This window comes from Pseudomonas sp. P4_C8 (assembly GCF_056401975.1).
This window is the reverse complement of record NZ_JBFUIH010000008.1, coordinates 115,343-173,013: the sequence shown is the minus strand read 5'-3', so window position 1 is coordinate 173,013 and position 57,671 is coordinate 115,343. Positions and strand designations below refer to the sequence as shown.

Below are 57,671 nucleotides of genomic sequence, written 5' to 3'. Positions count from 1 at the left end.
TTTGACCTTGCTGACCATGGTATTGACCAGCCAACCCTTGGCGGTCGGCATCAAGTCGCCCATTTTCGCTTCGATCAGGTACTGGATGTCGGTGTCGGGCAGCACTTCCTGGATTTTCTGCCCGAACATGTTCAGGTACACCAGTGCCCGGGCGCCGGAATCCTTGAATTGATGACGCATCTCCCGCGCGGTGTACAACGGGTTGGTGTTGACCACAATCAGCCCGGCGCGCAAGGCACCGAAGACGGCAATCGGATAATGCAGGACGTTGGGCATCTGCACCGCAATGCGATCCCCCGGCACCAGGTCGGTGTGGGCTTGCAGGTAAGCGGCGAATGCCAGGCTCTGGCGTTCCAGTTCGGCGTAGGTCAGGGTCACGCCCATGTTGCTGAATGCCGGGCGGTCAGCAAATTTCTTGCAGGAACGCTCGAACACCTCAATCACCGACTTATAGGCCCCAAGGTCTATGTTCAGGGGCACGCCGGCCGGGCGTTTGTCATTCCAGAATTCAGGTTGCATTATTCTTGTCCTCTTTACCTGAGCCTATCCGGGTCGCTTTTCTGTCACTTCTGAAAAAAGCGGGCTTCACGGACACTAGCAGTTATGGCGATTCAGGCAAATACAGCCGACGCCGTCATTGACCGTGTGAATCTTCCAGCCGTGGCATGACCTGATCAGACGGCGAGCACGGGATGCGCTATACAATGCAACCACGCCCATGCCACATGCAGCCCCATGCAAAGGAATCGCCATGATCCACACCACGTTCTGGCTGACCGCGATGGACCACAGCCGCCTTTTCGTCAATCAGTGGCTGCCCGCCTCGCCCTTAAAAGCCGTGATCCTGCTGGCCCATGGCATGGCTGAGCACAGCGCTCGTTACGCCCGATTGGCCGAAAAATTCTGCGAGCAGGGTTACGGCGTGTACGCACCGGATTTGCGCGGACATGGCAAAACTGCCGAAAACGGTACTCTCGGACATTTCGCCGATGATGATGGCTGGTGCAAAGTCGTCGGCGACATGGCCTGTCTCAACCAACACATTGGCCAACAGCATCCTGGCGTGCCCATCGTGTTGCTCGGTCACAGCATGGGCAGTTACATCGCGCAGGCCTATTTGCTGCATCACAGCGCCAGCCTGCACGGCGCGGTGCTCAGCGGCTCCAATTTCCAGCCCGTGGCGCTCTATCGCGCGGCACGACAGATCGCCCGTTTAGAAAAGTTGCGCCAAGGGCCCAAGGGGCGCAGTGCGCTGATCGAATGGCTGTCCTTCGGTTCATTCAACAAACAGTTCAATCCGGCACGTACCCGGTTCGACTGGCTCAGTCGCGACCCGGCAGAAGTGGATTTGTACGCCAACGACCCGCTCTGCGGCTTTCGCTGCACCAACCAGATGTGGATCGATTTGCTGGGTGGGTTGCAGCAAATCAGCAAAGCGTCCAATCTCGCGCAGATCGATCCGGGCCTGCCGCTGCTGGTGATTGGTGGCGAATGTGATCCGGTGAGCGAAGGCAAACGTCTGAAAGATCTGGCCGACGCCTTGCGCGCGGCAGGTAGCCAGAACCTGCACCTGACGATTTACCCCCAAGCGCGGCATGAACTCTTCAACGAGAGCAATCGCGATGAAGTGGTCAACGACGTGTTGCAGTGGATCGCCGAGGCGCTCAGCCACCGCCGGCCCCCCCGGTCGGAATAGTTTTTTGTGAATTTATTTATTCGTGACAGGAATTGAAACTGATGACCCAGGTTACCAACACCCCTTATGAAGCCCTCGAAGTCGGCCAGACCGCCAGCTACAGCAAGACCGTCGAAGAGCGCGACATTCAATTATTCGCCGCCATGTCCGGCGACCACAACCCGGTACACCTGGACGCCGAGTTCGCGGCAGGCACCATGTTCAAGGAGCGCATCGCGCATGGCATGTTCAGTGGCGCACTGATCAGTGCCGCCGTAGCCTGTGAGCTGCCTGGGCCGGGAACTATTTATATTGGCCAGCAAATGAGCTTTCAGAAGCCGGTGAAGATTGGCGACACCTTGACCGTGCGTCTGGAAATCCTCGAGAAAATGCCGAAGTTTCGTGTGCGCATTGCCACGCGCGTGTTTAACCAGCGTGATGAATTGGTCGTGGATGGCGAAGCGGAGATCCTGGCGCCGCGCAAGCAGCTGACCGTGACGTTGCCAAAATTGCCGGCAATCAGCATCGGCTAATCGACCGGGCAAAACCATTGTGGGAGCGAGCCTGCTCGCGAATGCGCAGTGTCAGGCAACGATGATGTTGCCGACACGACCACTTCGCGAGCAGGCTCGCTCCCACAGTTTTTTCAGTGAAACTTACGAGCGTGCGCGAGCCTGGTTGCGCAGGGCTTTTACCTGATCATGATTGCGTTGCACGCCGTGGTATTGGCGTTCAACCAGATCACGAATACCCACCAGGTTGTGTTTGTTGATTTTCTCCATGGCTTCTCGGTAAGCCTTCAGTGCATGGTCTTCACCGCGTTCGGCTTCGTTCAGCACAGCCTCTTCGTCCTTGCCGGTGAACATCGATTTAACGTCAACCCAACGACGGTGCAAGTCGCCGGTGACACTGGTGGACGTTTGCGGATCACCGCCCATCGAACGTACGGCGGATTGCAGCTCGGAAGCGGCAGAGGCGCAGTTGGCAGCACGCTGAACGAACAGCGTTTTGAGTTCTGGGTGTTTGATGTCTTCAGCGCAAGTCTTGAACCCTTCCTGACCGTCTTTGCTGGTTTCAATCAGGTCGTTGAGTACAGAGATCGCTTCTTTATTCATGTCGGCCACTTTTCAATTCCTCGCGGGTTGATGAAAGATGTAATGACTGTTGCACCCTGCATGCCAGCTTCGAACTGATAATTTATTCTTTATATTTCAACTAGTTATCTAAAATATCGAAATCTGTATCCGTTTTTTTTGCATGATCTGTCAATTGGCCTGCATGCAGAATGCCTGTATTTTCCAGACCGATTGAATCAAGACGACCGACTGATGAACCCTGAAAAACTCGAACTGCTGATCACCCGCGAAATGCCCTTCGGCAAATACAAAGGCCGGATCATTGCCGACCTGCCCGGTCAGTACCTGAACTGGTTCGCCCGGGAAGGATTTCCTCATGGCGAACTGGGTGGCTTGTTGGCCCTGATGCAGGAAATCGATCACAACGGCTTGTCGGAATTGCTTGAGCCCCTGCGCGCCAAACATGGCAAACCTGCCCCCCGCCATTGATCCTGACCGAGTAGCCCATGCCCGATAACACCCGCCGCACCCGTGATGAAACGTTCTGGCAGATCTTTGCCGATCGCTATGCTGTCGAACCCGGCCCGATCAATCTGGAGAACGGTTACTTCGGGCGCATGTCGCGAACGGTGGTTGAGGAATACCAACGCCACATCGAGTTCATCAACCGCAGTAACTCGGTGTATGTGCGCCAGCGGTTCGAACAGGGCGAAACGCTGAAGATCACCGCGCAATTGGCCGAACTGGTGGGCGTACCTGCCGACTCTGTGGCCCTGACCCGCAACGCCTCGGACGGCTTGCAATCGTTGATCCGCAACTACAACCGTCTTCAGCCGGGCGATCAGGTGCTGATCTGCGATCTGGAATACGACACCGTAAAAGGGGCGATACGTTGGCTGGCGCGCAATCGCGGCGTCGAGGTGATCGAAATCGACCATGCGCACCCCGCCACTTTCGACAGTTTGCTGGCCAGCTATCGCGAAGCGTTTGTGCGTTACCCCAAGCTCAAACTGATGGCCCTGACTCACGTCACCCACCGCACCGGTCTGGTCATGCCGGTGCAGGCGATTGCCGCCGCGGCCAAAGAACACGGGATCGATGTGATCCTCGACGGCGCTCATGCGTTGGGACAAATCGACTTCAATCTCGATGAATTGGGTATCTCCTTCGCCGGCTACAACCTGCACAAATGGATCGGTGCGCCGCTGACGCTGGGGTTCATCTACATTGCCCCCGAGCGCCTGGCCGACATCGACCCGGACATGGGCGAGACGAGTTTCCCGGTCACCGACATTCGCGCACGCACGCCGCACAGCACACCTAATATTCCGGCTCTGCTGACCTTGCCGCTGGTGTTTGAGGAACATCGCGTCATGGGCGGATCCACCGCCAAGGGTGCCCGGCTCAACTACTTGCGCAATTTGTGGGTGAGCGCGGTACGCGAACTCCCGGGGATCGAAGTCATGACGCCGGATGATCCTCGCCTGTATTGCGGCATCACGTCGATGCGCTTCACGAGACAGGTCGATCAACAGCCCATGGTCGAGCGGCTGCTCAGCGACTACAACCTGTTTACCGTGATGCGCAGCGGCGCCGCGAGTGGCCCGTGCATTCGCATCACACCAGGCCTGACTACCACCGCCGCGCACATGGAACTGCTGGCCCGGGCGCTGACCGAACTGCGCTGAGGTCACACGGTGAATTTGTCGAAGTCCTCGGGCTTGAGGTGCGATGACACCGCGAAGGTGTCGATGCCGATGGTGGTGAAACCGAAAAAACCATCTGCATTCGAGTCCCGAGCGAGGGTGTGAACGCTTAAGGTCGAGGCTTCGCCGCCGTGCTGCTTGTAGTAAACGTCTTCAGCGTTGGTCAGCGCCAAGGCCTTTCGACCGCTGTACTCACGGGTGTTCAGTACCGACCGCGAAGCCACCTGCGGAAAGTAAAGCTGACCGACCCAGGCAACATGCCGTTCTTCCAGATAATTGTTGCCGGCCGTGATGCGCACAGCGACGTGAATGTGCAGCGCGCGACCGGCGTAGAACCCCGGATAGATCGTGGTAAACCGCACGACACCTTGCTTGTCCGTGAATTGCCCGCCGCGCAGGTAAGTGTCGTCGTCGGTGCGCGGGATCGAGCCGATTTCATCGACATCGACTTCCTTGTCCGGATCGTTCTTGCTCCAACCCGAATAGGCGCCACGCGCGTTGCAATGCCAGATATCGACCAGCGCACCCGTGACAGGCTGCCCAGTCATGGCATCGACGATTGCCAGGCGCAACACCAAGGGAACGCCATCGGCGCCTTCGCTGATGTTGCGCCTGATCAGTTTCGGGTTACGGAAATACGGGCCGGCGATCTGTTCGGGAGACAGCAGGCAAACCGGTTGTGAGGGTGCAACTGAGGTGTTGTCGTCCATGACGTTCTCTCTTCCATAAGATGAACGCAGGTTAACGTCGGGCGAGCGGTGAGATGCGGTAATTATGTATCGCCTGATCTTCCCCTGTGGGAGCGAGCCTGCTCGCGATTGCGGTGTGTCAGTCGACATCAATGTTGAATGAAAGTCCGCTATCGTCGGAACGCCGCCCGGAGCCGGCTCGCTCCCACCCGTTTTTTTTGCGGGCAAAAAAAACGGTGCACCGACCAAGTGCACCGTAAAGCCGTAGAACACACAACGAAGTGTCAGGTAAAGCTGATCAGTCCAGCAGCGCCAATGCCTCGGCGGTGCATTCCTGAATGCGGGCCCAGTCGCCGTTCTTGATCCACTCGGGATCAAGCATCCAGCTACCGCCCACGCACATCACGTTTTTCAACGCCATGTAGCTCTTGATGTTGGCCGGGCCGACGCCGCCCGTCGGGCAGAATTTCACTTCGCCGAACGGACCACCCAGGGCCTTGATAGCGGCGACGCCGCCGCTCACTTCCGCCGGGAACAGCTTGAAGCGGCGATAGCCCAGGCCATAGCCTTCCATGATGCCAGAGGCATTGCTGATGCCGGGCAACAGCGGGATCGGGCTGTTGACGCTGGCTTCGAGCAAATCTCGGGTGATGCCCGGCGTGACGATGAACTGCGAGCCGGCCGCTTCGGCAGCGGCGAGCATGTGGCGATCCAGCACGGTGCCGGCACCGGTCATCAGTTCCGGGCGCTGTTCGCGCAGGATCTGGATGGCCTTGAGGCCGAACTGCGAACGCAGGGTCACTTCCAGGGCGGTCAGGCCACCGGCGGCGAGGGCGTCGGCCAGCGGCAGCACGTCCTGTTCGCGAGCGATGGTGATCACCGGCAGAATCCGCGCCTTGGCGCAGAGGCTGTCGATCAGGGCAACTTTGTCCGCCATGGAAACGGTCGGGGATGGGGATGTCATAGCGGCTGTTCCTTGGCTCATGGGCACCAGTAAATCTCTAACGTAGGTTGCAAAAACGCGCGAATCGGCATGGCGGCGACATCGTCGGCGGCCAATGCGGCACTCAGGGTGGTCAGTTTGGACTGACCGGAAATCGATAGAACTTTGTGTTTGGCCGAGGCCAACAGCGCACGACTCATGGTCAAACGCTGATGCGGCACGGTGGGTGCCAGCATCGGGTAGCAACGACGTGTACCGTCGGCTTTCAAGGCATCGGCCAGGTTCGGGCTGTTCGGGAACAACGACGCGGTATGGCCGTCATCGCCCATGCCCAACACCAGCACGTCGATCACCGGCAGTTCGGACAGCAAACGGTCGGCCTGCTCGGCAGCCTGTTCAAGGTTGGCGCTGGCGCTGTACAAACTCAGAAACTGCGCCTTCGCCGCCAGGCCTTGCAACAGATAACGCTTGAGCAAACCGGCATTGCTGTCGGCGTGTTCGACCGGCACCCAACGCTCGTCAGCCAGGCTGACCACCACGTTCGACCAGTCCAGCGCCTGTTTGGCCAGATGCTGGAAAAACGCCACCGGACTGCGACCACCGGACACCACCAGCGTGGCGGTGCCTTGGGTATCGATCGCATCGCTCAGTTGCTTGGCGACCGTCAGTGCCAAAGCTTCAGCCAGCAGCACCGGGCTCTTGAACCCATGGGCGCTGACGCCCTGAGGCAGTTTCAATTTAGATATCGCCATACCACGACCTCCCATCCCGCGTGATCAGAGCAATGGAGCTCATCGGCCCCCAGGACCCGGCCGCGTACGGCTTGGGCGCATCACCGGATTTTTTCCACCCGGCGATCAACTGGTCACACCACTTCCACGCGGCTTCGATTTCATCTTTACGGACAAACAGGTTCTGATTGCCACGCATCACTTCCAGCAATAACCGCTCGTAGGCATCGGGAATCCGCGCGCTGCGATACGTGTCGGAAAAGTTCAGCTGCAACGGACCACTGCGCAGTTGCATGCCCTTGTCCAGGCCTTGTTCTTTCGTCATCACGCGCAAGGAAATGCCTTCGTCCGGTTGCAGGCGGATAATCAGCTTGTTGCTGATTTGCAGACGCTGCTCAGGAGCGAAGATGTAATGCGACGGTTCCTTGAAGTGTATGACGATCTGCGACAGTTTCTGCGGCATGCGCTTGCCGGTCCGCAGGTAAAACGGTACACCGGCCCAACGCCAGTTGCGGATATCGGCACGCAAGGCGACGAAGGTTTCGGTGTCACTCTGGGTGTTCGAGTTCGGCTCTTCCAGGTAACCCGGGACCGACTTGCCTTCGCTGTAGCCGGCGATGTACTGACCACGCACCACCTGAGTGGTCAGGCCTTCCGGGCTGATCGGCGCCAGCGCCTTGAGGACTTTGACTTTTTCGTCGCGGATGCTGTCGGCGGACAGGTCGGCCGGCGGGTCCATGGCGATCAGGCAAAGCAGTTGCAGCAGGTGATTCTGGATCATGTCCCGCAGCTGCCCGGCCTTGTCGAAGTAACCCCAACGGCCTTCGATCCCGACCTTCTCGGCCACAGTGATTTCCACGTGGGAGATGTAGTTCTGGTTCCACTGGGTTTCGAACAGGCTATTGGCAAAACGCAGCGCGATGAGGTTTTGAACCGTCTCTTTGCCCAGGTAATGGTCGATACGGTAGGTGCGGTTTTCCGGGAAGAACTGCGCCACGGCGTCGTTGACCTTGCGCGAGGATTCCAGGTCCGAGCCGATGGGTTTTTCCAGCACCACGCGGGTGTTTTCAGTCAGACCGACCTTGGCCAGGTTCTCGCAAATCGCGCCGTAAACGGCAGCCGGTGTCGCAAAGTAGGCAATCACACGCTGAGCGCTGCCGGCCATTTCCGCCAGGGCGATGTAATCGTCAGCGTTGAGAAAGTCGACGTGCAGGTAGCTCAGTCGAGCCAGAAAGCGCTCGGCCACCGCTTCGTCCAGCTCTTTGGCACCCACATAACGACGCAACTCCGAGGCAATAAATGCCAGGTGCTGCTGCTCAGTGCCGGGCTCCCGGGCCAGCGCGATAATGCGCGTATCCTCGTGCAGAAGGCCTGCGCCATCGAGTTGATAGAGGGCAGGAAACAGCTTGCGCAAGGCCAGATCGCCGAGGGCGCCGAACAAGGCAAAGGTGCACGGTTCAACCGTAATCGAAGGCATGATGTTTGTTCTTTTATCAAGTTAAGCTACAAATACCTTTTTTCAAGGCATCGCTCAAGAGAAAATGTAGTAATAACCACAACATTTTCGCAAAATACAGATTCCGAGTGGTGGTCGGTCGGAGCCATCAGTAGGATAGGCCACCGTTTGGGGCCGCATCCAAGGCCCTTTTGGCATAGCCGAACTCTAATTTGCGCTGCTGACCCAAGGAACATATATGGACCGCGTGCGAAATTTACTGGAACAGATCCAGAACCGCCTTGAAGACCTGAACAAGGCTGAACGTAAAGTCGCCGAAGTGATCCTGCTCAACCCACAGCAGGCCACCCGGTTCAGCATCGCTGCGCTCGCCCAGGCCTCAAAGGTCAGCGAGCCGACGGTCAACCGCTTCTGCCGTTCATTCGGCGTCAGCGGCTACCCGGAACTCAAACTTCAGTTGGCCCAAAGCCTGGCCAGTGGCGCGGCGTATGTCAGCCGTGCGGTCGAGGCTGATGACAATCCTGAAGCGTATACAAAAAAGATTTTCGGCAGCGCCATCGCCTCTCTGGACAGTGCCTTGCAGGCGCTGGACCCGAACCTGATCAGCCGCGCCGTCGATCTGTTGATTCAGGCCCGGCAGATCCACTTCTTCGGCCTCGGCGCCTCGGCCCCGGTGGCGCTGGATGCTCAGCACAAATTCTTCCGTTTCAATCTGGCCGTCACCGCCCACGCCGATGTACTGATGCAACGCATGATTGCGTCGGTGGCGCACACCGGCGAGCTGTTCGTGATCATTTCCTACACCGGCCGCACCCGCGAACTGGTGGAAGTGGCGCGCATCGCCCGTGAAAACGGTGCATCGGTACTGGGCCTGACGGCCGAGGGGTCGCCATTGGCCAAGGCCAGTACGCTGAGCCTGAACATTCCACTGCCGGAAGACACCGACATCTACATGCCGATGACCTCGCGCATCATCCAACTGACCGTGCTGGACGTGCTGGCGACCGGCATGACCTTGCGTCGCGGTGTGGATTTCCAGCCACATTTGCGCAAGATCAAAGAGAGCCTGAATGCGAGCCGGTATCCGATTGGGGATGAGTTCAACTAATTCGACATCTCCGCTGACTGACAGGGCCTCTTCGCGGGCAAGTCGAATCGTCGCACCGCCGCTCCTACAGGGGAATGCATTCCAAATGTAGGAGCGGGCTTGCCCGCGAAGGCGTCAGCCGCAACACCATAAATTTTGAACTAAATCCCAACCCGCGCCTGCAAACTCAAATGCGCCCTCTCCCCCGGCGCCAGGCTCAGGCTGTCGGTGCCGCCGCTGGCCGCCTCCACACACACAAACTCTGAAATCTCATTCCAGCTCACACCCAACAATGGCCGCGAGCCTGGATGCCATACCACCGTGTCCGCCTGATCACCGGTATCGATGCATAACTCACGCTGCCAGGCATGGTCCTTGAGCTGCAATTCGCCGTCGTGCTGGAACACCCTCTGGCACCCGCCATCGACCCGCAACTCACCTTCCTGCTGACACATCTGGCGGCTCAAGTGGTCATAACCCTGCGCGCCCTCCAGCCCAGACAGCGCTACCTCTCCCACGTCACCGATACGCCAATAGGCGTGCAACGCCTGACTCAATTGGCACGGCAGGCTGTCCTGATGCTCGGTGCTCAGGCGCAAATCCATGCGCTCGCCAAGGTGGGCATGCAGGTCCACTTGCCAGTCGCACAGCTGGAGTTGCCAGTGCAATCGCACGCCATCGTCGTCATGGCTGCTGTCGAGCAGCTTCCAGTCGATCAACCGTGCCCAACCATGGGAAGGCCAGGCATTTTCGCTCGGATGACGGCCGTACCACGGCCAGCACACGGGCACGCCGCCACGAATCGCACCGACCTGCGGCCACTTCGCCGCGCACCAGAGCCAGGGTTTTTGACCCGTTGGTTGAAAGTGCAGCAACTGCGCGCCCTGGCGACTGAACACCGCCTGACACAGCGGATGGTCGATCACCAACACGTCGCGCTTCTGATAGCGCTCCCACGCAAACACCGGACGTTCACGCAAGGATTTGAAGAAGCGTTGTAGCGGATGCTCATGCATGTGCCGCGGTCCTGAAAATCATCTGTCACCGGGGGCGCGCCCACCCCAAAAAAAAGCGGACAGCCTGGGCTGTCCGCAAATATGCGCACATAGAGGGGAGCTTATCGCAACAACGTTAGAACACCGACTGAATTTTCAGGCCGGCCACCAGCGCGTTATCGACCTCATCCACACCGCCCGGGTGAGTGACGTATTGCAGGTTGGGACGCACGGTCAGCCAGTTGGTAACGTGGAAGCCGTAGTTGATTTCGTAGTTGTACTCGGTGGTCTGCAGAGGCGTGAACAGTGGGTTTTCGTATTCAGTGACACCGTTGGCAGCGTTGATCGCTTCTTCGTTTTTCTTCACGTCATCGTTGACATGGATACGGGCGAAACCGATGCCCATGTCATCTTTTGGACGCGCATCGAACGGCCCCTTGTACACAAACATCAGCGACTGGTAGTTGTCGACGATGTTGGTTTCCTTGTCGTGGAAAGTGGCGTTGGCCGCAATGTTCAGACCACGAGACTTGTCACCGTTGTGACTGGTGAGTTGTTGCTGTGCAACGAACCAGTAGCCGTGCTTGCTGCTGTGTTCGCGATAGGGTTGGCCGGTCGTTGCCGCATCAGTACCGTTGGCGTCTTTAAGGACGTCATTGGCCTCGGCCGTGCTCTTGTAGTAACCGACACGGTATTCGCCCGGCAGGTTGTTAGGGTTCGGCAACCAGACCAGTTCGACGGGCAACACGGTCCCTGCGGTGCCACTGCCGCTCAGCTTGAAGCCGTTACCGTGTTCCAGTTGCGACGGGTTCTGGTTGTACGCACCGATCTGCGCATAGAACTCAGGCGAGATGTTGTACTTCACGCGGACCGCAGCCTGCATTACCGGCCAGTTGAACCAGATGTTGGTGGCCCAGTTACCCACTTGGGAACCGCAGAACGCCAGGTTCTGGAACTCGCATGGGAAGGTATTGAAGTCTTCGCCTTCGCCGAAGTAACCGGCTTTGATGTCCAGTTTATTGTCGAGGAACTGGTGCTTGATCCACAATTGGGTCAGACGGACCATATGGCCACGGCCGAAGACTTCCTGGGAGGAACTCAACGTGCCGGTACGCGGGTCGCCGACACGGTCATTGGAGATGTTCTCGCCATTACGGTTGGTGAACTGGACCTTGGCTTGGGTGTTATCCCAACCAAACAGTTTTTCCAGGTCCAGCGCTGCCCCCAGGCCAAACTGGTCGGCGTAACGAGCCGTTGTGTTGTCGTTGAAGCCGCCGTGGAGGTTGCTGCCGACTTCACCGACGTAGTCCATTTTGATGTCGATGCCTTGCTCGATCAGCTTGGTCCGCTCGCCACCCCAATCGCCGGTCATCCATTCGGAATCGGCGCTGAACGCGTCAGCTGCATGCACACTACCGGCCAGCATCATTGCTGCAACTGCTGACAACTGGCAGATAAGCTGAGCGTTGTTGTTCTTCTTCATCCCTACTTCCTCGTTTTATTGTTATTAACTTTTTTCTAACGCGGTGACATCAGGTGCGACGGATAACAGGCCACCCGCCGCGGATTTCCCCCTGTAGGAGCCGGCTTGCTGGCGATGGCAATCTGACTGTCAACATCGACGTTGAATGTCAGACCGCCATCGCCAGCAAGCCGGCTCCTACAGTTTTGATCTTCAGCGGCCCTTGAATTGGGCTACGTTGGCGATGTGTGTCTCGGCTACAGGCTGACCCGCTACACCAAGACGTTCCCCGGTCTTGGCATCGAACAGCAGCACTTTCGACGGATCGAATTGCAGGGTCAGGGTTTCGCCCGGGGCCGGTGCGACGTCGGGCGCCAGACGGCAGCAGACTTTGGTTTCGTTGAGATTGACGAACACCAGGGTGTCGGGACCGGTCGGCTCGGTGACCTGAACTTCAGCGCGAATGGTCGGCAATCCGTTCGATTCGCCGTTCGCCAACACGATTTGCTCAGGGCGCATGCCCAGAATCACTTCGCGGTCTTCGAGACCGGCGTCCTGCATGCCCAGCGGCAATTCACACCGTGCCTGACCGCTGTCGAGCAGTGCCACCAGACGACCGTCCTTGCGCTGCAAACGCAGGGGGATGAAGTTCATCGGCGGCGAACCGATGAAGCTCGCCACGAACAGGTTCGCCGGGTTGTTGTAGATGTCTTTCGGCGTGCCGAACTGCTGGATGATCCCGTCCTTCATCACCGCCACTTTGTCGCCCAGCGTCATCGCTTCGATCTGGTCGTGGGTCACGTAGACCGTGGTGGTTTTCAGACGCTGGTGCATCAGTTTCATTTCGGTGCGCATCTCGACCCGCAGCTTGGCGTCGAGGTTGGACAGAGGTTCGTCGAACAGGTAAATTTTCGGCCGACGCGCCAGGGCACGACCCATGGCCACGCGCTGTTGCTGACCACCGGAGAGCTGGCCCGGCTTGCGGCTCAGCAGGTGTTCGATCTGCAGCAATTTGGCGACACGAGCGACCTCTTCGTCGATTTCGGCGGTCGGCATTTTGCGGATCTTCAAACCGAAAGCGATGTTGTCGCGCACGCTCATGGTCGGGTACAGCGCGTAGGACTGGAACACCATGGCGATGTCGCGATCTTTCGGGCTCATGCCGCTGATGTCAGCGTCGTCCACCAGGATGGCGCCGCCGCTGATGTTTTCCAGACCGGCGATGCAGTTCATCAGCGTGGACTTACCACAGCCCGAAGGACCGACCAGGATCAGGAACTCACCGTCATTGATCTTCAGTTCGATGTTTTTCAGGGTGTCCGGCAAACCGGCACCGTAGGTCTTGTTGACGTTGCGTAATTCGAGAGTTGCCATATTTCTACCCCTTGACCGCGCCGGACGTCAGCCCACGCAGGAAATACTTGCCAGCGAATATGTAGACCAGCAGTGTCGGCAGCCCGGCGATCATCGCGGCGGCCATATCAACGTTGTATTCCTTGGCCCCGGTGCTGGTGTTGACCAGGTTGTTCAGGGCCACGGTAATTGGCTGGGCATCGCCACTGGCGAAGACCACGCCGAACAGGAAGTCATTCCAGATCTGGGTGAACTGCCAGATCAGGCAGACCATCACGATCGGGATCGACATCGGCAGCAGGATCTTCCAGAAAATCGTGAAGAAGCCCGCGCCATCCAGGCGTGCTGCCTTGACCAGTGCATCCGGGATGCTCACGTAGTAGTTGCGGAAGAACAGCGTGGTGAACGCCAGGCCGTAGACCACGTGCACCAGCACCAGACCGGTTGTGGTGTTGGCCAGGCCTAACTTGCCGAGGGTGAACGAGGCCGGCAGCAGCACGGTCTGGAACGGCAGGAAGCAGCCGAACAACAGCAGGCCGAAGAACAGTTGCGAGCCACGGAAGCGCCACATCGACAGTACATAACCGTTCATGGCACCGATGAAGGTGGAAATCAGAACGGCCGGCACGGTGATTTTCACCGAGTTCCAGAAATAGCCGCCTACGACGTCCCAAGCCTTGATCCAGCCGATACCGTCAATCACGGTCGGCCAGCTCAGCAGGTTGCCGGTGCGGATGTCTTCCGGGGATTTGAAACTGGTCAGCAGCATCACCACCAACGGGATCAAATAGACCGCAGCCGCCAGCAACAGCGTTGCGTAGATCGCGATACGGCTGAAGCTCAAGGCCGGTTTGCCAAGTTGATTACTCATGGCGTTTGCCTCGCAATTCGGAGTACAGGTACGGCACCAGAATCGCCAGGATCGCGCCGAGCATCATCATGGCGCTGGCCGAACCAATGCCCATCTGGCCACGGCTGAAGGTGAAGGAATACATGAACATCGCCGGCAGGTCGGACGAGTAGCCAGGACCGCCGGCTGTCATCGCCGCCACCAGGTCGAAGCTCTTGATCGCAATGTGCGCGAGGATCATGAAGGCACTGAAGAACACCGGGCGCAGGCTCGGCAGCACGATCTTCATATAGATGGTCGGTAGATTCGCGCCGTCGACTTGCGCGGCACGGATGATCGATTGATCGACACCCCGCAGGCCGGCCAGGAACATCGCCATCACAAACCCGGAGGCTTGCCATACGGCGGCGATCACCAGGCAATACACCACGCGATCCTGATCCACCAGCCAGTCGAGACGGAAGCCTTCCCAGCCCCAGTCACGCAGCATCTTGTCCAGGCCCAGGCCCGGGTTGAGCAGCCATTTCCATGCCGTACCGGTGACGATCATCGAGAGCGCCATCGGGTACAGGTAAACGGTGCGAATGAAGCCTTCCTTGCGAATGCGTTGGTCCAGCAGCACGGCGAGGAACACGCCGAGCACCAGGCTGATGCCGATGAACATGCCACCGAAGACCGCGAGGTTTTTGCTCGCGACCCACCAGCGATCGTTGTCCAGCAAGCGGGCGTACTGCTGCAGGCCGACCCACTTGTAGCTTGGCATGAAGCTGGAACTGGTAAAGGACAGTACGAATGTCCAGATGATGTAACCGTAAAAACCAACCAACACGATCAGCATGCTCGGCGCCAGTACCAACTTGGGTAACCAGCGTTGCAGCGCATCGAACGGTGAGGCTTTGCTGAAAACCGCCACAGAGCTCATCGGGATAATCCAGTCAGGAATTGAAGAATCACCTGTAGGAGCTGGCTTGCCAGCGATTCAGGCACCGCCGTGTGTCAGGCACACCGCCTTCGCCGGCAAGCCGGCTCCTACAGGGGAACGCGTCGAATCAGGCCGCAGACAAGCCTGCGGCCAGGGTTTTACTGGGCCGCTTTGACAGCCGATGCCAGTTGGGCGCTGGCCTTGGCCGGGTCAGCATCCTTGTCGTTCATGAAGTTGGTGACCACGTCGAAGATCGCGCCTTGCACGGCCAGGGAGGTGGCCATGTTGTGCGCCATGCTCGGTTGCAGGCCGCCAGTCTTGTCGTCCGCAACAAAGTCCTTCGACGACTTCTGGGCGCACTCGTCGAAGCCGAGCTTGTCCATTTCATTCAGCATGTCGTTACGCACCGGGATCGACCCTTTGTTCATGCTGAAGACTTTCTGGAAGTCAGTGCCCAATGCGACCTTGGCCAGGTCTTGCTGGGCAGCGATGTCACCCTTGCGATCCGCTTTGAGCTTGAACACCGCCAGGGAGTCGATGTTGTAGGTGAAGGCTTTTTCGGTACCCGGGAACGGTACACACTGGTAGTCCTTGCCCGCGACTTTCTTCGCCGCAGTCCATTCGCTTTTCGCCCAGTCGCCCATCATCTGCATACCGGCCTTGCCGTTGATGACTTCAGCAGCGGCGATGTTCCAGTCACGACCGGCGCGGTTCGGGTCCATGTAGCCGGTGATTTTTTTCAGTTCGGTGAACGACTTGGTCATCTCCGGGCCGGAGAGGGTTTTCTGATCCAGGTCGACCAGAGCTTTCTTGTAACCGTCGGCGCCCATGACCGAGAGCACCACGTCTTCAAACACGGTGCTGTCCTGCCAAGGCTGACCGCCGTGGGCCAGCGCGATGAAGCCTGCGGCTTTGAGCTTGTCGCCGGCGGCATAGAATTCTTCGAGGGTGGTCGGGGCTTTTTCGATCCCGGCTTTCTTGAACACTTCCGGGTTGATCCACAGCCAGTTCACACGGTGAATGTTCACCGGAACGGCGACGTAGTCACCTTCGTACTTCACGGTATCGGAGACTTTCTTCGACAGCAGGCCATCCCAGTTTTCCGACTTGGAAACGTCTTTCAACGCGTCGGTGCTGAGCAGGCCAGTGCTGCCCCACTCCTGGATGTCCGGGCCTTTGATCTGTGCGACGCCCGGCGGGTTACCCGCTACGGCGCGGCTTTTGAGCACGGTCATGGCTGTAGAACCACCACCGCCGGCGACTGCGCCGTCTTTCCAGGTGAAGCCGTCTTTTTCGACTTGAGCCTTGAGCACATCGACCGCTGCTTTTTCACCACCCGACGTCCACCAGTGAACGACTTCCACGGAACCTTTGGTTTCGGCGGCAAGCACACTGAGAGGGAGCGCAGACAGGGAAGCGAGAGAAATGACAGTAGCGAGGCGAGAAATCGCATTCATCTAGAAGTACCTTTCTTGTTGTTATGCATGCAAGTCTGGTGCTTGCGCTGCATAGGATTTTAAACAGGAGTTATCCCCTCGCAGGTAACGAAGGGACGCTTGAATGTCACTGCATGGTTACACAGGAGCGCTCTGGGACAACTGCCCCAAGGCCGTGGCCATGCTCGGTGCCAACGGCAATCGCGGGATCAGTACGGCTTGCCAGGCGTGGTACAGGTCAGGTTTACCAGCCCAGATGTCGGCGCTCGGGTGGTTTTGCGGATCGAGCTCGTGATGCCAACTGCCGTCGCAACGGTCGATGAAATGACTGTCACAGAATTCCCAGAACAGCCGATACCAGCGCTCGTATTGCTCGTCGCCCGTGCGTTTAAGCAACGCACTGGCAGCGGCGCTGGCTTCGCAATGGGTCCAGTGCAAACGATGGCGAACCACCGCGCGGTTGGCCCAATCCAGGGTGTAGACAACCCCCGGTGCGCCGTCGACATTCCAGCCGTGACGGCAGTTGTGGTCGAACAGTTTTTGCGCGTCGGTGGCCAGCCAGCCCGGCGTGAGCATCCCGGCCTGAACCCGCGCCGCTTCGAGGTGCAGCAACAGTCGCGCCCATTCAAAACCGTGACCGGGCGTGGTGCCGTAGGGGCGAAAACCGTCGGCCGGGTTGTCGAGGTTGTAGTCGCGCAGCGGTTGCCAGGCGCGGTCGAAATGCTCGATCACCAGGTAATCGTTGGCGGCCGCATGACCATGGATCACCCGCTCGACAATGCGCTGAGCGCGGCACAACCAGCGGTTGTCTTGCGTCACATCGGCCAGCGCGAGGAAGGCTTCGGTCGCGTGCATATTGCTGTTGGCGCCACGGTAGGCTTCTTCTTCGCTCCAGTCGCGATTGAAGGATTCGCGCATCGCGCCCTCCTCCTCGCTCCAGAAATGCGTATCGATGATGTTGATCGCGTCATCAAGCAAGGCTTGTGCGCCGGGACGTTTGGCGACCACGGCAGAACTGGCGGCCAGGGCAACGAAGGCGTGCAGATACGCCGCTTTGCCGGTGTTGTCATCCAGCGCATGGGCCACGACAAACCAGCCACCGGACTCGGCATCGCGCAACGGGCCACTGAGCGCTTTGACCCCGTGATCCACCAGTTCGGCAAACCCCGGCAAGCCCTGAATATGGGCCATGGCAAAACTGTGGGTCATGCGTGCGGTGTTCATGGTTTCGGCGTGGGCGTTGGCCGGGAGACGGCCTTTTTCATCCAGATTGCCGAAGCCTTCGGGAAGTTTTGATGCCTTGGCAAACGCCAGCAGGCGCAGACCTTCAGCGGCGAGCCATTGCTGATGGGCAGGCGCATTCAGCCAACTGCTGAAGTCCGGTTGGAAGGTGTCCATGGGGTGCCTTTTTTGTTGTTTTGACTTTGGGCAGTCTAAACAACGGGCGATGACGGGCTTGTAACGAAGGGGGCGAGTTATGTCACTGAGTTGTGACATTCGCTGTTAAGGATGTGTTGAGGCTTATGACGCCTTCGCTGGCAAGCCAGCTCCTACAGGGATTGCGCCGTACCTGTGGGAGCGAGCCTGCTCGCGATGAACGATTACGCGGTCTATTTATTCAACACTGCGCGGCAACTGCAACGTCACCCGCAACCCGCCCTCACGCAGATTTTGCAGGCTGACCTCCCCGCCATGGCTATGCGCAATGTTTCGCGCAATCCCCAACCCCAACCCATACCCCTGCTGCTGCCCGGCCAGCCGAAAGTGCGGTTCGAACACCTGCTCCAGCCGTTGCTCCGGCACACCAGGCCCTTCGTCATCGACGTGCAGGATGAACGCGCTGTCATCGTCATCGATGTGCAGGTGCGCGTTCTGCCCATACTTGAGGGCATTGTCGATCAGGTTGCCAATGCAGCGTTTAAGCGCCAGCGGTTTGCCGGGGTACGCCGCCAATGCCCGCCCCTGCTGAGTCACGCGACCATTGCCGGAGGGCGCCAGATACGGTTCCACCAGGCAATCGAGCACATGGTTGAGGTCCACCGGCTCGATATTTTCGTGAATGTCGGTGTCTTTCACACATTGCAGAGCACCTTTGACCAGTAGCTCCAGCTCATCCAGGTCACGACCGAACTTGGCTTGCAGCTGCTCGTCTTCCAGCAACTCCACGCGTAATCGCAGCCGGGTAATCGGCGTGCGCAGGTCATGGGAAATCGCGCTGAACAACTGACTGCGCTCGGTCAGGTAGCGGCTGATGCGTTCGCGCATGGCGTTGAACGCCCGGCTCACTTCGACCACTTCACTGCCACCCACTTCGGCCACCGGCTCCACTTCCGCCCCCAGCGACATATCCCGCGCAGCCCGCGCCAGTCGCTTGAGCGGCCGGCTCTGCCAGTGCACCAGCAGGCCGATGAACAACAGCAAAAAGCCGCTGGTGAGGATGATGAACCAGACCTGCTGCGCCGGCAGACCTTTTTCTTCAAGACTGGTGTAGGGCTCGGGCAACAACGAGGCGATGTACAGCCATTCGCCCGGCGCCATCTGGATTTGCGTAACCAGCACGGGCGGGTTCACAGGCTCCAGTGTCAAGGCGTAGTGCGCCCAGGAGCGCGGCAATTCGTCGAGTTTCAAGCCGCCGTTAAAAATCCGCAGGTCGTCGGGGCTGACGAAAGTCACCGAAATGTCGGTGTCCTGGCCCAGCGACTGGCGCAGCACTTCGTCCACCGCTTTGAGCACGGCTTCCTTGCGCGGGGTGATCGGCAGCACTTCCATGCCCAAGGGTTTGTCGTTGAGCGTCACCACGAATCGGGTGCCGCCCATGCTGCGCAGCTGGTCCAAAACCAATGGCCTGAAGGCGACCGGCAACGAGCGGAAGTAACTGACGCTGGCCGTCATCGAATGCGCCAGGCTGCGCGCACTGGTGACCAAGCCTTGAAGCTGCGTAGCACGCAGTTGCGACACCCAGATCACGCTCGACAACGTCTGTGCAAACAACACCGCCAGCAACGTCAGCAGCAACATCCGGCCCAACAGCGAACGGGGCACCGGCACGCGGTCGGCGAGCTTGCGCAGGAACTCAGTGGCCATTGCTGGCAACCACATTGGCGGCCAGTTGGTAGCCGCTGCCACGCACGGTACGGATCAATCGCGGAGGTTTTTCCGTATCACGCAGGCGTTGGCGCAAGCGGCTGACCGCCATGTCGACGATGCGGTCCAGCGGCATCAGATCGCGGCCACGGGTGGCGTTGCCGATGGTGTCGCGGTCGAGAATTTCCTGCGGGTGATCGAGGAACAGTTTCAGCAACGCGAAGTCAGCGCCGGAAAGAATCACTTCTTCGCCATCGGTGTGGAACAGCCGGTGGCTGACCATGTCCAGACGCCAGTCGTCGAAAGCCAGCACTTCGCCGCCGTTGCGTTCCTGACCGAATTGCGCGCGGCGCAGCAGGGCTTTGATGCGCGCCTGCAATTCTCGAGGACTGAAGGGTTTGCCGAGGTAATCGTCAGCACCGAGCTCCAGGCCAATGACCCGGTCGGCCTCGTCGGAACTGGCGGTAAGCATGATGATCGGCACCTGAGCCTGACGCGGGTGCTGACGAACCCAGCGGCAGAGGCTGAAGCCGTCTTCGTCCGGGAGCATCACATCGAGGATCACCAGATCGCTCGGCGCCTCGTTCAACGCCTGGCGAAAACCGGCGCCATCGGGCGTGGTGCGGACCTGGAAACCGGCGCGAGTCAGGTAGGTATCCAGCAACTCGCGTATCTCTTGATCGTCATCGACCAACAATATCGACTTGTTGACTGAGCTCACGGGACGGCGTCCTTGTTGTTTGAATTGGGCGGATTATGCCTGATCGTGCGTAAATCTATGTTGTCTGTCATGGCCCCATCGCGAGCAAGCTCGGCTCCTACAGGTATAGGGTTGGTCGCCATTTTTGTGAACGACTCCAATCCTGTAGGAGCAAGGCTTGCCCGCGATGAAGACGACGCGGTCTCAAGCCTGTTCCAGCGCCACGCCCGCGCCCATCAGCCCGGAATACGGCGCCGTCACCAGCCACACAGGTATGCCTTTGAAGTAATCGCTCATGCAGCCCTTGTCAGCGAAGCACCGGGCAAATCCGCTTTCGAGGAAGAAATCGGCAAACCGCGGAATCACGCCACCGACGATGTAGACGCCACCGCGCGCGCCCGTGGTGAGCACGTTGTTGCCGGCCACGCGGCCGAGCCAGCAGCAGAACTGCTCCAGCACTTCCAATGCAATCGGATCGCCCGCCAGCCCGGCAGCGGTGATCGCTTCAGGCGTTTCAAGCACTGGCGTGTGGCCGTCCACGGCGCAAATCGCCCGGTAAACCCGTGGCAACCCGCCGCCGCTCAACGCGGTTTCAGCACTGACATGGCCGATCTCATTGAAGATGTGCTGCCACAGCTGCGTTTCGCGCGGGCTGCTCAGCGGCAAATCGACGTGACCGCCTTCCCCCGGCAACGCGGCAAAACGCCCTTCACCCAGATCCAGCAAGGTACCAACGCCAAGGCCAGTGCCCGGGCCAATCACCACCGCCGGCCGCAACGGTTCCGGGGTGCCTTCGCAGACCACGCGAAACTCTCCCGGCTGCAAACGGGTCATGCCCAGCGCCATCGCCGAGAAATCGTTGACCAGCAACAGTTGCTCGACCTGCAAGGTCTCGCAGAATCCCTTGCGGCTCAGGCGCCAGTGATTGTTGGTGAACTTGAATTCATCGCCACTCACGGGACCTGCCACCGACAGGCACACCGAACCGATCGAGCCCAACGCCAAATCGAGCCCGCTCAGATAGAGAGCGATCGCCTCCTCCGGGCTGGCGAAATCTGCCGTCGCCAGCACCTGGACCGATTCCAGCTGCTGGTTTTTCCACAACGCGAAACGAGCGTTGGTCCCACCGATGTCACCGACCAAAGCCAGTTTCAATTAAGCGTCTCCAGGGCAGAAGTAAAGGCGCTGGCGCCCTGCTCTGCGGAGCTGAAGGCCATGCGCATGAATCCAAATAGTTCGCGTCCGCTGCCAATGTTGTTGCCCAACAAGCCCTTGGCAGGTTCACGCGCTGCAAATTCTTCGGCGTCCACCTTAAGCTCCAGGGTGCCTTTGACGCCATCGACGCGGATGATATCGCCCTCTTGCACCCGCGCCAAAGCGCCACCGACATAAGCTTCGGGGCTGACGTGAATCGCTGCCGGGATTTTGCCCGAGGCACCGGACATGCGCCCGTCCGTCACCAACGCCACTTTGAAGCCGCGATCCTGCAACACGCCGAGGAACGGCGTCATCTTGTGCAGTTCCGGCATGCCGTTGGAGCGCGGCCCCTGGAAGCGCATCACCGCGACAAAATCCTTCTCCAGCAAACCGGCCTTGAACGCATCGGCCAGGTCCTGCTGATCCTGGAACACCATGGCCGGTGCTTCGACAACCTGGTTTTCCAGCGCCACGGCCGAGACTTTCATCACGCCACGACCGAGGTTGCCTTCCATCACCCGCAAGCCGCCCTCTGGCGAAAATGCACGAGCAACCGGGCGCAGGATGTTTTCGTCGAGGCTTTCAGTCGGGCCTTCGCGCCAGACCAGTTCGCCGTTATCGAGGAACGGCTCCATGGTGTAACGGCTCAGGCCATGGCCCAGCACAGTGTTGACGTTTTCGTGCAACAGCCCGGCTTCCAGCAGTTCGCGGATCAGGAACGACATGCCGCCCGCCGCCTGGAAGTGGTTGATGTCGGCTTTGCCGTTCGGGTAGACGTGGCTCAGGGTCGGCACGACTTCGGAGAGGTCGGCCATGTCCTGCCAGGTCAATTGAATACCAGCCGCCATGGCGATGGCCGGCATGTGCAAGGTGTGGTTGGTCGAACCGCCGGTGGCGTGTAGCGCCACGATGGAGTTGACCAGCGAGCGCTCGTCGACGATCTCGCCGATCGGCATGAAGTCGCCGCTCTGCTTGGTCAGGCGCGTCACCTGATGCGCCGCTTCGCGGGTCAGGGCATCACGCAACGGCGTGTTCGGATTGACGAAAGAAGCGCCCGGCAAGTGCAGGCCCATGACTTCCATCAGCAATTGGTTGGTGTTGGCGGTGCCATAAAAGGTGCAGGTACCAGGGCTGTGGTAGGACTTCATTTCCGATTCCAGCAGCTCTTCACGACTGGCCTTGCCTTCGGCGTAGCGCTGGCGCACATCGGCTTTTTGCTTGTTGGAAATGCCCGAGACCATCGGCCCGCCCGGCACAAAAATCGTCGGCAGATGACCGAAACGCAACGCGCCCATCATCAGGCCCGGCACGATCTTGTCGCAGATGCCGAGCATCAGCGCGCCGTCGAACATGTTGTGGGACAACGCCACGGCAGTGGACAGGGCGATCACTTCGCGGCTCGGCAGGCTCAGCTCCATGCCCGGTTCGCCCTGGGTCACGCCATCGCACATGGCCGGGGTGCCGCCAGCGAACTGGCCGACCGAACCAATCTCGCGCAGCGCTCTTTTGATCTGCTCCGGGAAGACTTCGTACGGCTGATGCGCCGAGAGCATGTCGTTATATGACGAAACTATTGCGATGTTGGCGGAGTTCATCATCCGCAGGCTGTTCTTGTCTTCGGTGCCGCAACCCGCCACGCCATGGGCGAAGTTGGCGCATTGCAGCTTACCGCGCATTGGACCGTCGCTGGCGGCACCACGAATCAGTGCAAGGTAGGCCTCACGCGTGGCGCGGCTACGGGCGATAAGCCGTTCGGTGACCTCAAGGACGCGGGGATGCATGTGTAGAACTCCAGGCTAACGGATGTGGCGACCTGATTGTCTATGCTGAACAAGGACCGTTGTGATTGGGATGACAGACGGTTTTCTTGATCGGTCGGACCAGTTGATCAGGTCACTCGTTGTAGATTGAACAAAATATTGCCATTAAAAACGCTTGTTTTCTATTTTTATGCGAATAATCTTGTAATTCCAACAACAAAACGACGGCGGCGCTGTAAATGACTCTTCGAATTGCAATCAATGGTTTTGGCCGGATTGGCCGCAACGTCCTTCGCGCACTGTATACCCAAGGCTATCGTCAGGATCTTCAGATCGTTGCCATCAATGATTTGGGTGACAGCGCAATCAACGCTCATCTGCTCAAGTTTGACACTGTTCACGGCACGTTCGACGCCGATGTTCAGCATGACCGCGAGAGCCTGACGGTCAACGGCGACCGCATTGCAGTCAGCGCCATTCGCAACCCGGCCGACCTGCCCTGGGCTGCGGAAAAAATTGATGTGGTATTCGAATGCACCGGCCTGTTCACCGAGCGTGCCAAAGCCGCCGCGCATATTACGGCCGGCGCCCGCAAAGTGATCATTTCGGCCCCGGCCCAAGGCGCCGACGCCACTGTGGTTTATGGGGTTAACCACGACATTTTGCGCCAGCATCACCAAATCATTTCCAACGCGTCGTGCACCACCAACTGCCTGGCCCCGGTCGCCCAGGTGCTGCACCGCGAATTGGGCATCGAGAGCGGTCTGATGACCACGATCCACGCCTACACCAACGATCAAAACCTCACCGACGTCTATCACACCGACCCGTACCGAGCCCGATCTGCCACCCAGAACATGATTCCGAGCAAGACCGGTGCGGCTGAAGCCGTCGGCCTGGTGCTGCCGGAACTGGCGGGCAAACTGACCGGCATGGCGGTGCGCGTACCCGTGATCAATGTGTCGCTGGTGGACCTGACCGTGCAACTCAAGCGCGAAGCGTCAGCCAATGAAGTGAATGCGCTGCTTAAAGAAGCCAGCCAGCACTCGAAAATTCTCGGTTACAACACCCTGCCGCTGGTTTCCAGCGACTTCAATCACAACCCGCTGTCGTCGATTTTCGATGCTAACCACACCAAATCCAGCGGCAAGCTGCTCAAGGTGCTGGCCTGGTACGACAACGAATGGGGTTTCTCCAACCGCATGCTCGATAACTGCCTGGCGCTCTGTAACGCTGAGTAACCCGCCGTGAAAAAGCAGGAGCAGCACCGATGATCGGTATCAGCTTTACGCAAAAGACCATGGCAGCGCGCAAGCGTATTGCCTTGGTCGCCCATGACCACTGCAAGGTGTTTTTGCTGGACTGGGCCGAGCGGCAGAAAGACAGGCTCGCACAGCATGAATTGGTCGCCACCGGCACCACGGGATTGTTATTGCAACAACGCCTGGATTTACCAGTGGAGAGCATGATCAGCGGTCCGTTGGGCGGCGACCAGCAACTGGGTGCGCAAATCGCCGAGCAGCGGGTCGACATGCTGGTGTTCTTCTGGGACCCGTTCGAACCACAGCCTCACGACCCGGACATCAAGGCGTTATTGCGGGTCGCGGCGGTCTGGAACATCCCGGTGGCCTGCAACGAATGCAGCGCCGATTACTTACTGAGCAGCCCCTTGATGGATCAGGCCCACGAACATCGAATCCCCGATTACGCGACCTATCTGCTCGGCCGCGCCTGAGGTTTGAACAACACTAAAAAGCGCTCTCCTGCGGGTAATGCCGATCAGTTAAGGCGTTGAACGCCGCAATCCTTGTGGGAGCGAGCCTGCTCGCGATGACGGTGGCACAGTCAACACTTGCGTTGCCTGACAATCTGCCATCGCGAGCAGGCTCGCTCCCACAGGTTTTGCGCCTTAACTGATCGGCATTCCCCTCCTGCGGGCGCATGTTCCAGCAGGACGACTTGCCACCCCCTGCCTCACGGCCCGAATCACTACCGAGAATCTCCTGAATTCTCAGTCTTTTCAGGGCATTTTTCTGCGCAAACGTTTACTTGTTACCGTTCGTCGGTGTGGATTCATGCAACCGTCACACGGCGCCGATTGCATTAAATCGCGCTGAATGGATTTGGCGTACCGAGTCGCCGTCGACTCCTTGCCAACACTTCATCCATTTGTGAGTTCGCCCTATGTTCGACTCTCTCTCTATCCGTCTGAAAATCGTTCTGCTGTCCGGTCTTTGTCTGCTCGGTGTGGTCGCCCTGATCGTCGCCATGAACATGTACCAGACTAATCAGAACGATGAACTGGTCAGTGCCTCCAGCAGCAAAATGCTCACCACCAGTGTGCAGAACCTGCTGCAAGCCAAGGCGGCCGAACAAGCGGTGCGGGTGCAGAAGACCTTTGGCGAAAGACTGACGGTAGTGACCGCCCTGGCGGATCAGATCAACGACATGCGCAACATGGCCGCCAAGCGTTCCATTGAGCCCGGCGCCCTGCGTGAAGAGTTGAACCAGAGCATCAAAACCGCGTTTGAGCGCAACGGCAAGGTGTTGGGCGTCTGGTTGGCGTTCGAACCCAATGGCCTGGATGGCAAGGACAGTGAGTTCGTCAACGACGCCGCCCGCCAGTCCAACGAAGCCGGTCGTTTCGCCACGTATTGGAGCCGCGCCGGGGGGCAAGCGCTCAATACGATCATGGTCGAAGAAGACATGACCAAAACCACCTTGAACCTCAGCGGCACGCCTTACAACGTCTGGTACACCTGCCCGCGTGACAGCAAGCGTACCTGCCTGCTTGACCCGTACGCCGATACCGTGGGCAACAAGGAAGTGTTGATGACCACCATTTCCGTGCCGCTGCTGGTGGATGGAAAGTCCATCGGCGTGGTCGGTGTCGACATTGCGCTCGATGCGCTGCAAGCGGCGGCGGTCGACTCCCAGCGAGAACTGTTCAACAACGCCGGGCACATGCTGATCGTCTCCGGAACTGGCGTGCTGGCCGGCTACAGCGTTGATGCCAGCAAGGTCGGCAAAAGCATTGGCGAAACCCTGGGCGCAGACGGTAAGGAAATCCTGCAACTGCTCAGCGGCGGCGCACCAAAAATTCTCGAACAAGGTGACTTGATCCGCGCGGTGTACCCCGTCAACCCGATTGGCGACTCCAAAGCCTGGGGCGTGGTGATCGACCTGCCCAAACAAGTATTGCTGGCCGACTCGGTGAAACTGCAAGCGCTGCTCGATGACGCCCAGCAAAGCGGCACGATCAAAGCCGTGCTGGTCGCGGTCATCGCCGGCCTGGTCGGCTTGCTGCTGATCTGGCTCACCGCATCGGGCGTGACCCGGCCGATCAACAGCGTGGCCCAGATGCTCAAGGCAATTGCCAGCGGCGACGGCGACCTGACACAGCGTTTGCATTACAGCAAGAAAGACGAATTGGGTGAGCTGGTAAGCTGGTTCAACCGCTTCCTCGACAAGCTGCAACCGACCATCGCGCAGATCAAACAAAGCATCACCGACGCCCGCGGCACCGCCGACCAATCCTCGGAAATCGCCCGTCAGACCAGCGAAGGCATGCAGTTACAGTTCCGCGAAATCGATCAGGTCGCCACCGCGTCCAATGAAATGAGCGCTACTGCCCACGACGTCGCCAACAGCGCCTCGAACGCGGCCAACGCCGCCAAAGGTGCCGACCAATCGGCCCGTGATGGCATGCAGATCATCGAGCGCAGCACCCGCGACATCAATCAACTGGCCGACGAAGTAAGCAAAGCCGTGACCGAAGTCGAAGCGCTGGCGGTCAACAGCGAGCAAATCGGTTCGGTACTGGAAGTGATCCGCAGCATTGCCGAGCAAACCAACCTGCTGGCGCTCAACGCCGCCATTGAAGCGGCCCGCGCCGGCGAGAGCGGTCGCGGCTTTGCGGTGGTGGCCGATGAAGTGCGCAACCTGGCCAAACGCACCCAGGATTCAGTGGAAGAAATTCGCCAGGTGATCGAACGCATCCAGAGCGGCACGCGCGGCGTGGTCGCCACCATGCATTCGAGCCAGACCCAGGCCCACAGCAACGCCGGACAAATCCAGCAAGCGGTCCAGGCCCTGGGCAAAATCAGTGACGCGGTAACGGTGATCAGCGACATGAACCTGCAAATCGCCAGCGCTGCCGAACAGCAAAGCGCCGTGGCCGAAGAGGTCAACCGCAACGTCTCGGCGATCCGCACCGTCACCGAAACCCTGACCGGCCAGGCCACCGAATCAGCGCAGATCAGCAGCCAGCTCAACTCGCTGACCACCCACCAGATGAAATTGATGGATCAGTTCCGGGTGTAATCCCCGTCTCTGTAGGAGCAAGGCTTGCCCGCGATAAACGATGACGCGGGCGGCCTGACAAACCGAGGTGTCTCAATCGCAGGCAAGCCTTGCTCCTACAGGTTTCATCTGGCCTGTCAGCTAATTTGAACTATGCTCGGGCTCTCGTTCCGGAGGGCATTCGATGACTGATTTACTCACGTCCATTCAAGCCGCGCTCGGCTTGCCCCACACCCCCATTCCTTTCACGTCGAGCGGCGCACAGCCCTCGGCGTTTGCCGTTACGGATCTTGCCTGCGCCAGCATTGCCGTGGCCGGACAAGCTGTCAGCGAGTTGCTGCTGCAGCACACCGGTCGCTTGCCCGGCGTTGAAGTCGACCGCCGCCTCGCCTCTTTCTGGTTCGCCACCTCGATCCGTCCCGTTGGCTGGAGCATCCCTCCCCTGTGGGACCCGATTGCCGGTGACTATGCGACCAAGGACGGCTGGATCCGTCTGCATACCAACGCGCCCCATCACCGAGCAGCAGCTGAAAGCGTGCTCGGCAGCTGTGTCGACCGCACGGCGATGGCGCGCAAGGTGGCGCAATGGGCCATAAGCGATCTGGAACAGGCCGTGGTCGACGCCGGGGGATGCGCCGCCCAGATGCGCACGTGGGCACAATGGCAACGCCACCCCCAGGGTTTGGCCGTGAACGCCGAGCCGTTGATTCAGTTCAGCGGCGACAGTGGCCAACCCGCTAAACCGTGGCAAGGCAATGTGGCCCGGCCGCTGACCGGGCTCAAGGTGCTGGATCTGACCCGCGTGCTGGCAGGTCCGGTCGCCAGCCGGTTTCTCGCAGGCCTCGGTGCGGATGTGTTGCGCATTGACCCACCGACCTGGAACGAACCCGGCGTGGTGCCGGAAGTCACCTTGGGCAAACGCTGCGCACGCCTGGACCTGCACAACAACGAGGATCGCGCGGTGTTCGAAACCCTGCTCAAGGAGGCCGACATCCTACTGCACGGTTACCGCGCGGATGCGCTGGAACGCCTGGGCTACGGCGTTGCCGAGCGCCGAACACTGGCGCCAGGCCTGATCGATGTCAGCCTCAACGCTTACGGCTGGAGTGGCCCGTGGCAAAACCGCCGTGGTTTCGACAGCCTGGTGCAGATGAGCAGCGGGATTGCAGACGCCGGGATGCAGTGGAAGAACGCGGACAAACCGACGCCTTTGCCGGTGCAAGCACTCGATCACGCCACCGGGTATTTGATGGCGGCTGCAGCGATCAGATTGTTGGGGCGTGGTGGCTCGGCGCGGTTGTCGTTGGCGCGCACAGCGAAGTTGTTGATTGAAAATGGCGCGGGAACAGCCGAGGCGTTGCGGACGGAGGATGAAAACGATCAGGGGTTAGTGGTTGAACAGACGACTTGGGGACCGGCGCATCGGCTTCATGTGCCGCTGAAAATCACCGGGACGCCGTTGCAGTGGGTGCTTCCTGCCTCTGAATTGGGTTCCCATCGCGCGCAGTGGTGGTGACTGTCAGATCGCCTTCGCGAGCAGACTCGCTTCCACAGGTTTTGTGATCGACATAAATCCACTGTGGGAGCCAGCCTGCTGGCGATGAGGCCCGAACAGACAATTCAGTCCGACCGACTCAACGAAGCCCAAAGCAGCTGCGCCGCATACCCTCGGCAAGGTCGCCATTCCTCCGCTCGCAGCAGCAACTCCCGCGCGGTCACCGGCCCGCCTTCAAGCGCGGCCAGCGCCTTGATCAACCCCACATCCCCTGACGGAAATGCATCCGGCTCGCGCAACTGGCGCAAGGCAATGTACTGCGCCGTCCAGTCCCCAATCCCGTGCAAGGCGAGTAACCGCGCCACACCGCCCTCCCGGCCGGGCTCAAACAACAGCGGATCATCCAGCAACGCCTGCGCTACGCCAGACAAGGTTCGCCCCCGGCTTTTCGGCATGCCCAACGTCGCCAGATCCGCTTGCGCCAACACGGCCGGCGCAGGAAATACATGAGTCAAACCCGCCAGCGGCGACTGCAACGGCACGCCATGCTGCGCAACCAGTTTGCCCGCCAAGCGGATCGCCGCGCTCACGGTAATCTGCTGCCCCAGCACGGCACGAATCGCCAGCTCCAGCCCATCCCACGCCCCCGGCACCCGTAAGCCCGGACGCTGGGCAATCAAGCGTTTCATCAAGGGGTCCAAGGCTAACTGACGGTGAATCGACGGCAAATCCGCCTCCAGATCAAACATCCGTCGCAGTCGCGCCACAATCTCAGGCACCGCCGACTCATCCGCAAAATCCAGCGTCAGTTCAAGCGCATCACCGTCCGCCGGCCCTATCGAAAACGTACCGTGAACACCGTTCAGCCCGATGCTGCGCGAATACACCCCACCGGCCACGACTTCCATACCGGCCACCGCCCGTGCCGATAAAAACTGCAACATTGCCGGCCAGTCATACGGAAGTTGATACGCCAAAAACAATCTCACAACGACAGTAACCCGCTGTACAACCCGTACGCGGCCAGCCCGGCACCAATCAGGACACCGGTAAAAATGCCCTTCTCTATAGGCGTGAACAATGGCTCGCCTTGCTCATGCTTGGCCTTGGCAAACAGAATCACCCCCGGCGCATACAGCAACGCCGATAGCAGTAGATATTTGACCCCGCCGGCATACAGCAACCACACCGCATATCCCAGCGCGATACCGCCGATCATCAGGTCTTTGGTGCGTTCGGCGCTGGCGTGTTCGTAGGTTTCGCCCCGCCCGCTCAACAACACCGCATACGCCGCCGACCACAGGTAGGGCACCAGAATCATCGACGACGCGAGGTAGATCAGGCTGGTGTAAGTGCCGGCGGAAAACAGTGTGATCAGCAGAAAAATCTGGATCATCACGTTAGTCAGCCACAACGCGTTCACCGGCACGTGGTTGGCGTTTTCCTTTTTCAGGAAAGCGGGCATGGTCTTGTCTTTGGCCGTGGCGAAAAGAATCTCGGCACATAGCAGCGCCCAGGACAGCAACGCCCCCAACAGCGAAATCGCCAGGCCAACGCTGATCAGCAACGCGCCCCAGGGCCCGACGATATGTTCCAGTACCGCCGCCAGCGACGGGTTCTGCAAGTTGGCCAGTTCCGGCTGACTCATGATCCCCAGCGACAGCACATTGACCAGTACCAACAGCGCCAGCACTCCGAGAAAACCGATAACCGTCGCCCGCCCCACATCCGAACGCTTCTGCGCTCGTGCCGAATACACACTGGCGCCTTCAATGCCGATAAACACGAACACCGTCACCAGCATCATGTTGCGCACCTGGTCCATCACCCCGCCAAAACTCGGGTTGCTGCGCCCCCAGATGTCCCGGGTAAAAATGTCGGCCTTGAAGGCGACGGCGGCGATGACGATGAACATAATCAGCGGCACGATCTTGGCCACGGTGGTCACTTGGTTGATGAACGCCGCCTCCTTGATCCCGCGCATCACCAGAAAATGCACGGCCCACAGCAGTACCGAGGCGCAGCCGATCGCAATGGGCGTGTTGCCCTGGCCAAAGACCGGGAAGAAGTAACCGAGGGTGCTGAACAGCAACACGAAATAGCCGACGTTGCCCAGCCAGGCGCTGATCCAGTACCCCCAGGCCGACGAGAATCCCATGTAGTCACCGAAGCCGGCCTTGGCGTAGGCATACACCCCGGAATCCAGTTCGGGTTTGCGATTGGCCAGGGTCTGGAAGACGAACGCCAGCGTCAGCATCCCCACGGCGGTAATGGCCCAGCCGATCAGCACCGCCCCCGCATCGGCCCGCGCCGCCATGTTCTGCGGCAACGAGAAAATCCCGCCACCAATCATCGATCCCACCACCAGGGCGATCAGCGCGCTCAGGCGTAGCTTTTGCGTCGGTTGTGACATTCCTGCGTCTCCACTGTTTCCTGATCCGGCCGGGGCGACCATGGTTATAAAACCGTCACATGCTTGGATTTAACTAAATAGATACAGCGTAATAACGTTTATTAGATAACGCCATGTCAGGCCTTTTTATTTATAACCGATCATTCTATGAGCGTCATGGCAAAGAGCAATTGCGTGGCCTAATCCTGATGAATCTGGTCTGTTCATGAAACCGGCGCCAAATATTTGCGGAAACCCAAAAACCAACTAGCTTGAAAATCGAAGCAGGGGGTTCGTTATTCCTGTTTGTTCTTACCGAGACCTCTGGATAGGGCTTTCCCCGGCAACACCGCCATGGACGGAAAAGATTAGTAACTCTTTAATTAACAATGAAATGCGCCCATCCACTGATCTAAGTCAGATGTTCGAATAGCTAGCAGATCTACTCTGTTGTCTCTCTTCTCCTGCACTGGAGTCATGCGATGTCTGAATCCCCCGGAAAACTGAAACTTGGCGCATTGGTTGCGTTGGTAGTCGGCTCAATGATTGGTGGCGGGATCTTCTCGTTGCCACAAAACATGGCCGCCAGTGCCGATGTTGGCGCGGTACTGATCGGTTGGGCCATCACTGCCGTCGGCATGTTGACCCTGGCGTTCGTCTTCCAGACCCTCGCCAACCGCAAGCCTGATCTGGACGGCGGGGTTTACGCCTACGCCAAGGCCGGTTTTGGCGACTACATGGGTTTCTCTTCCGCCTGGGGGTACTGGATCAGTGCCTGGCTGGGCAACGTTGGCTACTTCGTTCTCTTGTTCAGCACCCTTGGCTACTTCTTCCCGATTTTCGGTGAAGGCAACACCGTGGCTGCCATCATTGGCGCATCGGCGCTGCTCTGGGGTGTGCATTTCCTCGTGTTGCGGGGGATCAAGGAAGCGGCGTTCATTAACATGGTGACCACTGTCGCCAAGATCGTGCCGCTGGTGCTGTTCGTGTTGATCGCAATTTTCGCTTTCAAACTGGACATCTTCACCGCCGACATCTGGGGCTTGAAAAACCCGGACCTGGGCAGCGTGATGAACCAGGTGCGCAAAATGATGCTGGTCACCGTCTGGGTGTTCATCGGCATCGAGGGCGCGAGCATTTTCTCGGCCCGCGCCGAAAAACGTAGCGACGTGGGTAAGGCTACCGTCATCGGTTTCATCACCGTGCTGCTGTTCCTGGTGCTGGTGAACGTGCTGTCCCTGGGCATCATGACCCAACCGGAACTGGCCAAGTTGCAGAACCCGTCGATGGCGGCAGTGCTGGAGCATGTGGTCGGGCATTGGGGCGCGGTGCTGATCAGCGTCGGCTTGATCATCTCGCTGCTGGGAGCCTTGCTGTCGTGGGTGCTGCTGTGTGCGGAGATCATGTTCGCCGCCGCCAAGGACCACACCATGCCGGAGTTCCTGCGCAAGGAAAACGCCAATCATGTGCCGGTCAACGCACTGTGGCTGACCAACGCGATGGTGCAGCTGTTCCTGATCATTACGCTGTTTTCGGCCAGTACTTACCTGTCGCTGATCTACCTCGCCACCTCGATGATTCTGGTGCCCTACCTGTGGTCGGCGGCTTACGCGCTGCTGCTGGCGGTGCGCGGTGAGACTTACGAAAACGATTCCGGCGACCGCACCAAAGACCTGCTCATCGGCGCTATCTCGGTGATCTACGCGGTCTGGCTGGTCTACGCGGGGGGCACCAAATACCTGCTGCTGTCCGCCCTGCTCTATGCGCCCGGCGTGATCCTGTTCGCCAAAGCCAAGAGAGAACTCAACAAACCTGTTTTCACCAACGTCGAGAAGCTGATTTTTGCAGGCGTAATCGTGGGCGCCGTGGTGGCGGCCTTCGGCCTGTATGACGGCTTCCTGACCCTGTAACACCTGAATAATTTGTCATCTGGAGGATCACTGTAATGACCACGGAAAAAGTTAAGTTCGGTGTACATTCCGAAGCCGGCAAACTGCGCAAAGTCATGGTTTGCTCCCCCGGCCTGGCCCACCAGCGGCTAACCCCGAACAACTGTGACGAACTGCTGTTTGATGATGTGCTGTGGGTCGCCCAAGCCAAGCGTGACCACTTCGACTTCGTCACCAAGATGCGCGAACGCAACATCGACGTGCTGGAAATGCACAACCTGCTGACCGACATCGTCGCGATCCCGGAAGCGCTCGACTGGATTCTGGAGCGCAAGATCACCCCCAACTCTGTGGGCCTGGGCCTGATCAATGAAACCGGCTCGTGGCTGCGTAGCCTGGAGCCGCGCAAAATCGCCGAGTTCCTGATCGGCGGTGTCTCCGCCGATGATCTGCCGACCAGTTTCGGCGGCAAAACCATCGAGATGTTCCGCGACTTCCTCGGCCACTCCAGCTTCATTCTGCCGCCACTGCCTAACACCCAGTTCACCCGCGACACCACTTGCTGGATCTACGGTGGCGTGACCCTGAACCCGATGTACTGGCCGGCACGCCGTCAGGAAACCCTGCTGACCACTGCCATTTACAAATTCCATCCGGAATTCACCAACGCCGACTTCCAGATCTGGTACGGCGACCCGGACCTGGAACACGGCAGTTCCACCCTCGAAGGTGGTGACGTGATGCCAATCGGTAACGGCGTGGTGCTGATCGGCATGGGCGAACGCTCGTCCCGCCAGGCCATTGGCCTGCTGGCGCAAAACCTGTTCAAAAACAAAGCGGTCGAAAAAGTCATTGTCGCCGGCCTGCCAAAATCCCGCGCCGCGATGCACCTGGACACCGTGTTCAGCTTCTGTGACCGCGACCTGGTAACCATTTTCCCTGAAGTCGTGAACCAGATCGTCGCCTTCACCCTGCGTCCGGACGAGAAGAAACCGGGCGGCATCGACATCCGGCGCGAAGAAACCAGCTTCCTCGACACGGTGGCCAAGGCCCTCAACCTGAAAACGTTGCGAGTGGTGGAAACCGGCGGCAACAGCTTCGCCGCGGAACGCGAACAATGGGACGACGGCAACAACGTGGTGGCCGTGGAGCCAGGCGTGGTCATCGGTTATGACCGCAACACCTACACCAACACCCTGCTGCGCAAGGCGGGTATCGAAGTCATCACCATCAGCGCCGGCGAACTGGGCCGTGGGCGTGGCGGCGGCCACTGCATGACCTGCCCGATCATTCGCGACCCAATCGACTACTAACCTTCAGCCTTGGCCGTCGCTGCCCTGTACCCCAGGGCATGCACGACCAAGGGGATAACCGACACCAAAGGAGATCCATCATGGCTTTTAATATTCACAACCGTAATTTGCTGAGCCTGGAACACCACACCCCTCGCGAATTGCGCTACCTGCTCGACCTGTCCCGCGACCTCAAGCGCGCCAAGTACACCGGCACCGAGCAGCAACACCTCAAAGGCAACAACATCGCGCTGATCTTCGAAAAAACCTCGACCCGCACCCGCTGTGCGTTCGAAGTCGCGGCTTATGACCAGGGCGCCAACGTCACCTACATCGACCCGAACTCCTCGCAGATCGGTCACAAAGAAAGCATGAAAGACACCGCCCGCGTATTGGGGCGCATGTACGACGCCATCGAATACCGTGGCTTTAAACAGGAAATCGTCGAGGAGCTGGCCAAATTTGCCGGTGTACCCGTGTTCAACGGCCTGACCGATGAATACCACCCGACGCAAATGATCGCCGACGTGCTGACCATGCGTGAGCACGCCGACAAGCCGATTCACGACATCAGCTACGCCTACCTGGGTGACGCCCGTAACAACATGGGCAACTCACTGTTGCTGATCGGCGCCAAGCTGGGTATGGACGTGCGCATCTGCGCCCCGAAAGCCCTGTGGCCGCTTGACGACCTGGTCGCGCGCTGCAAGCAATACGCGGAAGAAAGCGGTGCCCGCATCACCCTGACCGAAGACCCGAAAGCTGCGGTCAAAGGCGTGGACTTCATCCACACCGACGTCTGGGTCTCGATGGGCGAACCAGTCGAAGCCTGGGCCGAACGTATCCAGCAACTGCTGCCGTATCAGGTCAACGCCGAACTGATGAAAGCCACCGGCAACCCGCGCACCAAGTTCATGCACTGCCTGCCGGCCTTCCACAACAGTGACACCAAAGTCGGCAAGCAGATTGCCGAGCAGTACCCGAACCTGAAGAACGGCATCGAAGTGACCGATGACGTATTCGAGTCGCCGGCCTGCATCGCCTTCGAGCAAGCGGAAAACCGCATGCACACCATCAAGGCGATCCTGGTGTCGACCCTGGCTGATCTGTAAAGAACGGACCGGTCAATGTGGGAGCGAGCCTGCTCGCGATGACGGGCTAACAGACGACATCGATGTCGACTGACACGGCCCTATCGCGAGCAGGCTCACTCCCACAAAGGCCCGAGTTTCCTGCTTACTTCTGTTTTAGAAGGATTGCCATTATGCGTATCGTCGTCGCTTTGGGCGGTAACGCCCTGCTCCGCCGTGGTGAACCCATGACCGCGGACAACCAGCGCGCCAACATTCGCGTCGCCACCGAACAAATTGCCAAGGTCCACGCCGGTAACCAACTGGTGATTGCCCACGGCAATGGCCCGCAGGTCGGCCTGTTGTCGCTGCAAGCCGCGGCCTACACCTCGGTTACCCCTTACCCGCTGGACGTGCTCGGTGCCGAAACCGAAGGCATGATCGGCTACATCATCGAACAGGAACTGGGCAACCTGCTGGACTTCGAAGTGCCCTTCGCCACCCTGCTCACCCAGGTCGAAGTCGACGCCAACGACCCGGCGTTCCAGAACCCCACCAAACCGATCGGCCCGGTGTACGCCAAGGCCGATGCAGAAAAGCTCGCCGCCGAGAAAGGCTGGGCAATTGCCCCGGACGGCGATAAATATCGTCGTGTGGTGGCCAGCCCCAGACCGAAACGCATTTTCGAGATCCGCCCGATCAAATGGCTGCTGGAAAAAGGCAGCATCGTGATCTGCGCCGGTGGTGGCGGCATTCCGACCATGTACACGGCTCCCGGCGTACTGGAAGGTGTCGAAGCAGTCATCGATAAAGACCTGTGCTCGGCGCTGCTGGCCGAACAGCTTGAAGCCGATATTCTGGTGATCGCCACCGACGTCAGTGCCGCGTTCATCGATTACGGCAAGCCGACCCAGAAAGCCATCGGCCAGGCTCACCCGGATGAAATGGAAAAACTCGGCTTCGCCGCAGGCTCCATGGGACCGAAGGTTCAGGCAGCCTGTGAATTCGCACGCCATACTGGAAAGGTCGCAGTGATCGGTTCACTCTCGGACATCGAAGCGATCGTCCAGGGCACGGCCGGTACGCGCATCAGCACAGCGAAACCTGGCATTACTTACTTATAAGGAGAGACGTCTATGGCGCAGTTTCAGCCAGGGCACTTGCACATCGAGCGTCACGCGCTGACCAAGGATGATGTCAGCTACAACATTCACCTCGACTATGAAGTCAGCAAGAATCCCAAAGGGGAAAAAGGCATCCAGTTCACGATGCATGGCAGCATTCAAGGTAAGGACATGACAGAGACCTTCTTCCTGCCCAAGGAGGAGGCCTACAACTTTGCCAACAACGTGACGAAAATCGCCGAGAGATACGGAATCCCGAAGACACATAGCCAGATCGGCTCGGTCCACAAGCATTACGATTTGATGTTTGAAGACATTCGGGTGCAGCTGGATATGAAATCCGGCGACCCGGTCAACCCCGAACACTTCGAGTAACCCGCACTCCCCCTGTAGGAGCAAGCTTGCTCGCGAAAGCGGTCTAACAGTCGACATCGATAGCGACTGACACGCCGCCTTCGCCGGCAAGCCAGCTCCTACAAGGGTTTGGTGTTGGCCTGAAATCCTGCGCAGGATTTCACCATTCGCCCGCCCCAAGGCATACTTGCCACCCTCCGCACCTCAGAACCAAAAACCGCCCCATGCGTATCCACGTCAGCTTCATCGACCGCGTCGGCATTACCCAGGAAGTCCTGGCCCTGCTCGGTGGGCGCAATCTCAATCTGGATGCGGTGGAAATGGTTCCGCCCAACGTTTACATCGACGCCCCGACCCTGAGCCCGCAAGTCCTCGAGGAGCTGCGCGATGCGCTGTTCAGCGTGCGTGGCGTGCAGGCGGTGACGGTGGTCGACATCCTTCCTGGCCAGCGCCGACACCTGCAACTCGACGCATTGCTCGCGGCCATGACCGACCCGGTACTGGCGCTGGACAGTGCCGGCAAAGTGTTGCTGGCCAACCCGGCACTGATTGCGTTGTACGGGCGTGAACCAGCCGGTGAAAGCATCGCCGAGCTGTTCGCCGACCCGGCGCTGCTCGACGCCCTACTCGAACACGGCTTTCGCTTGCCGCTGCGGGAAATTACCGTCGACGGTCAGACGTTGCTGCTGGACGCCACGCCGATCACCGACGCGGGCGCCCTGTTGACCTTGTATCAACCCAACCGCATCGGCGAACGCCTCTCGGCGCTGCACCATGACCACGCCGAAGGTTTCGATGCGCTGCTCGGCGAGTCGCCGGTGATCCGCACCCTCAAGGCTCGCGCCCAACGGGTCGCCGCCCTTGATGCGCCTCTGCTGATTCAGGGCGAAACCGGCACCGGCAAGGAATTGGTGGCTCGGGCCTGCCATGCCAGCAGCGCTCGGCACAGCTCGCCATTTCTTGCGTTGAACTGCGCGGCATTGCCGGAGAACCTCGCCGAAAGCGAACTGTTCGGCTACGCCCCCGGCGCCTTCACCGGTGCTCAGCGTGGCGGCAAACCGGGGCTCATGGAACTGGCCAACCAGGGCACGGTGTTTCTGGATGAGATCGGTGAGATGTCGCCGTACTTGCAGGCGAAACTGCTGCGGTTTCTCAATGACGGCAGCTTCCGCCGGGTCGGTGGCGATCGTGAAGTGAAGGTCAACGTGCGGATCCTCAGCGCCACCCACCGCGATCTGGAAAAAATGGTCAGCGAAGGCAGCTTCCGCGAAGACCTGTTTTATCGCCTCAATGTGCTCAATGTCGAAGTCCCGCCGTTGCGCGAACGTGGCCAGGACATTCTGTTGCTCGCCCGCTACTTCATGCAGCAGGCCTGCGCGCAAATCCAGCGACCGGTCTGTCGCCTGGCACCGGGCACCTACCCGGCGCTGCTGGGTAATCGCTGGCCGGGCAACGTGCGGCAATTGCAGAACGTGATCTTTCGCGCGGCGGCCATTTGCGAAAGCACGCTGGTCGACATCGGCGACCTCGACATCGCCGGCACCTCGGTGGCACGCCAGAGCGACAGCGATGTCGACAGCCTGGAGCAGGCGATGGAGGAATTCGAGAAAACCCTGCTGGAAAAACTCTACATCAGCTACCCCTCGACCCGCCAACTGGCCAGCCGCCTGCAAACGTCCCACACGGCGATTGCCCATCGGTTGCGCAAATACGGCATACCCAACAAGCCCTGAATCCCCCCCCCTGTAGGAGCCGAGTTTGCTCGCGATAGCGGTATTTCATTCACCATTGATTTCGACTGAAATACCGCTATCGCAAGCAAGCTCGGCTCCTACAGGGCTCTATGCTGAAAACGACCTCCATCTGTACTGAAAGCGCTACAGCGGAACGATATCGCTACACTCCTCTTCAATCAAGGCTGCACAAGGCTTTGATCCACCTCGGCTTTCCTCTCCGCCCCTGCCCGTATCGATTTCGCTACAGCGCGCAAGTTTCACCCGCCCATAAAACCCTATAGAACATTGATTAATAAGGACAAAACCAACATTGGCCGCGTTCTTGCTAAGTAGTTCGTCATAACAGGGCTTATTGCCCACGCATTCAATAGCGTCCACCAGACGAGTCTGGCCCCCTTAGGAGTTCTCATGAGCGATTTGCGTTTTACTGAAGATCACGAATGGCTGCGCACCGAAGCTGACGGCACCGTTACCGTCGGCATCACCGCTTTCGCACAGAACGCCTTGGGCGACGTGGTTTTCGTACAGCTGCCTGAGCTGCAGTCCTACGAAAAAGGCGCTGAAGCCGCCACCGTGGAATCGGTAAAAGCCGCCAGCGGCGTCTACATGCCATTGGACGGCGAAGTGCTGGAAGTCAACCCGGCACTCGACAGCAGCCCTGAACTGGTCAACGAAGATCCGCTGGGCGAAGGCTGGTTCTTCCGCTTCCAGCCAAGCGACGCCTCGGCGGTCGCCAAACTGCTGGATCAGGACGCTTACGACCGTCTGATCAAAGCCCAAGCCGAAGCCTGAGGAGCACCGACATGACTGTACTTCCTGTTTCTGTAAATGTGACCACCGCCAACGAATTCATCGCCCGTCACATCGGCCCGCGCGCCGGTGACGAGCAAGCGATGCTCAACAGTCTCGGCTTCGACTCGCTGGAAGCCCTGAGCGCCAGCGTCATCCCGGACAGCATCAAAGGCACCAGCGTCCTGGGCCTGGAAGACGGTCTGAGCGAAGCCGAGGCCCTGGCCTCGATCAAAGCCATTGCCGGTAAAAACCAGCTGTTCAAGACCTACATTGGCCAGGGTTACTACGGCACCCACACGCCGTCGCCGATCCTGCGCAACCTGCTGGAAAACCCGGCCTGGTACACCGCTTACACCCCGTACCAGCCAGAAATCTCCCAAGGCCGTCTCGAAGCGCTGCTGAACTTCCAGACCCTGATCAGCGACCTGACCGGCCTGCCGATTGCCAACGCTTCCTTGCTCGATGAAGCCACCGCCGCTGCCGAAGCCATGACCTTCTGCAAACGCCTGAGCAAGAACAAGGGCAGCCACGCCTTCTTCGCCTCCGTGCATTGCCACCCGCAAACCCTCGACGTGCTGCGCACCCGTGCCGAGCCGTTGGGCATCGACGTGGTAGTCGGCGACGAGCTCGAACTGACTGACGTGACGCCGTTCTTCGGCGCCCTGCTGCAATACCCGGCCAGCAACGGTGACGTATTCGATTACCGCGAACTGACCGAGCGCTTCCACGCTGCCAACGCTTTGGTAGCCGTGGCCGCTGACCTGCTGGCCCTGACCGTGCTGACGCCACCGGGCGAATTCGGTGCCGACGTGGCCATCGGCAGCGCCCAGCGTTTCGGCGTTCCGCTGGGCTTCGGTGGCCCGCACGCGGCGTACTTCTCCACTAAAGATGCGTTCAAGCGCGACATGCCGGGCCGTCTGGTCGGTGTCTCGGTGGACCGTTTCGGCAAGCCGGCCCTGCGCCTGGCCATGCAAACCCGCGAGCAACACATCCGCCGCGAAAAGGCCACCAGCAACATCTGCACCGCACAAGTATTGCTGGCCAACATCGCCAGCATGTACGCCGTGTACCACGGTCCGAAAGGCCTGACTCAGATCGCCAATCGCGTGCACCACCTGACGGCGATTCTGGCCAAAGGCTTGAGCGCACTGGGCCTGACCGTCGAACAAGCCGCTTTCTTCGACACCCTGACCCTGAACACCGGCACCAACACCGCCAAGCTGCACGAGCAGGCTCGCGCCCAGCGCATCAACCTGCGTGTGGTCGACGCTGAACGCCTGGGCCTGTCCCTCGACGAAACCACCACCCAGGCCGACGTCGAAACCTTGTGGAGCGTGCTGGCTGACGGCAAAGCCTTGCCAGACTTCGCCGCCCTCGCCTCTTCGGTGGTCAGCGCCATTCCGGCCATACTGGTTCGTCAATCGCCGATCCTCAGCCACCCGGTGTTCAACCGTTATCACTCGGAAACCGAGCTGATGCGCTACCTGCGCAAGCTGGCCGACAAGGACCTGGCGCTGGACCGCACCATGATCCCGCTGGGTTCGTGCACCATGAAACTCAACGCCGCCAGCGAAATGATCCCGGTGACCTGGGCTGAATTCGGTGCCCTGCACCCGTTCGCCCCGGCCGAGCAAAGCGCCGGCTACCAGCAACTGACCGACGAACTGGAAGCGATGCTGTGCGCCGCTACCGGTTACGACTCGATCTCGCTGCAACCGAACGCCGGTTCGCAAGGTGAATACGCCGGTCTGCTGGCAATTCGCGCCTATCACCAGAGCCGTGGCGAAGACCGCCGCGACATCTGCCTGATCCCGTCGTCCGCCCACGGCACCAACCCGGCTACCGCCAACATGGCTGGCATGCGTGTGGTCGTGACCGCCTGCGATACCCGCGGCAACGTCGACATTGAAGATCTGCGCGCCAAGGCCATCGAGCACCGCGAGCACCTGGCCGCGCTGATGATCACCTACCCGTCGACCCACGGCGTGTTCGAAGAAGGCATCCGCGAAATCTGCGGCATCATTCATGACAACGGCGGCCAGGTTTACATCGACGGTGCCAACATGAACGCGATGGTCGGCCTCTGCGCACCGGGCAAGTTCGGCGGCGACGTGTCGCACTTGAACCTGCACAAAACCTTCTGCATTCCGCACGGCGGTGGCGGCCCGGGCGTTGGCCCGATTGGCGTGAAATCGCACCTGACCCCATTCTTGCCGGGCCACGCCCAGATGGAACGCAAGGAAGGCGCAGTTTGCGCGGCACCGTTCGGCAGCGCGAGCATTCTGCCGATCACCTGGATGTACATTCGAATGATGGGCGGCGCAGGTCTCAAGCGCGCTTCGCAGTTGGCGATCCTCAATGCCAACTACATCTCCCGTCGCCTCGAAGAGCACTACCCAGTGCTGTACACCGGCAGCAACGGCCTGGTGGCGCACGAATGCATCCTCGATCTGCGTCCGTTGAAAGACAGCAGCGGCATCAGCGTTGATGACGTCGCCAAGCGTTTGATCGACTTCGGCTTCCACGCCCCGACCATGTCGTTCCCGGTCGCCGGCACGCTGATGATCGAGCCGACCGAAAGCGAATCCAAGGAAGAACTGGACCGCTTCTGCGACGCCATGATCCGCATCCGCGAAGAAATCCGCGCCGTGGAAAACGGCACGCTGGACAAGGACGACAACCCGCTGAAGAACGCTCCGCACACTGCAGCGGAAATCGTCGGCGAGTGGACGCATCCGTACAGCCGTGAGCAAGCCGTTTATCCGGTAGCGTCGCTGATCGAAGGCAAATACTGGCCACCGGTCGGTCGCGTCGACAACGTGTTCGGCGATCGCAACCTGATCTGCGCCTGCCCGTCGATCGAAAGCTACGCTTAAAGCAGTGTGGGGCGGCTAAACCCGCCCCACTGTAGGAGCAAGGCTTGCCCGCGATGAACGATGACTCGGTGTAACTGATACACCGCATCAAGCCAATCGCGGGCAAGCCTTGCTCCTACAGCTCTGCGCTTCGCCTATAACAAGAAACCGGAGAACAACCATGTCGTTAAGCGTGTTCGACCTGTTCAAGATTGGCATCGGCCCCTCCAGCTCCCACACCGTCGGCCCGATGCGCGCAGCCGCGCGTTTCGCCGAAGGTTTGCGCCGTGAAGGGCTGTTGGCGGCCACCACCTGCGTCAAAGTCGAGCTCTACGGCTCGCTGGGCGCCACTGGCAAGGGGCACGGCAGCGACAAAGCTGTGTTGCTCGGCCTGGAAGGTGAACACCCGGACACCGTGAATACCGAAACCGTCGCCGCCCGTCTGCAAGACATCCGTGGCAACGGACGCTTGAACCTGCTCGGCGAACACAGCATTGCGTTCAACGAGAAAGAACACCTGGCGATGATTCGCAAACCGTTGGCCTATCACCCCAACGGCATGATCTTTCGCGCGTTCGACGCCGCCGGCCTGCAGATTCGCAGCCGCGAGTACTACTCGGTCGGCGGTGGTTTTGTGGTCGATGAAGACGCCGCCGGCGCCGACCGCATTGTCGAAGACGCCACACCACTGACCTTCCCCTTCAAAAGTGCCAAGGACTTGCTCGCTCATTGCGCCACTTACGGCCTGTCCATCAGCCAAGTAATGCTGACCAACGAAAGCGCCTGGCGCCCGGAAGCGGAAACCCGCGCCGGCCTGCTGAAGATCTGGCAAGTGATGCAAGACTGCGTCGATGCCGGCTGCCGCAACGAAGGCATTCTGCCCGGCGGATTGAAGGTCAAACGTCGCGCCGCAGCCCTGCATCGACAACTGTGCAAAAACCCGGAATCATCGTTGCGTGATCCGCTGTCGGTGCTGGACTGGGTCAACCTGTACGCCTTGGCGGTCAATGAAGAAAACGCCAATGGCGGACGCGTCGTGACCGCACCTACAAACGGTGCGGCCGGGATCGTTCCCGCCGTGTTGCATTACTACATGCGCTTCATCCCCGGCGCGACCGAAGACGGCGTCGTGCGCTTCCTGCTGACTGCGGCGGCCATCGGCATTCTCTATAAAGAAAACGCCTCGATTTCCGGCGCCGAAGTCGGTTGCCAGGGTGAGGTCGGCGTGGCCTGTTCCATGGCGGCCGGCGCCTTGTGCGAAGTCCTTGGCGGGACCGTGCAGCAAGTGGAAAACGCCGCCGAAATCGGCATGGAACACAACCTCGGCCTGACCTGTGACCCGATTGGCGGACTGGTGCAAGTGCCTTGCATCGAGCGCAACGCTATGGGCTCGGTGAAGGCGATCAACGCGGTACGCATGGCCCTGCGCGGCGACGGTCAGCACTTCGTTTCCCTCGACAAGGTCATCCGCACCATGCGCCAGACCGGCGCCGACATGAAAAGCAAATACAAGGAAACCGCCCGTGGCGGTTTGGCGGTCAACATTATCGAGTGCTGATGCTCACGCGCATTTGCACACTTTTTCAGGAGCTGAATATGTCCACCGAACAATTGCTGAAAACCCCGCTGCACGCTCTGCACATCGAACTTGGCGCACGCATGGTGCCGTTCGCTGGCTATGACATGCCGGTGCAATACCCGCTCGGCGTGATGAAAGAACACCAACACACCCGTGATCAGGCCGGGTTGTTCGATGTCTCGCACATGGGCCAGATTCGCCTGACCGGCGCCAATGCCGCCAAGGCCCTGGAAACCCTGGTGCCGGTGGACATCATCGACCTGCCGGTGGGCATGCAGCGCTACGCGATGTTCACCAACGAAACCGGTGGCATCCTCGACGACCTGATGGTCGCCAACCTCGGTAACGATGAACTGTTCCTGGTGGTCAACGCGGCCTGCAAGGATCAGGACCTGGCGCACCTGCGCAAGCACATCGGCGACCAGTGCACCATCGAGCCGTTGTTCGAAGAACGCGCGCTGTTGGCGCTGCAAGGCCCGGCCGCGGTCACCGTGCTCGCGCGTCTGGCACCCGAAGTGACGAAGATGACCTTCATGCAGTTCGCCCGCGTGAAACTGCTGGGTGTTGACTGCTTTGTCAGCCGCTCGGGCTACACCGGTGAAGACGGTTTCGAAATCTCGGTACCGGCCGCCAACGCCGAAGCCCTTGCCCGCTCCCTGCTGGCTGAAACTGAAGTGGCGGCCATCGGCCTCGGCGCCCGTGACTCGCTGCGTCTGGAAGCCGGCCTGTGCCTCTACGGCCATGACATGAACACCGAGACCACGCCTATCGAAGCGAGCCTGCTGTGGGCCATTTCCAAGCCTCGTCGTGCCGATGGTGCGCGGGCGGGTGGCTTCCCTGGCGCTGAAACCGTGTTCGCACAACAACAAGGTGGCGTCAGCCGCAAGCGCGTCGGTCTGCTGCCTCAGGAACGCACGCCTGTGCGTGAAGGCGCGGAAATCGTCAACGAAGCCGGCGACATCATCGGTACTGTTTGCAGTGGCGGCTTCGGTCCGACACTCGGCGGTCCGTTGGCCATGGGTTACGTCAACAGCGCTTATATCGCCATCGACACACCCGTGTGGGCGATTGTCCGTGGGAAAAAGGTGCCTTTGCTTGTAAGCAAAATGCCATTTGTTGCACAACGCTACTATCGTGGCTGATTGACTGTTTCTATAAGTAACGCGGTTGCGTTAACAGTGCACTAATGTGTAACGCAACCGCCATAAAGTAGTGCATATCATTACCTGTAAGCTTCGTTTATGAACGCGGCTTATAACGTTCGAAAACAATTGAACAGCCACAAAGAATAAGAACGCACTAGTGGAGCGACTAATGCCCTCAACCTGAGCAAAACCGGGCCTCTGACAGGGCTTGTTTTTTCTCCCGTAGTTGGCGTAGAGTTTGTCCACTGTGTTTGCAAGGGTCGCTTGGAATCGTGACCTGGGCAGTAGCCTACAAGTTAGCTACATCCCGTTCGACGTCTTCTTACTCTCCTGCAACCAGCCCCAGTACTCTTTCACGAGAAGGAGACTGTCATTAATTTTAGCGTCAAAGGAAATAAGAAATGTCCCAACGTCAGAGCGGTACCGTCAAGTGGTTTAACGACGAGAAAGGTTTTGGTTTTATCACTCCTGAAAGCGGTCCGGATCTGTTCGTGCATTTCCGCGCCATCCAGGGCAACGGCTTCAAGAGCCTGAAAGAAGGCCAGAAAGTGACTTTCGTTGCTGTGCAAGGCCAGAAAGGCATGCAGGCTGACGAAGTACAAGCAGAAGCCTAATCTTCTGTAACGAAAAAGCCCCTGATGCTGACATCAGGGGCTTTTTTGTGCGCGTAAATCCGTAAAATGGCTTCTTTTTCTGTCCAGAGGCTGCCATGTCGAAACACCTGCTCAACCCCCAGGGCGACTTTCCCGCCGCCACCCTGGGTCGTCGTCTGGCAGCGATGTTCTATGACTTCCTGTTGTGTACCGCCCTGCTGATCGTCACCAGCGGCATTTACAAGATGATCCAGATGGCGATCCTCGGCGAAGACAAAATGCGCACTCTGACTGAAGCCGGCGCGCTGGACGGTGATCCATTGCTTTCGACCGTGCTGCTGTTTGTGCTGTTCGGCTTCTTCGCCAAGTTCTGGACCTGGTCGGGTCAGACCCTCGGCATGCAGGTGTGGTGCATCCGCGTACAGAACGCCGATGGCTCGTCCATCAGCCTGTGGCAGGCGTTGTTGCGATTTGTGGTGTCGATTGCGTCCTGGCTATGCCTCGGGCTGGGTTTCTTCTGGTCGCTGTTCGACAAGCAGAAGCGCAGCTGGCATGACATCTACTCCAATACGCAACTGGTGCGGATTCCAAAGAAAACCAAGTAATTCAGCCAAACGAAAACCACTGTGGGAGCGAGCCTACTCCCTCTTCGCGAGCAGGCTCGCTCCCACAGTTTTTCGTGACTAGCTGAAAGTTCTCAAGCGTTGCCGGCCAGCTTCATCCGCGCCGCCTGAGTGAAGTCGAGCATGCGCTTCAACGGCCGAATGGCTTGAGGGATCAACGCTGGATCTACAAAGATCTCGTTCGCCCCCTCTTTCAAGCTCTTCAGCGTGCGCTCAAGGGTGTTCATCGCCATCCATGGGCAGTGCGCGCAACTACGGCACGCTGCACCGTTACCGGCCGTTGGCGCCTCGATGAAGACCTTGTCCGGACACAACTGCTGCATTTTGTAGAAAATGCCGCGATCAGTGGCGACGATCAGCGTTTTGTTCGGCAGGCTCTGGGCCGCCGCGATCAGCTGACTGGTGGAACCGACGGCATCCGCCAATTCGATCACCGCGGTTGGCGACTCTGGGTGCACCAGAATCGCAGCATCCGGGTACAGCGCCTTCATGTCTTCAAGCTGCTTGGACTTGAATTCTTCGTGAACGATGCAGGCACCGTCCCACAGCAGCATGTCCGCACCGGTCTGGCGCTGAATGTAGGTGCCCAGGTGTTTGTCCGGCCCCCAGATGATGGTCTCGCCGTTATCCATCAGGCTTTCGACGATCTCCAGCGCACAGCTGGACGTCACCACCCAATCCGCCCGCGCTTTGACCGCCGCCGAGGTATTGGCATACACCACCACCGTACGTTCCGGGTGCTGATCGCAAAACGCCGAAAACTCGTCCACCGGGCAACCCAGATCCAGCGAGCAGGTCGCCTCGAGGGTTGGCATCAGCACGCGCTTTTCAGGGTTGAGGATTTTTGCGGTTTCGCCCATGAACTTCACCCCGGCGACCACCACGGTCTTGGCCGGGTGAGCATTGCCAAAGCGGGCCATCTCCAGCGAGTCGGAGACGCAACCACCGGTTTCTTCGGCCAGGGCCTGAATCACCGGATCGCAATAGAAGTGGGCAACCAGCACCGCGTCCTGAGCCTTGAGCTCGGCGGCGATGGCGGCACGGTAATAGGCTTCTTCCTCGGCAGTCAGCGGCTTGGGCTGCTTGGCATCGAGGTGAGCCTGAACCAAAAGGCGTTCGGAAATCTGCGTCATGTTCGCAAGACCTGCAGGCGCATTTGCGCGAAAGTCGAGTATACACCCGGCTCCGGACCCTTCAGGGGTACCGCCGGGAGAGTGAGTATTCATCAGGCACGGACAGCGTTGAAGCCGGCAAGGCTACAGAATATCCCGCGGATGCAAAAGATGATTCTGACCTGCGTCACGCGGTGCAGCCCAGAACCCGGGCGACCTTAAATCGCGGGCAAAAAAAAATCCGGAAATCCTCACTTGCGTGGGCCTTCCAGACTTTTAAAACTGCTACAAAAATGGTGGGTCGTGTGGGATTCGAACCTACGACCAATTGGTTAAAAGCCAACTGCTCTACCAACTGAGCTAACGACCCGCTGTGTGGTGGCGCGTATAATACTGATTTTTAAGGACTATTCAACACCTAATTTGAAATAAATCAAAAATAAGGTGTTGGGTCACTGATTCCGGCCGCCGCAAAGCCTTCTGCACGCAGTCGGCAGCTATCGCATTTGCCGCACGCACGGCCGTTATCGTCGGCCTGATAGCAGGAAACCGTCAGCCCGTAATTGACGCCCAGCTTCACGCCCGCCTCGACGATCTGCGCCTTGCTCAGGTTCTGCAGAGGCGCCTGGATACGGAAGCCATTGCCCTCTACACCGGCCTTGGTGGCCAGATTGGCCATGCGCTCGAAGGACTCGATGAACTCGGGACGGCAGTCCGGGTAACCGGAGTAATCCACCGCGTTGACACCAATAAAGATGTCACGCGCACCGAGCACTTCGGCCCAACCCAACGCCAGCGACAGGAATACCGTATTGCGCGCCGGCACGTAAGTGACTGGAATGCCCTCCCCCAGCTCCTCCGGAATGTCGATGCTGCTGTCAGTCAGCGCCGAACCGCCGATGCCGTTCAGGTTCAGACCGATCACTTTGTGCTCGACCACACCGAGGTCTCGGGCGACGCGTTCGGCGGCGTACAACTCGGCATGAGAACGCTGACCGTAATCGAAGCTCATGGTGTAGCAGCTGTAACCTTCGGCGCGAGCCATGGCCACGACTGTCGCCGAGTCCAGGCCGCCGGACAGCAGGATGACCGCACGTTTTTCAGCTGTATTCAGTTGTTCCGTCATTTCAGCGCCCCGGCTCGTCATTCCAAAGATATTTATGCAGCTGCAATTGCAGACGCACGGGCAGGTTGTCCGCCACCACCCAATCCGCCAGGTCCCGAGCATTCAGGTCGTGGTGGCTTGGCGAGAACAGGACTTCGCCGGCACGTCGATCAAGACCGTACTGGATCAGCTTGGACACGGCCCAGTCGTAGTCTTCCCGCGAGCAGATGACAAACTTCACCTGATCGTTAGGCGTGAGCAATTCGATATTCTCGTAGCGGTTGCGGTGTGCTTCCTTCGAACCCGGGGTTTTCAGGTCGACAACGCGACTGACCCGTGAATCTACTGCCGAGATGTCGAGCGCACCACTGGTTTCCAGTGACACTTCGTAACCGGCGTCGCACAACTGCTTGAGCAATGGGATGGCGTTAGGCTGGGCCAACGGTTCGCCACCGGTGACACACACATAACGCGGGCGGAAACCGGCCACTTGCTCGAGGATGTCGTCGAGCGGGCGAATGGTGCCGCCAGTGAACGCATAGGCGCTGTCGCAGTATTGGCAACGCAATGGGCAACCGGTCAGGCGCACAAATACTGTGGGCAGCCCGGCAGTCCGCGTTTCACCCTGCAACGAGTAAAAAACTTCGGTAATTCTCAATGTGTCTTGCATAGTCGCCACGGGCATAACAGCTAAACAGGCTGTCCGCCTCCGTCAGGCACTTCAAGGAACCCCGCCACCGCGCAGATCCCAAAAAGCGTGTTTCATAAAAAGGGGGTGAATTCTAACGAAAAAACCCGCGACAGGCGCGGGTTTCTTCAAAACAGGCCTTACAGGCTTACATGCGCTGCAAGTCTCGCTGGGCCAACTGAGCGGCGGAAGTGCCCGGGTATTGCGACACAACCTGCTGCAGAATGCCTTTGACCTTGTCGGTGTGACCTAGGCGGCGCTCTACATCAGCCAGTTTGTACAGAGAGTCAGGCACTTTTGGGTGCTTGGGGTACAGCTGCGAAACCTTGGCAAACGCCTGACCTGCACCTTGCAGATCGCCTTTGGCCAGGTTCACTTCGCCCAACCAGTACTGGGCATTGCCCGCGTATTGGCTGTTCGGGTATTTGCGCAGGAAGGCAGCAAAAGCCTGGCTGGCCTTGTCGAAATCCTTCGCTTTGATCAGGTCGAAGGCTGCGTCGTAATACAGCTTTTCCTTCGCGGGATCAGCTGGTTCGCTACCCGCGGCAGGTGCATGAGCGGCAGCGGCTCCTGCACTTGCGCCAGCTGCTGCGGCTGCGCCGGGGGCATTCAAATCACCACCGGTGGAAGAATTTTCAGGAGTCGCGGCAGGTGCAACGCCGGTTCCTATGCGCCGATCAAGATCCTGATATCGCTCCAGGTTCTCTTGCTTCATGCGCGCTACTTCATTTTGCAGAACTTCGATCACACCCTGTTGGCGTGAGATCTGCTCCTGCATGGATTGCAGTTGGTTGAACAGCTCGCCCTGTGCCGAGACAGGGGTCGAAACCCCTCCCCCGGCATAGGCGCCGTTCGTACCGTAACCCGCAGGCGGATAACTGGTCCCGCTATTGTTATAACCGGAGTTGTTATCGACCACAGGAACCGCAGCCCACACCGCAAGCGGCGCGAGACTGAGAGCCAAGACAGTTACAGCACGACGGCACGTTCGCATGACGAATTACTTACGCAGTTCGACGCGACGGTTTTGAGCCCAGGACTGCTCGTCGTTGCCGGTAGCAACTGGACGCTCTTCGCCGTAGGAAACCAGTTCCAGCTGAGCTGGGGAAACACCTTGCAGTACCAGGTAGCGTTGAACGGCTTTCGCACGACGCTCGCCCAGTGCCATGTTGTACTCACGAGTACCACGTTCGTCGGTGTTGCCTTCCAGAACAACGCGAGCGCCGTTTGCTTTCAGGTCTTTTGCGTGAACGTCCAGAGCGCGCATGGCTTCTGGCTTCAGGTCCGAACTGTCGTATTCGAAGTAGAAGATGGTGATTGCACGCAGAGCAGCTTCTTCGCTCAGGGAACCGTCAACGGCACCAGTGTTTGCGCCGTAACCAGCGTTTGGATCTACTGCGCCTTCACCGGCATTGTCGCCGCCTTTGGACGAGCAACCTACAGCTACAGCCATGGCCAGAGCCAGCGCAGCAAATTTACCAAACTTCAGCATTTCCATCGTGAAACTCCTAATGAACCCCAATGTGTTAAGTACAACGTGTAGCGCCGCGTCAGTTCAGGTAAGGGGACCAGGAAGGTTCTCTGACTTCGCCTTGTGCGGTAGGAAGCGGGAGCCTTACGCGTCCATTAATGGACACGAGCATCAAGACTCCCCGGCCCTGCTGGCGGGTGGCGTAGATTACCATGGTGCCGTTAGGCGCGACAGTGGGCGACTCGTCCAGAGTGCTATCAGTGAGGATCTTTACACTACCGCGCTGCAAATCCTGGGCCGCCACCTTGAAATTGGTGAAGCCGTCCTGGCGGTGAATCATCACAAGGGTCTTTTCATCAGCTGAAAGCTTCGGGTTGGCGTTGTAGTTACCCACGAAGGTCACACGCTCCGCACCGCCACCACCGACGCTGGTTTTGTAGATCTGTGGCTTGCCGCCACGGTCGGAAGTGAAGTAGATGGTCGAACCATCCTTACCCCAGAACGGTTCGGTGTTGATGCCGGGACCATTGGTGACGCGAGAGATCTGACGCGAACCCAGGTTCATCACGTAGATGTCCGGGTTGCCGTCCTTGGACAATACGAAGGCCAGGCGATTGCCGTCCGGCGACCAGGCTGGCGCGCCGTTCAGGCCTTCGAAGTTGGTGATCTGCTCGCGGCGACCGGTGTCGATGTTCTGCACGAAAATACGTGGACGCTTCTGCTCGAACGACACATACGCGATGCGCTTGCCATCCGGTGCAAAACGCGGCGACAGAATCGGCTCGCGCGATTGCAGCAAGGTCACGGCGCGGGCACCGTCATAGTCCGAACGTTGCAGCGTGTAGCGCGTGTTCTTCTCAGAGAAACGCTCGGCCGTCACGTACAACAGACGCGTCGAGAACGCACCTTTGATACCGGTCAGTTTTTCAAACGACTGGTCAGCGATGTAGTGCGCCATGTCGCGCAGTTGATCAACGCTGCCCGACACGCTGCCGGTCAGCACTTGCTGCTCGGTGGCGACGTTGAACAGAGCGTACTGCACCTGCAGACGACCGCCTGCCGGAACAATGCTGCCGACCATAATGTACTGGGCGCCAACCGCCTTCCAGTCACGGAAAATGATTTCGCTGGCCTGGCTCGGCAGGCTGATCATGTTCTGCTTTGGAATCGGCGAGTAGTAACCCGAGTTGCGCAGGTCGTTACCGATGATTTCGGCCATGTCGTCCGGCAGGACAGTACCGCCCTGGAACGCGAACGGAACGACTGCAATCGGGGTGGCCCGATCACTGCCGCTGGTAACCAGAATGTTTTTTTCATCTGCCGTCGCTAACCCTGCCAGGCAGCAGATAACGACAAGCATCCCTCGAAGAAGGTTTCTCACGGGGCTAAATCCTCAGGCGTGAATGTCATCTTGAATGAACGATACGGAGCGAAATCGCTCGGCTTCATTCCCTGCATTTCTATCAAACGTCCAATATTCTTGACCGCCGCTACAGCAGACGCGTCAAACGGACCGTCACCGCTGGACTTGGCCACGTTGACCGAAGTCACCGTACCATCCGGCAACATGCCGATTTGCAGCACGACTGTCATACCTTTGCGTGCCGAAGGTGGACGAGCCCAGCCTTCCGCCGCACGAGCACGAATCAAATCATCGAAACTGCCGGCGACTTCGTCACCCTGTTCATCCGCCAAGGCCTGCTGGCGCTGCGGCGTGTCGGAAAGCAAATCGGCCAAGGCCTGAGCCTTTTTGTCTTCGGTAGATTTACGTGCCGCATCCTGCGATTTTTTCTTCGCAGCATCGGCAGCAGCTTTCTTCTTCGCGTCTTCGGCGACTTTCTTCTTCGCCTCTTCAGCTTCAGCTTTCTTCTTGGCGTCTTCGGCGGCTTTCTTCTTCGCGTCTTCGACGATTTTCTTCTTCGCTTCTTCAGCGGCCTCTTTCTTGGCCTCTTCTTCAGCAGCTTTCTTGGCTTCTTCTTCGGCTTTCTTCTTGGCTATATCAGCCAATTGTTTCTCTTCGGCCTTTTTGGCTTCGGCGGTCTTCTTCGCTTCATCGGCTTTCTTGGCTTCATCAGCCTTTTTCGCCTCATCCGCTTTCTTTGACTCGTCGGCCTTCTTGGCTTCCTCGGCCTTTTGAGCCGCCTCTTCTTTCTTTTGTTCCGCAGCCTTCACCGCTTCCTGCTCGACCTTCTTCTGTTCCATCTGTTCGACTTCGGTCTGTCGCGCAGCAGATTTCTGCGCTTCACCCGCAATCTTCTGATTGGTCTGGGTGGTCGCCCGACTTTTCGATTTCAGCTGGTACAGCGTCGCCTGGACAATCGGCTTGGCCGGCGGCAACTCAGGCGTCATGGCAAAACTGACAAACAGCATGCCAAACACCAGCACGTGCAAGCCAATCGCCCAGACACTAGGCCAGAAGTAGCTTTCCGAGGCTGTTGGCTCTCGTTGTTGCTGCATCAGGGCGCCTCGGTAATCAAGCCAACATTACCGACGCCGGCTTTCTGCAACCCGCCCATGGCGCCCATGACCGAACCGTAGTCGACGGTCTTGTCGCCGCGGATGAACACCTGAGTGCGCTTGCCACCTTCAGTACCGGCACGAATGATCTTGGTCACCGCGTCAGTCATCTGCGGCAAGGTCATGGCCTTGTCCTGCTGCTTTTCGGTGTCGACTTCGCTGCCAAGGTTCCAGTAGTAGGTCTTGTCAGCCTTGATCGAAATGGTCAGGACCTGAGTGTTGTTGTCCTGCGGCAAGGCTTCGCTGGAAACCTTGGGCAGATCAACTTTCACGCCCTGATTGAGCATCGGCGCGGTCACCATGAAAATGACCAGCAGTACCAGCATCACGTCGATGTAAGGCACCACGTTCATCTCCGCAACCGGCTTGCGCTTTTTGCGAGCTCGAGCGATTAAAGCCATTGGAAATTACCTGCTTATTCTTCGCTGGTGTGCACTTTGCGGTGCAGGATCGCCTGGAATTCGTCGGCGAAGGTGTAGTAACGGCCCAGCAGGGTTTCGCTGCGAGCAGCAAAACGGTTGTACGCGATAACGGCCGGGATGGCGGCGAACAGACCGATCGCGGTGGCGATCAGTGCTTCGGCGATACCTGGAGCCACAGTGGCCAGGGTCGCTTGCTGGGCAGCGGCCAGACCACGGAAGGAGTTCATGATGCCCCAGACCGTACCGAACAGACCGATGTACGGGCTGACGGAACCGACGGTAGCGAGGAACGGCAGGCTCTGTTCAAGCTTTTCTTCTTCGCGAGAAATGGCAACGCGCATGGCACGGGCCACACCTTCCATGACCGCTTCCGGGTCAACGCCTGACTGCTGGCGCAGACGGGAGAATTCCTTGAAGCCGGCACGGAAGATCTGCTCGACGCCCGAATCCGGATCAGGGTTGCTGCCGGCCTGACGGTAGAGTTTGGACAGGTCGATACCCGACCAGAAGCGCTCTTCAAAGCTCTCCAGGGCACGTCGACCGGCGCGCAGCAGATTGCTGCGCTGAAAGATCATGATCCATGAGGTGACCGATGCGGCTACCAGGATCAGCATTACCAGTTGCACCACGATACTGGCATTGCTGACCAGGCTCCACATGGAGGTATGGTCGACGACGTTAGCTTCCACGCTTAATCTCCTGCTTTGAGTGTGTACCCGCGCCGCTCACGTCGGCAAAGGCCGCACGTAGAGCTTCGGGAATGGCCCGGGGTTTTAAACTGTCAGTGCGCACACAGGCCACCAAAAACTGCCCCTCGCAGAGCAGCACATTATCCGTAGCCCGCCTGACCTGCTGTTTGAAGCGCAGGCTGGCACGGTTCAATTCGATTACTTCAGCGCTTACCAGAAGCTCGTCGTCCAGTCGCGCCGGCGCGTGGTAACGCGCTTCGCTGGAATGCACGACAAACAACAGGTCCTCCCCTACCAGCGCCGATTGGGCAAAGCCCAGATCCCGGAGCCGCTCGGTTCGAGCCCGTTCCATAAACTTGAGGTAATTGACGTAATACACGATGCCGCCGGCATCGGTGTCCTCGTAATAAACGCGACAACGATGTGCGAACGGCTCAAGCCCGTTTTGCGCGCGCATACTCTAGTGCTTACTCCTCAGGTTGCCAATCCGGCCAGGCAACTGTTTTTCATTGATCTGCGGCTTTGCGGCAAAAGTACGGTCCTGGGACCGCACAAACGCCGAATATATCAGTGCGCAAAGATTATTAATCGTCCACGGCATCAAGGAACTCGTCTACGACGGGCATTTCGCCCATTCGTGACGGAATGTTTAAACCGAAGTGCAAATATGCATGCCGGGTCACCACTCGCCCCCGCGGGGTGCGCATGATGTAGCCCTGCTGGATCAGGTAGGGCTCCAGCACGTCTTCAATGGTGTGGCGTTCTTCGCTGATGGCGGCGGCCAGGCTGTCCACTCCGACCGGACCACCGTCGAACTTCTCGATCATGGTCAACAGCAGACGCCGGTCCTGGTGGTCGAAACCACGTTCGTCGACGTCCAGCAGATTCAAAGCGAGGTCGGCAATCGGCTTGGTAATGTGCCCCTTGGCGCGCACTTCGGCGAAATCGCGCACCCGACGCAACAGACGGTTGGCGATCCGTGGCGTACCGCGAGCACGACGGGCGATTTCAAAGGCGCCTTCCGGGTCCAGCGGCAAACCAAGAATGCTCGCCGAACGACTGACAATCGTGGCGAGGTCAGCGGTGCTGTAGAACTCCAGGCGCTGGACGATCCCGAAGCGGTCGCGCAAGGGGTTGGTCAACATACCGGCACGAGTCGTTGCACCGACCAGAGTGAATGGCGGCAAATCAAGCTTGATCGAACGCGCGGCCGGCCCCTCACCGATCATGATGTCGAGCTGGAAATCTTCCATGGCCGGGTACAGCACTTCTTCGACAATCGGTGACAGGCGATGGATTTCGTCGATGAACAGCACGTCGTGAGGTTCAAGGTTGGTCAACAGCGCCGCCAGGTCACCCGGACGCTCAAGCACGGGCCCCGACGTGCTCTTGATCGACACCCCCATTTCCTGGGCGATAATGTTCGCCAAGGTGGTTTTCCCCAAGCCCGGCGGACCGAAGATCAGCGTGTGATCCAGCGACTCGTTACGCCCACGGGCGGCCTGGATGAACAACTCCATTTGCTCGCGAACAGTCGGCTGGCCGATGTATTCGGCCAGGCTGACAGGACGAATCGCCCGATCCTGGACTTCCTCGCGATCACGAGGACCGGGCGCGGCGGTAATCAGACGATCAGCTTCAATCACTTAAATCATTCCCTTCAGGGCACGACGAATCATGTCTTCACTGCTCAAACCTTTCTCCTTGATCGCGGAAATCGCCTTGCTGGCCTCCTGTGGCTTGTAGCCCAGGGAGATCAGCGCGCTGACCGCGTCATTTTCGGCGGTGGCAACCGGAGCCGGCGCGTCTGACCCTCCCGGCTGGTTTGGCACCAGGGCGAACATCGCCGGTACGGTTTCCCAAGCTTTGAAGCGATCCTTGAGTTCCACCAACAAACGTTCGGCGGTTTTTTTGCCCACGCCTGGCACCTTGGTCAGCGCCGAGGTGTCCTGGGACTGCACGCAACGGACCAGCTCATCGACTTCCAGGCTCGACATCAACGCCAGCGCCAATTTTGGCCCTACGCCGTTGAGACGGATCAACTCGCGGAAAAAGTCTCGCTCACGCTTGCCGAAGAAACCATAGAGTAACTGCGCGTCTTCGCGTACGACCAAGTGGGTGTGCAAGGTCAGCGGTTCACCGACCGACGGCAAGCGATACAGCGTGGTCATGGGCACTTCCAGCTCATACCCCAGACCGTTTACATCCAGAATCAGGTGCGGCGGCTGTTTTTCAGCCAGTGTGCCGCGCAAGCGTCCAATCACGTTTCAGATCCTTGAGCGTTGGCCAGATCAATGCCTGGCGACGAACAGAACAAGGGGTCGCGCCGACGACACAGACACGACAACCCTCATTCCATAAAAAAGACTGCTGATGCTATCAGAGACGCAAGCGCCCGCCACGACTGCGTGCCGTCCCCAGGCCATGGGGTAACAAACTGGAACGGGTGTGAGCATGGCAGATGGCAATGGCCAGGGCGTCCGAGGCGTCGATTTGCGGCTTGCTGGTCAATTTCAGCATGTGCATGACCATCATCTGCACCTGTTCTTTATTTGCCGCGCCGGTGCCGGTCACTGCCTGCTTGACCTGGGTCGCGGTGTACTCGGCGATTTCCAGGCATTCTTCGGCACCGGCAACGATTGCAGCACCGCGCGCCTGACCCAGTTTCAGTGCAGAGTCGGCATTGCGCGCCATGAACACCTTTTCGATGCCCATGGTGACCGGTCCGTAAGTCTGGATGATTTCACGCACGCCGCGATAAACGATCTGCAGACGCTCATGCAATTCTCCCGAGCCCGTGCGAATGCAGCCCGACGCGACGTACACACAGCCACGCCCGGTATCGCGCACCACGCCATAACCGGTAATACGCGAACCGGGGTCGATACCCAAAATTAAAGTCATAACGCCTGCGGGTTCAGTAAAAGCACAATATTCAATTCAGCGAATAACAAATGTGGGAGCGAGCCTGCTCGCGAAAGCGGTTTCATATTCAGCAACGATGTTGCCTGAAAATCCGCATTCGCGAGCAGAATCGCTCCCACAATAGATCCTAGTCGCCCTTAACCGAGCTGTGCAGCCACCGACTCCGGAATGTCCGCGTTGGAATAGACGTTCTGCACGTCATCCAGGTCTTCGAGCATGTCGATCAGCTTGAGCACCTTCTCGGCGCCTTCCAGGTCCAGCTCGGCACTGGTGGTCGGCAGCATGACGATTTCTGCGTCTTCACCTTTGAAACCAGCCGCTTCCAACGCATTGCGCACGGCATAGAAGCCAGCGAAAGATGTGAACACGTCAATCGAGC

General features: G+C 59.0%; 54 protein-coding genes, 1 tRNA gene and 1 pseudogene (2 of these 56 running past the window's edge). 22 read left to right on the top strand and 34 right to left on the bottom strand.

The features are described 5' to 3' along the window. A protein-coding gene (fadD2, locus tag AC1DWM_RS07485; protein WP_223511903.1) for a long-chain-fatty-acid--CoA ligase FadD2 crosses the window boundary here: on the bottom strand, window positions 1-519 show its start. Its footprint begins 1,170 nt before the window's first position; only the first 519 of its 1,689 coding nucleotides appear in the window; the start codon lies at window positions 517-519; its stop codon lies beyond the left edge, outside the window. A gap of 232 nt (window positions 520-751) precedes the next feature. On the opposite strand from fadD2, the gene AC1DWM_RS07480 reads away from it, so the two are divergent. Further along, window positions 752-1,696, top strand: coding sequence for a lysophospholipase (locus AC1DWM_RS07480; protein WP_477794913.1), 945 nt, complete (start codon window positions 752-754; stop codon window positions 1,694-1,696). Window positions 1,697-1,737: 41 nt separating this feature from the next. Next, the gene (locus AC1DWM_RS07475; protein ID WP_223511899.1) at window positions 1,738-2,208 is read left to right on the top strand and encodes a MaoC family dehydratase; all 471 of its coding nucleotides are present in this window, start codon (window positions 1,738-1,740) and stop codon (window positions 2,206-2,208) included. Window positions 2,209-2,331: 123 nt separating this feature from the next. Here AC1DWM_RS07475 and AC1DWM_RS07470 read toward each other — a convergent pair whose 3' ends face one another. Next, window positions 2,332-2,799 (bottom strand): ferritin-like domain-containing protein, encoded by a 468-nt coding sequence (locus tag AC1DWM_RS07470; RefSeq protein ID WP_477794912.1) that lies wholly within the window; start codon window positions 2,797-2,799, stop codon window positions 2,332-2,334. Between the two features lie 204 nt (window positions 2,800-3,003). Between AC1DWM_RS07470 and AC1DWM_RS07465 the strand changes: the two genes are divergently transcribed. Both AC1DWM_RS07465 and AC1DWM_RS07460 read left to right on the top strand, forming a co-directional pair. After that, window positions 3,004-3,240 (top strand): DUF3820 family protein, encoded by a 237-nt coding sequence (locus AC1DWM_RS07465; RefSeq protein WP_007949456.1) that lies wholly within the window; start codon window positions 3,004-3,006, stop codon window positions 3,238-3,240. A gap of 17 nt (window positions 3,241-3,257) precedes the next feature. Continuing rightward, window positions 3,258-4,439 (top strand): aminotransferase class V-fold PLP-dependent enzyme, encoded by a 1,182-nt coding sequence (locus AC1DWM_RS07460; RefSeq protein WP_477794911.1) that lies wholly within the window; start codon window positions 3,258-3,260, stop codon window positions 4,437-4,439. Window positions 4,440-4,441: 2 nt separating this feature from the next. Here AC1DWM_RS07460 and AC1DWM_RS07455 read toward each other — a convergent pair whose 3' ends face one another. The 4 genes from AC1DWM_RS07455 to zwf all read right to left on the bottom strand — a co-directional run bounded on the left by AC1DWM_RS07455 (window position 4,442) and on the right by zwf (window position 8,297). Continuing rightward, the gene (locus tag AC1DWM_RS07455; protein ID WP_477794910.1) at window positions 4,442-5,167 is read right to left on the bottom strand and encodes an intradiol ring-cleavage dioxygenase; all 726 of its coding nucleotides are present in this window, start codon (window positions 5,165-5,167) and stop codon (window positions 4,442-4,444) included. Between the two features lie 277 nt (window positions 5,168-5,444). Next, on the bottom strand, window positions 5,445-6,110 hold the full coding sequence (locus AC1DWM_RS07450; RefSeq protein ID WP_223511892.1) for a bifunctional 4-hydroxy-2-oxoglutarate aldolase/2-dehydro-3-deoxy-phosphogluconate aldolase: 666 nt from the start codon (window positions 6,108-6,110) through the stop codon (window positions 5,445-5,447). Between the two features lie 17 nt (window positions 6,111-6,127). After that, window positions 6,128-6,841, bottom strand: coding sequence for a 6-phosphogluconolactonase (pgl, locus tag AC1DWM_RS07445; protein WP_223511890.1), 714 nt, complete (start codon window positions 6,839-6,841; stop codon window positions 6,128-6,130). Next, window positions 6,828-8,297 (bottom strand): glucose-6-phosphate dehydrogenase, encoded by a 1,470-nt coding sequence (gene zwf / locus AC1DWM_RS07440; RefSeq protein ID WP_477794909.1) that lies wholly within the window; start codon window positions 8,295-8,297, stop codon window positions 6,828-6,830. Before zwf ends, pgl begins: the two co-directional genes overlap by 14 nt. A 226-nt stretch (window positions 8,298-8,523) precedes the next feature. Here zwf and AC1DWM_RS07435 point away from each other — a divergent pair, with 226 nt between their 5' ends. Beyond that, the gene (locus AC1DWM_RS07435; RefSeq protein WP_177318169.1) at window positions 8,524-9,384 is read left to right on the top strand and encodes a MurR/RpiR family transcriptional regulator; all 861 of its coding nucleotides are present in this window, start codon (window positions 8,524-8,526) and stop codon (window positions 9,382-9,384) included. Window positions 9,385-9,524: 140 nt separating this feature from the next. On the opposite strand, the gene AC1DWM_RS07430 is transcribed toward AC1DWM_RS07435, so the two are convergent. The 11 genes from AC1DWM_RS07430 to edd all read right to left on the bottom strand — a co-directional run bounded on the left by AC1DWM_RS07430 (window position 9,525) and on the right by edd (window position 23,143). Then, window positions 9,525-10,379 carry a D-hexose-6-phosphate mutarotase gene (locus tag AC1DWM_RS07430; protein WP_223511886.1) on the bottom strand — a complete coding sequence of 285 codons (855 nt, stop codon included), beginning with the start codon at window positions 10,377-10,379 and terminating at the stop codon, window positions 9,525-9,527. Between the two features lie 115 nt (window positions 10,380-10,494). Continuing rightward, window positions 10,495-11,841, bottom strand: coding sequence for a carbohydrate porin (locus tag AC1DWM_RS07425; RefSeq protein ID WP_223511885.1), 1,347 nt, complete (start codon window positions 11,839-11,841; stop codon window positions 10,495-10,497). 192 nt (window positions 11,842-12,033) lie between these two features. After that, entirely contained in the window at window positions 12,034-13,194 is a 1,161-nt protein-coding gene (locus tag AC1DWM_RS07420; protein ID WP_223511883.1) for an ABC transporter ATP-binding protein, read from the bottom strand. A 4-nt stretch (window positions 13,195-13,198) separates the two neighbouring features. After that, the gene (locus tag AC1DWM_RS07415; RefSeq protein ID WP_223511882.1) at window positions 13,199-14,044 is read right to left on the bottom strand and encodes a carbohydrate ABC transporter permease; all 846 of its coding nucleotides are present in this window, start codon (window positions 14,042-14,044) and stop codon (window positions 13,199-13,201) included. Next, entirely contained in the window at window positions 14,037-14,945 is a 909-nt protein-coding gene (locus AC1DWM_RS07410) for a carbohydrate ABC transporter permease (RefSeq protein ID WP_223511881.1), read from the bottom strand. Before AC1DWM_RS07410 ends, AC1DWM_RS07415 begins: the two co-directional genes overlap by 8 nt. Window positions 14,946-15,103: 158 nt before the next feature. After that, window positions 15,104-16,402, bottom strand: coding sequence for an ABC transporter substrate-binding protein (locus AC1DWM_RS07405; RefSeq protein ID WP_223511880.1), 1,299 nt, complete (start codon window positions 16,400-16,402; stop codon window positions 15,104-15,106). Between the two features lie 117 nt (window positions 16,403-16,519). Further along, window positions 16,520-17,779 carry a D-mannose isomerase gene (locus AC1DWM_RS07400; protein ID WP_223511878.1) on the bottom strand — a complete coding sequence of 420 codons (1,260 nt, stop codon included), beginning with the start codon at window positions 17,777-17,779 and terminating at the stop codon, window positions 16,520-16,522. 216 nt (window positions 17,780-17,995) lie between these two features. Beyond that, window positions 17,996-19,465: an ATP-binding protein gene (locus tag AC1DWM_RS07395; protein WP_223511877.1), complete on the bottom strand. Its 1,470-nt coding sequence runs from the start codon at window positions 19,463-19,465 to the stop codon at window positions 17,996-17,998. Further along, window positions 19,455-20,186: a response regulator gene (locus AC1DWM_RS07390; RefSeq protein WP_140667520.1), complete on the bottom strand. Its 732-nt coding sequence runs from the start codon at window positions 20,184-20,186 to the stop codon at window positions 19,455-19,457. Before AC1DWM_RS07390 ends, AC1DWM_RS07395 begins: the two co-directional genes overlap by 11 nt. Before the next feature lie 183 nt (window positions 20,187-20,369). After that, window positions 20,370-21,320, bottom strand: a complete 951-nt coding sequence (locus AC1DWM_RS07385) for a glucokinase (protein WP_223511874.1) — start codon at window positions 21,318-21,320, stop codon at window positions 20,370-20,372. After that, the gene (edd, locus tag AC1DWM_RS07380) at window positions 21,317-23,143 is read right to left on the bottom strand and encodes a phosphogluconate dehydratase (protein ID WP_452627882.1); all 1,827 of its coding nucleotides are present in this window, start codon (window positions 23,141-23,143) and stop codon (window positions 21,317-21,319) included. The genes AC1DWM_RS07385 and edd overlap by 4 nt, the downstream gene beginning before the upstream one ends. Window positions 23,144-23,361: 218 nt before the next feature. Here edd and gap point away from each other — a divergent pair, with 218 nt between their 5' ends. The 5 genes and pseudogenes from gap (at window position 23,362) to AC1DWM_RS07355 (ending at window position 28,940) form a co-directional block, all read left to right on the top strand. Beyond that, on the top strand, window positions 23,362-24,363 hold the full coding sequence (gene gap / locus AC1DWM_RS07375; protein ID WP_477794908.1) for a type I glyceraldehyde-3-phosphate dehydrogenase: 1,002 nt from the start codon (window positions 23,362-23,364) through the stop codon (window positions 24,361-24,363). A 29-nt stretch (window positions 24,364-24,392) separates the two neighbouring features. Next, entirely contained in the window at window positions 24,393-24,857 is a 465-nt protein-coding gene (locus tag AC1DWM_RS07370) for a methylglyoxal synthase (RefSeq protein WP_223511871.1), read from the top strand. 449 nt (window positions 24,858-25,306) lie between these two features. Then, window positions 25,307-26,587, top strand: a pseudogene (locus AC1DWM_RS07365) (methyl-accepting chemotaxis protein); the annotation flags it as partial. A gap of 102 nt (window positions 26,588-26,689) precedes the next feature. After that, a complete protein-coding gene (locus tag AC1DWM_RS07360; protein WP_411741830.1) occupies window positions 26,690-27,445 on the top strand; it encodes a methyl-accepting chemotaxis protein in 756 nt (251 codons plus the stop codon). A 163-nt stretch (window positions 27,446-27,608) separates the two neighbouring features. Then, the gene (locus AC1DWM_RS07355; RefSeq protein ID WP_477794907.1) at window positions 27,609-28,940 is read left to right on the top strand and encodes a CoA transferase; all 1,332 of its coding nucleotides are present in this window, start codon (window positions 27,609-27,611) and stop codon (window positions 28,938-28,940) included. A 104-nt stretch (window positions 28,941-29,044) separates the two neighbouring features. Here AC1DWM_RS07355 and AC1DWM_RS07350 read toward each other — a convergent pair whose 3' ends face one another. Continuing rightward, window positions 29,045-29,908: a DNA-3-methyladenine glycosylase family protein gene (locus AC1DWM_RS07350; protein WP_477794906.1), complete on the bottom strand. Its 864-nt coding sequence runs from the start codon at window positions 29,906-29,908 to the stop codon at window positions 29,045-29,047. Next, complete coding sequence (gene arcD / locus AC1DWM_RS07345; RefSeq protein WP_223511866.1) at window positions 29,905-31,332, bottom strand: arginine-ornithine antiporter; 1,428 nt, start codon at window positions 31,330-31,332, stop codon at window positions 29,905-29,907. Before arcD (AC1DWM_RS07345) ends, AC1DWM_RS07350 begins: the two co-directional genes overlap by 4 nt. A 461-nt stretch (window positions 31,333-31,793) precedes the next feature. On the opposite strand from arcD (AC1DWM_RS07345), the gene arcD (AC1DWM_RS07340) reads away from it, so the two are divergent. The 12 genes from arcD (AC1DWM_RS07340) to AC1DWM_RS07285 all read left to right on the top strand — a co-directional run bounded on the left by arcD (AC1DWM_RS07340) (window position 31,794) and on the right by AC1DWM_RS07285 (window position 46,345). Then, on the top strand, window positions 31,794-33,221 hold the full coding sequence (arcD, locus tag AC1DWM_RS07340; RefSeq protein WP_223511864.1) for an arginine-ornithine antiporter: 1,428 nt from the start codon (window positions 31,794-31,796) through the stop codon (window positions 33,219-33,221). A 35-nt stretch (window positions 33,222-33,256) separates the two neighbouring features. Continuing rightward, window positions 33,257-34,513: an arginine deiminase gene (arcA, locus tag AC1DWM_RS07335; protein WP_223511862.1), complete on the top strand. Its 1,257-nt coding sequence runs from the start codon at window positions 33,257-33,259 to the stop codon at window positions 34,511-34,513. 80 nt (window positions 34,514-34,593) lie between these two features. Continuing rightward, a complete protein-coding gene (locus AC1DWM_RS07330) occupies window positions 34,594-35,604 on the top strand; it encodes an ornithine carbamoyltransferase (RefSeq protein WP_477794905.1) in 1,011 nt (336 codons plus the stop codon). Window positions 35,605-35,756: 152 nt separating this feature from the next. Beyond that, window positions 35,757-36,686 carry a carbamate kinase gene (arcC, locus tag AC1DWM_RS07325; protein ID WP_223511861.1) on the top strand — a complete coding sequence of 310 codons (930 nt, stop codon included), beginning with the start codon at window positions 35,757-35,759 and terminating at the stop codon, window positions 36,684-36,686. Between the two features lie 12 nt (window positions 36,687-36,698). Beyond that, window positions 36,699-37,061: a DUF5064 family protein gene (locus AC1DWM_RS07320; RefSeq protein WP_223511859.1), complete on the top strand. Its 363-nt coding sequence runs from the start codon at window positions 36,699-36,701 to the stop codon at window positions 37,059-37,061. A gap of 203 nt (window positions 37,062-37,264) precedes the next feature. Then, a complete protein-coding gene (locus AC1DWM_RS07315; RefSeq protein ID WP_223511858.1) occupies window positions 37,265-38,773 on the top strand; it encodes a sigma-54-dependent transcriptional regulator in 1,509 nt (502 codons plus the stop codon). Between the two features lie 411 nt (window positions 38,774-39,184). Then, window positions 39,185-39,568 (top strand): glycine cleavage system protein GcvH, encoded by a 384-nt coding sequence (gcvH, locus tag AC1DWM_RS07310; protein WP_477794904.1) that lies wholly within the window; start codon window positions 39,185-39,187, stop codon window positions 39,566-39,568. 11 nt (window positions 39,569-39,579) lie between these two features. Continuing rightward, window positions 39,580-42,444, top strand: a complete 2,865-nt coding sequence (gene gcvP, locus AC1DWM_RS07305) for an aminomethyl-transferring glycine dehydrogenase (protein ID WP_477794903.1) — start codon at window positions 39,580-39,582, stop codon at window positions 42,442-42,444. 160 nt (window positions 42,445-42,604) lie between these two features. Beyond that, the gene (locus AC1DWM_RS07300; protein ID WP_477794902.1) at window positions 42,605-43,981 is read left to right on the top strand and encodes an L-serine ammonia-lyase; all 1,377 of its coding nucleotides are present in this window, start codon (window positions 42,605-42,607) and stop codon (window positions 43,979-43,981) included. A 38-nt stretch (window positions 43,982-44,019) separates the two neighbouring features. Beyond that, entirely contained in the window at window positions 44,020-45,144 is a 1,125-nt protein-coding gene (gene gcvT / locus AC1DWM_RS07295; protein WP_477794901.1) for a glycine cleavage system aminomethyltransferase GcvT, read from the top strand. A gap of 404 nt (window positions 45,145-45,548) precedes the next feature. Further along, window positions 45,549-45,761 (top strand): cold-shock protein, encoded by a 213-nt coding sequence (locus tag AC1DWM_RS07290; protein ID WP_003175786.1) that lies wholly within the window; start codon window positions 45,549-45,551, stop codon window positions 45,759-45,761. Window positions 45,762-45,856: 95 nt separating this feature from the next. Continuing rightward, window positions 45,857-46,345, top strand: a complete 489-nt coding sequence (locus AC1DWM_RS07285; RefSeq protein ID WP_223511853.1) for an RDD family protein — start codon at window positions 45,857-45,859, stop codon at window positions 46,343-46,345. A gap of 92 nt (window positions 46,346-46,437) precedes the next feature. On the opposite strand, the gene nadA is transcribed toward AC1DWM_RS07285, so the two are convergent. The 15 genes from nadA to AC1DWM_RS07210 form a co-directional block, all read right to left on the bottom strand. Continuing rightward, window positions 46,438-47,496: a quinolinate synthase NadA gene (gene nadA / locus AC1DWM_RS07280; protein ID WP_223511852.1), complete on the bottom strand. Its 1,059-nt coding sequence runs from the start codon at window positions 47,494-47,496 to the stop codon at window positions 46,438-46,440. A gap of 273 nt (window positions 47,497-47,769) precedes the next feature. Further along, window positions 47,770-47,845, bottom strand: a tRNA-Lys gene (locus AC1DWM_RS07275). A gap of 63 nt (window positions 47,846-47,908) precedes the next feature. After that, on the bottom strand, window positions 47,909-48,601 hold the full coding sequence (gene queC, locus AC1DWM_RS07270; RefSeq protein ID WP_223511851.1) for a 7-cyano-7-deazaguanine synthase QueC: 693 nt from the start codon (window positions 48,599-48,601) through the stop codon (window positions 47,909-47,911). Between the two features lies 1 nt (window position 48,602). Then, complete coding sequence (queE, locus tag AC1DWM_RS07265; protein ID WP_046032066.1) at window positions 48,603-49,250, bottom strand: 7-carboxy-7-deazaguanine synthase QueE; 648 nt, start codon at window positions 49,248-49,250, stop codon at window positions 48,603-48,605. 166 nt (window positions 49,251-49,416) lie between these two features. Continuing rightward, window positions 49,417-50,262: a tol-pal system protein YbgF gene (ybgF, locus tag AC1DWM_RS07260; RefSeq protein WP_223511849.1), complete on the bottom strand. Its 846-nt coding sequence runs from the start codon at window positions 50,260-50,262 to the stop codon at window positions 49,417-49,419. Between the two features lie 6 nt (window positions 50,263-50,268). Next, window positions 50,269-50,766, bottom strand: a complete 498-nt coding sequence (pal, locus tag AC1DWM_RS07255; RefSeq protein WP_007945836.1) for a peptidoglycan-associated lipoprotein Pal — start codon at window positions 50,764-50,766, stop codon at window positions 50,269-50,271. A 52-nt stretch (window positions 50,767-50,818) separates the two neighbouring features. Then, window positions 50,819-52,120, bottom strand: a complete 1,302-nt coding sequence (gene tolB / locus AC1DWM_RS07250) for a Tol-Pal system beta propeller repeat protein TolB (RefSeq protein ID WP_411741829.1) — start codon at window positions 52,118-52,120, stop codon at window positions 50,819-50,821. Further along, entirely contained in the window at window positions 52,117-53,196 is a 1,080-nt protein-coding gene (gene tolA, locus AC1DWM_RS07245) for a cell envelope integrity protein TolA (RefSeq protein ID WP_223511848.1), read from the bottom strand. Before tolA ends, tolB begins: the two co-directional genes overlap by 4 nt. Then, a complete protein-coding gene (tolR, locus tag AC1DWM_RS07240) occupies window positions 53,196-53,648 on the bottom strand; it encodes a protein TolR (RefSeq protein WP_161807482.1) in 453 nt (150 codons plus the stop codon). Before tolR ends, tolA begins: the two co-directional genes overlap by 1 nt. A gap of 23 nt (window positions 53,649-53,671) precedes the next feature. After that, window positions 53,672-54,367, bottom strand: a complete 696-nt coding sequence (gene tolQ, locus AC1DWM_RS07235) for a protein TolQ (protein ID WP_223511847.1) — start codon at window positions 54,365-54,367, stop codon at window positions 53,672-53,674. Continuing rightward, the gene (gene ybgC, locus AC1DWM_RS07230; protein ID WP_223511846.1) at window positions 54,357-54,824 is read right to left on the bottom strand and encodes a tol-pal system-associated acyl-CoA thioesterase; all 468 of its coding nucleotides are present in this window, start codon (window positions 54,822-54,824) and stop codon (window positions 54,357-54,359) included. Before ybgC ends, tolQ begins: the two co-directional genes overlap by 11 nt. A 127-nt stretch (window positions 54,825-54,951) precedes the next feature. Beyond that, window positions 54,952-56,013 carry a Holliday junction branch migration DNA helicase RuvB gene (gene ruvB, locus AC1DWM_RS07225; RefSeq protein WP_007945842.1) on the bottom strand — a complete coding sequence of 354 codons (1,062 nt, stop codon included), beginning with the start codon at window positions 56,011-56,013 and terminating at the stop codon, window positions 54,952-54,954. Next, on the bottom strand, window positions 56,014-56,631 hold the full coding sequence (gene ruvA / locus AC1DWM_RS07220; RefSeq protein WP_223511844.1) for a Holliday junction branch migration protein RuvA: 618 nt from the start codon (window positions 56,629-56,631) through the stop codon (window positions 56,014-56,016). It lies immediately after the preceding gene. A 115-nt stretch (window positions 56,632-56,746) separates the two neighbouring features. Then, entirely contained in the window at window positions 56,747-57,271 is a 525-nt protein-coding gene (ruvC, locus tag AC1DWM_RS07215; RefSeq protein WP_223511843.1) for a crossover junction endodeoxyribonuclease RuvC, read from the bottom strand. Between the two features lie 158 nt (window positions 57,272-57,429). Further along, on the bottom strand, window positions 57,430-57,671 hold the 3' end of the coding sequence (locus AC1DWM_RS07210) for a YebC/PmpR family DNA-binding transcriptional regulator (protein WP_223511841.1). It continues 505 nt past the right edge of the window; the window shows 242 of its 747 coding nt (coding positions 506-747); the start codon falls outside the window, past its right edge — the gene reads right to left on this strand; its stop codon occupies window positions 57,430-57,432.

Bases quoted from the DNA above. Each gene is read 5' to 3' on its own strand.
- AC1DWM_RS07480 (WP_477794913.1), top strand. From the start codon at position 752: ATGATCCACACCACGTTCTGGCTGACCGCGATGGACCACAGCCGCCTT.
- AC1DWM_RS07475 (WP_223511899.1), top strand. From the start codon at position 1,738: ATGACCCAGGTTACCAACACCCCTTATGAAGCCCTCGAAGTCGGCCAG.
- AC1DWM_RS07465 (WP_007949456.1), top strand. From the start codon at position 3,004: ATGAACCCTGAAAAACTCGAACTGCTGATCACCCGCGAAATGCCCTTC.
- AC1DWM_RS07460 (WP_477794911.1), top strand. From the start codon at position 3,258: ATGCCCGATAACACCCGCCGCACCCGTGATGAAACGTTCTGGCAGATC.
- AC1DWM_RS07455 (WP_477794910.1), bottom strand. From the start codon at position 5,167: ATGGACGACAACACCTCAGTTGCACCCTCACAACCGGTTTGCCTGCTG.
- AC1DWM_RS07450 (WP_223511892.1), bottom strand. From the start codon at position 6,110: ATGACATCCCCATCCCCGACCGTTTCCATGGCGGACAAAGTTGCCCTG.
- pgl (WP_223511890.1), bottom strand. From the start codon at position 6,841: ATGGCGATATCTAAATTGAAACTGCCTCAGGGCGTCAGCGCCCATGGG.
- zwf (WP_477794909.1), bottom strand. From the start codon at position 8,297: ATGCCTTCGATTACGGTTGAACCGTGCACCTTTGCCTTGTTCGGCGCC.
- AC1DWM_RS07430 (WP_223511886.1), bottom strand. From the start codon at position 10,379: ATGCATGAGCATCCGCTACAACGCTTCTTCAAATCCTTGCGTGAACGT.
- AC1DWM_RS07425 (WP_223511885.1), bottom strand. From the start codon at position 11,841: ATGAAGAAGAACAACAACGCTCAGCTTATCTGCCAGTTGTCAGCAGTT.
- AC1DWM_RS07420 (WP_223511883.1), bottom strand. From the start codon at position 13,194: ATGGCAACTCTCGAATTACGCAACGTCAACAAGACCTACGGTGCCGGT.
- AC1DWM_RS07415 (WP_223511882.1), bottom strand. From the start codon at position 14,044: ATGAGTAATCAACTTGGCAAACCGGCCTTGAGCTTCAGCCGTATCGCG.
- AC1DWM_RS07410 (WP_223511881.1), bottom strand. From the start codon at position 14,945: ATGAGCTCTGTGGCGGTTTTCAGCAAAGCCTCACCGTTCGATGCGCTG.
- AC1DWM_RS07405 (WP_223511880.1), bottom strand. From the start codon at position 16,402: ATGAATGCGATTTCTCGCCTCGCTACTGTCATTTCTCTCGCTTCCCTG.
- AC1DWM_RS07400 (WP_223511878.1), bottom strand. From the start codon at position 17,779: ATGGACACCTTCCAACCGGACTTCAGCAGTTGGCTGAATGCGCCTGCC.
- AC1DWM_RS07395 (WP_223511877.1), bottom strand. From the start codon at position 19,465: ATGGCCACTGAGTTCCTGCGCAAGCTCGCCGACCGCGTGCCGGTGCCC.
- edd (WP_452627882.1), bottom strand. From the start codon at position 23,143: ATGCATCCCCGCGTCCTTGAGGTCACCGAACGGCTTATCGCCCGTAGC.
- gap (WP_477794908.1), top strand. From the start codon at position 23,362: ATGACTCTTCGAATTGCAATCAATGGTTTTGGCCGGATTGGCCGCAAC.
- AC1DWM_RS07370 (WP_223511871.1), top strand. From the start codon at position 24,393: ATGATCGGTATCAGCTTTACGCAAAAGACCATGGCAGCGCGCAAGCGT.
- AC1DWM_RS07360 (WP_411741830.1), top strand. From the start codon at position 26,690: ATGCAGTTACAGTTCCGCGAAATCGATCAGGTCGCCACCGCGTCCAAT.
- AC1DWM_RS07355 (WP_477794907.1), top strand. From the start codon at position 27,609: ATGACTGATTTACTCACGTCCATTCAAGCCGCGCTCGGCTTGCCCCAC.
- arcD (WP_223511866.1), bottom strand. From the start codon at position 31,332: ATGTCACAACCGACGCAAAAGCTACGCCTGAGCGCGCTGATCGCCCTG.
- arcD (WP_223511864.1), top strand. From the start codon at position 31,794: ATGTCTGAATCCCCCGGAAAACTGAAACTTGGCGCATTGGTTGCGTTG.
- arcA (WP_223511862.1), top strand. From the start codon at position 33,257: ATGACCACGGAAAAAGTTAAGTTCGGTGTACATTCCGAAGCCGGCAAA.
- AC1DWM_RS07330 (WP_477794905.1), top strand. From the start codon at position 34,594: ATGGCTTTTAATATTCACAACCGTAATTTGCTGAGCCTGGAACACCAC.
- arcC (WP_223511861.1), top strand. From the start codon at position 35,757: ATGCGTATCGTCGTCGCTTTGGGCGGTAACGCCCTGCTCCGCCGTGGT.
- AC1DWM_RS07320 (WP_223511859.1), top strand. From the start codon at position 36,699: ATGGCGCAGTTTCAGCCAGGGCACTTGCACATCGAGCGTCACGCGCTG.
- AC1DWM_RS07315 (WP_223511858.1), top strand. From the start codon at position 37,265: ATGCGTATCCACGTCAGCTTCATCGACCGCGTCGGCATTACCCAGGAA.
- gcvH (WP_477794904.1), top strand. From the start codon at position 39,185: ATGAGCGATTTGCGTTTTACTGAAGATCACGAATGGCTGCGCACCGAA.
- gcvP (WP_477794903.1), top strand. From the start codon at position 39,580: ATGACTGTACTTCCTGTTTCTGTAAATGTGACCACCGCCAACGAATTC.
- AC1DWM_RS07300 (WP_477794902.1), top strand. From the start codon at position 42,605: ATGTCGTTAAGCGTGTTCGACCTGTTCAAGATTGGCATCGGCCCCTCC.
- gcvT (WP_477794901.1), top strand. From the start codon at position 44,020: ATGTCCACCGAACAATTGCTGAAAACCCCGCTGCACGCTCTGCACATC.
- AC1DWM_RS07290 (WP_003175786.1), top strand. From the start codon at position 45,549: ATGTCCCAACGTCAGAGCGGTACCGTCAAGTGGTTTAACGACGAGAAA.
- AC1DWM_RS07285 (WP_223511853.1), top strand. From the start codon at position 45,857: ATGTCGAAACACCTGCTCAACCCCCAGGGCGACTTTCCCGCCGCCACC.
- nadA (WP_223511852.1), bottom strand. From the start codon at position 47,496: ATGACGCAGATTTCCGAACGCCTTTTGGTTCAGGCTCACCTCGATGCC.
- queC (WP_223511851.1), bottom strand. From the start codon at position 48,601: ATGACGGAACAACTGAATACAGCTGAAAAACGTGCGGTCATCCTGCTG.
- queE (WP_046032066.1), bottom strand. From the start codon at position 49,250: ATGCAAGACACATTGAGAATTACCGAAGTTTTTTACTCGTTGCAGGGT.
- ybgF (WP_223511849.1), bottom strand. From the start codon at position 50,262: ATGCGAACGTGCCGTCGTGCTGTAACTGTCTTGGCTCTCAGTCTCGCG.
- pal (WP_007945836.1), bottom strand. From the start codon at position 50,766: ATGGAAATGCTGAAGTTTGGTAAATTTGCTGCGCTGGCTCTGGCCATG.
- tolA (WP_223511848.1), bottom strand. From the start codon at position 53,196: ATGCAGCAACAACGAGAGCCAACAGCCTCGGAAAGCTACTTCTGGCCT.
- ybgC (WP_223511846.1), bottom strand. From the start codon at position 54,824: ATGCGCGCGCAAAACGGGCTTGAGCCGTTCGCACATCGTTGTCGCGTT.
- ruvC (WP_223511843.1), bottom strand. From the start codon at position 57,271: ATGACTTTAATTTTGGGTATCGACCCCGGTTCGCGTATTACCGGTTAT.